The sequence below is a fragment of the Bacillus siamensis KCTC 13613 genome (assembly GCF_000262045.1).
In the GTDB taxonomy this organism is placed as follows: Bacteria; Bacillota; Bacilli; order Bacillales; family Bacillaceae; genus Bacillus; species Bacillus siamensis.
Genome location: NZ_AJVF01000013.1, coordinates 1 through 57,671, shown reverse-complemented (window position 1 = coordinate 57,671; position 57,671 = coordinate 1). Strand labels below are relative to the sequence as shown.

25 protein-coding genes and 2 pseudogenes (1 of these 27 running past the window's edge) are annotated in these 57,671 nt (G+C 47.8%); 3 read left to right on the top strand and 24 right to left on the bottom strand.

Annotation, left to right across the window (positions count from 1 at the left end; translation table 11 throughout):
* The 13 genes from Y79_RS0100575 to Y79_RS0100510 form a co-directional block, all read right to left on the bottom strand.
* On the bottom strand, positions 1 to 14,123 hold the 5' portion of the coding sequence (locus tag Y79_RS0100575) for a non-ribosomal peptide synthase/polyketide synthase (RefSeq protein ID WP_016935949.1). The gene continues 1,963 nt to the left of window position 1, outside the view; the window shows 14,123 of its 16,086 coding nt (coding positions 1-14,123); the start codon lies at positions 14,121 to 14,123; its stop codon lies off the left edge, out of view.
* Positions 14,124 to 14,168: 45 nt separating this feature from the next.
* Complete coding sequence (locus Y79_RS0100570) at positions 14,169 to 26,117, bottom strand: non-ribosomal peptide synthetase/type I polyketide synthase (RefSeq protein ID WP_016935948.1); 11,949 nt, start codon at positions 26,115 to 26,117, stop codon at positions 14,169 to 14,171.
* A 19-nt stretch (positions 26,118 to 26,136) separates the two neighbouring features.
* Positions 26,137 to 27,336 (bottom strand): ACP S-malonyltransferase, encoded by a 1,200-nt coding sequence (fabD, locus tag Y79_RS0100565; RefSeq protein WP_016935947.1) that lies wholly within the window; start codon positions 27,334 to 27,336, stop codon positions 26,137 to 26,139.
* A 596-nt stretch (positions 27,337 to 27,932) separates the two neighbouring features.
* Complete coding sequence (locus tag Y79_RS0100560; RefSeq protein ID WP_016935946.1) at positions 27,933 to 28,718, bottom strand: 3-hydroxybutyrate dehydrogenase; 786 nt, start codon at positions 28,716 to 28,718, stop codon at positions 27,933 to 27,935.
* A 12-nt stretch (positions 28,719 to 28,730) separates the two neighbouring features.
* Positions 28,731 to 29,387 (bottom strand): 3-oxoacid CoA-transferase subunit B, encoded by a 657-nt coding sequence (locus Y79_RS0100555; protein ID WP_016935945.1) that lies wholly within the window; start codon positions 29,385 to 29,387, stop codon positions 28,731 to 28,733.
* Between the two features lie 17 nt (positions 29,388 to 29,404).
* Positions 29,405 to 30,106: a CoA transferase subunit A gene (locus tag Y79_RS0100550; RefSeq protein WP_016935944.1), complete on the bottom strand. Its 702-nt coding sequence runs from the start codon at positions 30,104 to 30,106 to the stop codon at positions 29,405 to 29,407.
* A gap of 24 nt (positions 30,107 to 30,130) precedes the next feature.
* Positions 30,131 to 31,576, bottom strand: a complete 1,446-nt coding sequence (locus Y79_RS0100545) for a GntP family permease (protein WP_016935943.1) — start codon at positions 31,574 to 31,576, stop codon at positions 30,131 to 30,133.
* A gap of 290 nt (positions 31,577 to 31,866) precedes the next feature.
* The gene (locus tag Y79_RS0100535; RefSeq protein ID WP_016935941.1) at positions 31,867 to 33,063 is read right to left on the bottom strand and encodes a cytochrome P450; all 1,197 of its coding nucleotides are present in this window, start codon (positions 33,061 to 33,063) and stop codon (positions 31,867 to 31,869) included.
* 1 nt (position 33,064) lies between these two features.
* A complete protein-coding gene (gene bioB / locus Y79_RS0100530) occupies positions 33,065 to 34,084 on the bottom strand; it encodes a biotin synthase BioB (RefSeq protein ID WP_016935940.1) in 1,020 nt (339 codons plus the stop codon).
* Between the two features lie 2 nt (positions 34,085 to 34,086).
* Positions 34,087 to 34,788: a dethiobiotin synthase gene (bioD, locus tag Y79_RS0100525; protein WP_016935939.1), complete on the bottom strand. Its 702-nt coding sequence runs from the start codon at positions 34,786 to 34,788 to the stop codon at positions 34,087 to 34,089.
* Entirely contained in the window at positions 34,785 to 35,939 is a 1,155-nt protein-coding gene (gene bioF, locus Y79_RS0100520; protein ID WP_016935938.1) for an 8-amino-7-oxononanoate synthase, read from the bottom strand. The genes bioD and bioF overlap by 4 nt, the downstream gene beginning before the upstream one ends.
* Positions 35,929 to 37,275: an adenosylmethionine--8-amino-7-oxononanoate transaminase gene (gene bioA / locus Y79_RS0100515; protein WP_016935937.1), complete on the bottom strand. Its 1,347-nt coding sequence runs from the start codon at positions 37,273 to 37,275 to the stop codon at positions 35,929 to 35,931. The genes bioF and bioA overlap by 11 nt, the downstream gene beginning before the upstream one ends.
* A complete protein-coding gene (locus Y79_RS0100510; RefSeq protein WP_016935936.1) occupies positions 37,272 to 38,042 on the bottom strand; it encodes a 6-carboxyhexanoate--CoA ligase in 771 nt (256 codons plus the stop codon). The genes bioA and Y79_RS0100510 overlap by 4 nt, the downstream gene beginning before the upstream one ends.
* A gap of 203 nt (positions 38,043 to 38,245) precedes the next feature.
* Between Y79_RS0100510 and Y79_RS0100505 the strand changes: the two are divergent.
* From Y79_RS0100505 to uptA, 3 genes and pseudogenes are all read left to right on the top strand, one after another.
* Positions 38,246 to 38,695, top strand: a pseudogene (locus Y79_RS0100505) (GtrA family protein).
* A 6-nt stretch (positions 38,696 to 38,701) separates the two neighbouring features.
* Positions 38,702 to 39,595: a UTP--glucose-1-phosphate uridylyltransferase GalU gene (galU, locus tag Y79_RS0100500; RefSeq protein WP_016935934.1), complete on the top strand. Its 894-nt coding sequence runs from the start codon at positions 38,702 to 38,704 to the stop codon at positions 39,593 to 39,595.
* A gap of 74 nt (positions 39,596 to 39,669) precedes the next feature.
* The gene (gene uptA, locus Y79_RS0100495; protein ID WP_016935933.1) at positions 39,670 to 40,260 is read left to right on the top strand and encodes an undecaprenyl phosphate transporter UptA; all 591 of its coding nucleotides are present in this window, start codon (positions 39,670 to 39,672) and stop codon (positions 40,258 to 40,260) included.
* A gap of 55 nt (positions 40,261 to 40,315) precedes the next feature.
* On the opposite strand, the gene Y79_RS0100490 is transcribed toward uptA, so the two are convergent.
* From Y79_RS0100490 to Y79_RS0100440, 11 genes and pseudogenes are all read right to left on the bottom strand, one after another.
* Positions 40,316 to 41,845 (bottom strand): acyl-CoA carboxylase subunit beta, encoded by a 1,530-nt coding sequence (locus Y79_RS0100490; protein WP_016935932.1) that lies wholly within the window; start codon positions 41,843 to 41,845, stop codon positions 40,316 to 40,318.
* Positions 41,846 to 41,862: 17 nt separating this feature from the next.
* The gene (locus tag Y79_RS0100485) at positions 41,863 to 42,642 is read right to left on the bottom strand and encodes an enoyl-CoA hydratase (RefSeq protein WP_016935931.1); all 780 of its coding nucleotides are present in this window, start codon (positions 42,640 to 42,642) and stop codon (positions 41,863 to 41,865) included.
* A 15-nt stretch (positions 42,643 to 42,657) separates the two neighbouring features.
* Positions 42,658 to 43,557 (bottom strand): hydroxymethylglutaryl-CoA lyase, encoded by a 900-nt coding sequence (locus tag Y79_RS0100480; RefSeq protein WP_016935930.1) that lies wholly within the window; start codon positions 43,555 to 43,557, stop codon positions 42,658 to 42,660.
* A gap of 15 nt (positions 43,558 to 43,572) precedes the next feature.
* The gene (locus tag Y79_RS0100475) at positions 43,573 to 43,785 is read right to left on the bottom strand and encodes an acetyl-CoA carboxylase biotin carboxyl carrier protein subunit (protein WP_016935929.1); all 213 of its coding nucleotides are present in this window, start codon (positions 43,783 to 43,785) and stop codon (positions 43,573 to 43,575) included.
* The gene (locus Y79_RS0100470; RefSeq protein ID WP_016935928.1) at positions 43,782 to 45,131 is read right to left on the bottom strand and encodes an acetyl-CoA carboxylase biotin carboxylase subunit; all 1,350 of its coding nucleotides are present in this window, start codon (positions 45,129 to 45,131) and stop codon (positions 43,782 to 43,784) included. Before Y79_RS0100470 ends, Y79_RS0100475 begins: the two co-directional genes overlap by 4 nt.
* A 21-nt stretch (positions 45,132 to 45,152) precedes the next feature.
* Positions 45,153 to 46,805 (bottom strand): annotated as a pseudogene (locus Y79_RS0100465) (AMP-binding protein); the annotation flags it as partial.
* A gap of 32 nt (positions 46,806 to 46,837) precedes the next feature.
* Positions 46,838 to 47,980 carry an acyl-CoA dehydrogenase family protein gene (locus Y79_RS0100460; protein WP_016935926.1) on the bottom strand — a complete coding sequence of 381 codons (1,143 nt, stop codon included), beginning with the start codon at positions 47,978 to 47,980 and terminating at the stop codon, positions 46,838 to 46,840.
* Positions 47,981 to 48,119: 139 nt separating this feature from the next.
* Positions 48,120 to 49,658: a glycoside hydrolase family 10-like protein gene (locus tag Y79_RS0100455; RefSeq protein WP_016935925.1), complete on the bottom strand. Its 1,539-nt coding sequence runs from the start codon at positions 49,656 to 49,658 to the stop codon at positions 48,120 to 48,122.
* A 118-nt stretch (positions 49,659 to 49,776) separates the two neighbouring features.
* Entirely contained in the window at positions 49,777 to 50,157 is a 381-nt protein-coding gene (locus Y79_RS0100450) for a DUF1360 domain-containing protein (RefSeq protein WP_016935924.1), read from the bottom strand.
* A 72-nt stretch (positions 50,158 to 50,229) separates the two neighbouring features.
* A complete protein-coding gene (locus Y79_RS0100445; RefSeq protein WP_016935923.1) occupies positions 50,230 to 54,033 on the bottom strand; it encodes a non-ribosomal peptide synthetase in 3,804 nt (1,267 codons plus the stop codon).
* An 18-nt stretch (positions 54,034 to 54,051) separates the two neighbouring features.
* The coding region (locus tag Y79_RS0100440; RefSeq protein WP_016935922.1) for a non-ribosomal peptide synthetase at positions 54,052 to 57,671 on the bottom strand (3,620 nt) is incomplete at its 5' end.

Genomic DNA, 57,671 nt, shown 5'->3' with positions numbered 1-57,671 from the left:
CCTGTTTTATACATCAGCTGATTCGAGTCATATGGGTGCGGAACAAAAGTTTCGAGTGTCAAAGGCTCCCTGTTATGATAGCCTCTGGCCAGGCTCACTCCTGAAATACAAAGTTCACCGACGATTCCGACAGGCTGAAGCGTTCCGGCTTCATTCAAAATGAAAATCTCCGTATTTGAAATCGGTTTGCCGATCGGCTGAAGCTCCTGATCTGTATTCGGATCAACGGTATACATGGTCACGACATGCGTCTCCGACGGACCGTAATGATTATGCAATGTGACTTGATGGCGTGCCAGCATGTCACGCAGCATACTTGTTGCGATGAGCTGTTCTCCCGCAGCGATGATGTGATCTACGCACTCGGCAAACGGTTCGAAATAGTGTTTCTCCGAGGCAAGAAGCTTAAGGAACGCGGTCGGAAGAAATGCTGTTTGTATCCTGTGCGTTCTGACAAAATCATTGAGCTGACGTATGTCACGTTTTGCCTCATTGCCGATGATAAAGAGTGTTCCTCCGCTTGAAAGCGCGGAGAACATTTCTTGATAGCAGACATCAAAGCTCATTGCGGCAAATTGCAGCACTCTGTCAAACTGCAGCTGCGTATGATCCTGCTCATAAGCGAGCAGATTCGTCATCGTCTTGTGCTCCAGCTGAACGCCTTTCGGCTGCCCCGTTGTGCCTGACGTGTAAATAACATACATTAAATCATTTTCCGAGCAGGAAAGATTAAGATTGTCTGCTCTGCCTTGATATATCATCGGATCATCAAGCAGAAGCGCTTCTCCTTCAAAGAGCGGCGGAATAGCGTGGCCTGCACAAGTCAAAAGCACATCGGCGCCGCTGTCTTTCAGCATAAAAGCCCGCCGTTTTTCGGGAAGCTCCGTATCGATAGGGAGAAATGCTGCGCCGGCCTTTAATATGGCTAAAATGCCGATGATCATATGTGCTGAGCGATCCGTGAGAACGGCAACCACCTGATCAGTGCCAACACCTTTAACTTGAAGGACGCGCGCCAGCTGATTGGAACGTTCATTCAGCTGACGATAAGTCAGCGTCTGAATTCCAAACCGGACGGCTTCATGATCCGGGTTAAGCTCAGCCTGTTGCTCAAAAAGCTGATGAATCGTTGTCGGAATTCGTTTTTCCGCAACTGCAGTATCGTTAAAGAGTTGCTGAATGTTTCTTTCCTCTTCCTTGGTCATCATATTCAGACGAGCCAGCTCGGCATCAGGCTGTTTAATAATCGAATCAATCAGCTGCACAAAATGCCCCATCATACGTTCGATCGTTTCCGGTTTAAACAGAGCCGTCAAGTATTCCATCGTGAACTGAATACCCGCCTCTTCTTCCACAGCCGTTAAGGTTAAATCAAATTTCGCCATCGTATGTCCGTTTGGATATGGTTTGAAAGTGACGTCATTTATCTCTAACTGTTCCTGCTCCGTGTTTTGAAGCACAAACATGGTGTCAAACAATGGATTACGGCTCAAGTCTCTGGCGATATTCAGTTGATCGATCAGCGCTTCGAACGGATAATCTTGATGTTCGTAAGCTTTTAATGCATTCTCCTTCACCTCGGACAGATACTGAGAGAACGTCTTCCCTTTTTCAGGGTAATTTCTCATGGCCAGTGTATTCACAAACATTCCGATAATCGGTTCTAAATCGGCGTGCGGTCTTCCCGCTATAGGACTGCCGACAATTATGTCTTCCTGGCCGCTGTATTTTGAAAGCAATAATGTATAAGACGCAAGGAGCACCATATATAAAGTCGATTCGGTTTGGGATGCCAGCTGCTTTAATCCGGCGCTTTTTTGCTTATCAAGCGTAAACTGCATTGTGGCTCCCGCAAAATCCCGTGCCGACGGCCGGATATAATCGGTCGGCAGATGAAGGACAGGAACGTCGCCGCTGTACAGCTCTAACCAATAGGCTTCTTGATTTTGGATCTGTTTTAACCGCGCTTCGCCGGTCTGCCATACTGCGTAGTCCTTGTACTGGATGCGCAAAGGCGGTAATGTCTCTCCTTCATAAATGCGGATAAATTCTTTAATCAATACGCTCATGGATGTTCCGTCAGAAATAATGTGATGCATATCAAACATCAGAATTCCGCGGTCAGGTTGAAGTTCAATCAGCCCCACGCGAAGCAGCGGCGGCTCATCCAGATGAAAAGGACGAATAAATTGGCGGATATAAAGGTCCGCATCATTTTCTTCTGCCTGATACCACTCTACTTCGAACTTTGCGTGATCTAAGACATACTGAACGGGTTCTCCGTCAGCCATTTTAAAACCGGTGCGCAAAGATTCATGGCGCAAAATAAGCGTACGGAAGGCTTGCTGCAGCTTGTCACGGTCAAGCTTGCCTTCGACAGCCATCAGTCCCAGCATGTTGTAACTGAGTTCTCCGCCTTCCAAGTGATTCAGGATGTACAACCGTTTTTGTGCTGAGGATACCGGGTAATAAGGTCTTTCTTCAATTGCAGGAATCGCGGCATACCCGGTCAGCTCCGTCTTCGTGATCGTCTGTGCGAGCTGTTCAATGGTTGGGAAACGGAAGACGTCCCGCAAAGGAATTTGGACATGCATTTGCTTTTGTATTTTTGCAATCAGCGCCGTTGCCCGCAGGGAGTGTCCGCCGATCTCAAAAAAGTGATCTCTGATCCCCACCTGCTCTAATCCGAGGACATCCTCCCAAATTGCTGTCAGCTGGATTTCTGCCGAAGTTTGCGGCGGGACGTACTCTATGCCGCTGTCACGCTTTTTGACCGGAGCCGGCAATAACTGGCGATTCAACTTCCCGTTTGGCGTCAGCGGCATCTTATCCAGCTGAACAAAATGAGCCGGGATCATATATCCCGGTAAATGCCGGGCCATTCTTTCGCGAAGTTCACTGATCTGTATTGTCTTATCCGCAGCAAAGTATCCGCACAAGTAATATTCATCATCTGCATCTTTAAGGGCAGCTGCGGCGGCTTCTTGAATATCAGGAACGTTCAGCATCACCGATTCGATTTCACCGAGTTCAATCCGAAAACCTTGAATTTTCACCTGATGATCAATCCGGCCGATATATTCAATATTTCCATCCGGCAGAAGGCGGGCCAGATCACCGGTTCTGTACATTCGGTCCTCCGGTACAAACGGATCGGCAACAAATTTTTCGTCCGTCAGTTCCGGCAGGTTCAAGTAACCCCGCCCGACACCGTCCCCTGCAATATACAGCTCGCCTTGGACGCCCGCCGGCTGCAGCCGTTTTTTTGAATCAAGAATGTACATGCGGTTTCTGCCTAACGGCTTGCCTATAGGGACATAGTTTTGGCTGCGTGCCCACGCATCGGAAGAACATTCAATGTTGAACAGAGACGCGTCTACGCAAGTCTCCGTAGGCCCATATACATTGGTAATCCCAGGTGAAGCGCCATGATCGCCGAATAATTGCATGAGCTTATTTACCGTCGTTTTGGAAAGAGCCTCTCCTCCGATTAAAAGATGCTGAAGCGTGACTCCCTGCAAATCACCTGCAGCTATCAAAAGCTTTAAGTGGGCAGGTGTTCCGTCGGTGATGTCAATCGAATGCTGCCGATAGTAACGGCATAAGGCAGCACCGTCTGACACAATCTCTTTCGGAACAATAAACAAGGTATGTCCTGACAGCAAGGAAGCATACATTTGCTGAACAGAAGCATCGAAATAATATGGAGCGAGCATGGCTACATTCAGCTCCGCATCGTAGGCAGAGTAAATTTGGCGTCGAAGTCCTTCAATCAGGTGAATGACCTGGCGATGTTCAATTAACGTGCCTTTAGGCTTGCCTGTCGTACCGGAAGTATAAATGGCATAGGCCAGTTGACTGGACTGATAAGAGAGTGCAAGACTGCTGTCTTTTTCGTGATAGAAATGTTCCTCCATGAGATCAATACATGTTCCTGGAAAGCCGATGTCATCCGGAAGCTTCCCGCGGTAAAGCAATACGCTGATGCTTGAATCATTTAAAATATAACTGATGCGTTCAGACGGAGAATCAGGATCTATCGGCAAATATGCGCCGCCCGCTTTTAAAACTCCCAAGATGCCTACAATCATCTCAAGCGAGCGTTCAGTCATAATACCGACAAGCTGATCGTTCCGCACACCTTTTGCCTGCAAGGTTCGCGCAAGCTGATCGGCACGCCGGTTCAGTTCTCCGTAGGTGAGTTGTTTACCCTCGAATACAACTGCTGTATTGTCCGGAGTACGATGCGCTTGCTCCTCAAACAGCTCATGAATCGTTTTTTCACTCGGGTAATGCATGTCATTAGACTGAGAGCGGCTGAGCAGATGTTCTTTTTCTTGCTGAGAGAGAAGCTCCAATTCTTCTATTTTGACAGACGGCTGCTGTAATACTTGCTGCATGAGCTGTTCAAAATGTCCGGAGAGCCGCTCCACTTCTGATTTCTCATATTCGTTTTCATTAAAACCGAAATGAACGGCCAGCTGTTTGCCAGGTATGACAACCACATTCAAATCATAGTGGGAGTGTTCCTGCATATAAAAATTCGTAATGTTCAGCTTCGTACCATGATGGCCCGTCTCTTCGACCTGCTGTCCTATCGGATAGTTTTCAAAGATCATGATATGGTCAATCAGGTTCTGCTTTTGTTCCGTTTGGGCCTGAATTTCGTATAAAGGATAAGTATCATATGCTTGGGAAGCCAACGCTTTTTGTTGAACCATTTGCATCGCATCGGCAAAAGAGTTGTCCTCATCGCAGCAGACCCGAACCGGAATGGTATTGATGAACAGGCCGACCATCTGTTCCACACCAGAAATTTCCGCCGGTCTTCCCGACACGACACTGCCAAATACAACGTCTGCGGACCCGCTGTATTTCTGTAATAAAATTCCCCACAACGTTTGGATCAACGTATTTAACGTAACCTGATGCTGATTTGCGATCTGCTGTAATTGTTTCGTCTGTTCGTGATCAAATTGGCAGATCACATTGGCATAAGCGTATTCTTTTTGTTCATGCTGCGGTGTTTTATGAAGAAGCGCGGTTTCACCTTTATATCCTTCAAGGTACTCGCTCCAGAACCGCTTTGCTGCTCCCTGATCTTGGCGGTCAAGCCACTCGATATAGTCGCTGTAAGGCGCTGCAGATGACGGTTCTGTCCCCCTTCCTTCTTGTAAGGCGCTATAATGATCAAACACTTCCTTCGTGATAAGAGACAGGCACCAGCCATCCATGACAATATGATGGAAGCTCCAAATCAAATGATAGCTGCGGTCTTCCATGCGGAAAATTGCTATGCGCATCAGCGGATCGCGAGCCAAGTCAAATCCTTTTGCCTTGTCTTCTCTTTGATAGGCTGCGATTACATCCTCACGCCGGTGATCCTCTATGTCACGCAAATCTGCAAAATGAATTTGCGGTTTTTGCGTTTTATAGACAATTTGCAAAGGAATATCGTTCCAGCCGCTGTAAAAACGGGTTCTGAGCACGGCGTATCTTTCAAACAATCGCTCCAAGCTTTGTTTAAACCAATCAACCTTTAACTCTCCCTGCAAATCGAACGATGCTTGTTCAAAATAAGAATGTGAGTCCTCGTCCAGCAAGCTGTGGAAGAGCATTCCTTTCTGCATCGGAGTGAGCGGATACACGTTTTCAACCTCACCTGTATGCGGCAGTTGAATGAGGAGCTGATCCAATTCGTCAATGGACATGCCTTTTAACAAAATATCGCTTGGTGTCAGTTCCGATTGTTCTTTCTGAACGCAATGCGTAATGATTGTCCGCAGGCGGCTTTGAATCGTTTCCGATAACCGCTTGATTGTTTCTTTTGCGTACTGTTTGCTGCTGTAGCTGATCGTAAGCTTGAGCCGGCCCTCGGTGATCATTCCGTTTATATTCAATACATACGGTCTTTCTTGATTTCCGCTCGAGTCTGAACCGCAAGAGTAAGAAGATAATTGAACCCCATGCTGCTGTAAATCTTGGTCAAACTGTCCCAGGTAGTTAAAGCTGATCTCAGGATTGAGCTTCGATGGCATTCCGCCGCTTAAGTACCTTGCTATTCCATATCCGATCCCTTTATGCGGAATTTGGCGCAGTCCTTCTTTGGTCGTTTTGATATAATCAGAGATTTCTTTGCCTGGCTGCGCGTGCAGCACAACCGGATACAGACTAGTAAACCAGCCGACCGTGCGCGATATATCCATATCTTGAATGATCTGTTCTCTTCCGTGTCCCTCTAAATGAATCGGAATCCGGTCAAGCCCCGACCAATGTGATATGGAAAGACCGAGAGAAGTTAAAAGCAAATCGTTTATTTCCGTGTTATAAGCGCGATTCGCTTGTTTTAATAAGAGCTCTGTTTCCTCTTTCGTCCATTCCGCAGTTGCCGTTTCACTGTCTTTTGCAGTTGTATGGGTTTCCTGAAAATCTTTAGGCAGCGGTTTGACTTCGGTTTGTTCGATCTTTGTCCAATATTCCTGTTCTTGTTTTATCGTTTCACTTTGCGCATATTCTGAAAGTCTCTTAGCCCATAATTGGAAAGAGTCTGTTTTTTGCGGCAGTTGAATCACTTGCCCGTTCTCGGCTTGCCTGTAGCCGGTCACGAGATCCTCCAGTAAAATGCGCCATGACACCCCGTCTACCATCAAATGATGGATGGCGATGAGCAAATGATCTCCATCTGCACATTGAAACAATCCGGCTTTCATTAACGGGCCATCACTTAAATGCATACTGCTTTGTATCTCATCAGCCTTGGCTTCAATGGTCTGCCCTGGGTCGGATTCTGCTTTCAGATTCAGGACTTCAAGGTTGTACAGCCTGCTTTGGGCGATCTCTGCATGATGTGCCTCGTAACCCTTTTCCGTAGTCTGGAACGTCATCCGGAGCGCATCGTGATGTTCTGCTATCTTTTGCAGGGTTTGACGAAGCGGCGTTTCCCGAAAACCTTCCGGCGCATGCAGCATGACGGCTTGATTATAATAATGCGGATCTATTGTTGTTTGTTCAAAAAACCAATGCTGAATAGGAGTCAGGCTGACTTTTCCTTTGACCTCACCTTGATCGGCTGTACGCAGATTCTGCTTGATATGCGGACTCAATTCGGCAATCGTAGCATACTGAAACAAGTCTTTGATTTCCATTTTGTATCCGCTCTGTTTTAATCTGGATGACACTTGGATTGATTTAATGGAATCTCCGCCAAGTTCAAAGAAATTATCAAGAATACTGACATTCTCTGCGCCTAATACCGATTCCCAGGCAGAAACTAATATTTCTTCCGCTTTTGTTCGGGGAGCCTTATACTCTGCTCTGTCCTGCAGCTCGAAATCCGGAGCCGGCAGCCCTTTTCTGTTTATTTTTCCGTTAGACGTTAAAGGCATTTCATCAAGCTCGATAAAATAAGCCGGAACCATATAACCCGCCAGGCTGTGAGACAGTTGTTTCCGGAGCCGGGCTGCCGTTGTTTGCCCGCCGCTCACGTAATATGCACACAATTGTTTAAACCCGAGGGCATCAACTCTTGCTGTAACGACCGCTTCCTTGACCGCTTCTTCTTGAAGCAGCGCCGCCTCGATTTCGCCTAATTCGATACGGTAGCCTCTGATTTTCACTTGTTCATCTATTCTGCCCGCGTATTCAATGTTTCCGTCCGACAGCCACTTCGCCAAATCTCCGGTCTTATACATCTTGGCTCCCGGTTCAAACGGGTCATCGACGAATTTCTCTGCCGTCAATCCCGGACGGTTCAAATATCCTCTTGCTACACCGGCGCCGCTGATATAGATTTCTCCCGGGACACCGATCGGCGCGGGTTTCATATTCTCATCAAGAACGTAAATGCTCGTGTTTGCCGCAGCGGTTCCGATCGGTACCGATTCCCGTCTGTCCTTTGCGGCATCGTAACAGTAAATCATGCAGCCGACAACGGTTTCCGTCGGCCCGTACTCATTGCATATTTCAATCCGGCCTTCGAACTGTTCATGAATACTTTGGGCTAACCGGGTGCTTAAGTTTTCCCCGCCCACAATCATTCTTCGGACAGACGTTTGATCGGCGATGTTCATTTCCTTCAAAACCTGCAAATGGGCCGGGGTCAATTTAATAATATCCACCCTCGGGTCCTGCACAATCGATTGAAGCAGAGCTGTTTTATCCTCTCCGTCATAGACGATGATCGTATTACCTGTGATAAGCGGTGTGAAAATAGAAGTCACCGTCAGATCAAAAGAGATGGAGGAGTACAGCGGGAAGTTGGTTTTCTCGCCTTTTACATAAACTTCTTTCGCCCACCAAATATAATTGGTCAAGCCCCGGTGCTCGATTAATACGCCTTTTGGCCGCCCTGTGGAACCTGACGTATAAATGACATACGCCAAATGGCTTGCATCACTTATCGGCTCAAGGTCAGAGTCATCTTGGTGATACGACTCTTCATCATCCAGTAAAATCGTGACGCCTTCATAGGAAAGCTGTTCCTTGACATCTCGCTGCGTCAAAACGATTCTGGCTTGGGAGTCATTCAGCATATACCCGATGCGGTCTTGCGGATATTCCGGATCTATCGGGACATAGGCGCCGCCTGATTTTAGAACGGCAAGGATTCCGACCACCGATTCGATGCTGTTTCTGCTGATGATGGCTACCGGATGATCCGTCTGTACACCCATCGCTCTTAACGTCCGCGCCAGGCGGTTTGCCCGCTTATTGAGCTCTCCGTACGTGAGCTGCCTGTCCTTATCAATGACGGCCGCTTGATCGGGCGTACGATGCGATTGCTCTTCAAATAATTGATGTACCGGCGTCTGCGGAAATGGCGCAGCCGTGTCGTTAAGCGTCTGCAGAAGGGTTCTTTTTTCACTTTCCGTTAACAAATCTACTTGATCCACCCGGATATCCGGATCTGTCACGACCTGTTGCAGGATTTGCATGAAATGTTCCCGAACCCGCTCTATGCTTGCCCGCTCATACACATTGGCATTGTATTCAAAAGAGATGTTCATCTCGTCGCCCGGTATAACGGTCAAATTAAAATCATAGTTGGTCTGCTCTTCCATTTGTACGTTGGAAATGGTGACGGATGATCCGTTTTGCCGGCCTATGCTCTCCATATATTGATCAACCGGATAATTTTCGAAGATCATTAAATGTGTAATTAAATCTTGCTTTTGCGTTGTACGTGCCTGAATATCGTACAATGGGTGCGTCTCGAATTGTTGAGATGCTACAGCCCTTTCCTGCGTCTCTTTCATAAGCTCGGCAAACGTTGTCCCTGCTTCACACCGGAACCGGACGGGAATGGTGTTAATGAATAAGCCGATCATCGTTTCCACGTTTGGAATTTCAGCCGGTCTTCCGGATACGACACTCCCAAAAACAACGTCCTTGCTTCGGTTATATTTCTGCAGCAAAACCGCCCATGCCGTCTGCAGCAGCGTGTTCAGCGTGACATGGCGCCCGCCGGCCGTCTGTTTCATTTTTAAAGTGAGGTCGGTGCTTATGTCACACGTCACTTTCTCCGGAATGTATCGTTCTTCTGGTGCATGGTGATCCTTAGGAAGGCCGGTTTGCTCTTCATATCCCTCCAAGTATTGATCCCAATAAGCCATGGCCTCTTTTGCATCTTGCCGGCTGAGCCATTCAATATATTGACTGTACGGAGTAATTGGCGATTGTTCAGGCTGTTTTTTGTGAAGCAAGGCAAAGTAATGCTCGAATATTTCTTTTGTAATCAGCGGCAGGCACCAGCCGTCCATCAGAATATGGTGAAAACTCCATATGAAACGGTATGTCTTTTCATCCGTTCGAAGAATGAGTAACCGCATTAATGCGCCTTTCTCTAAATCGAACCCCCGCATTTTATCTTCTCTGGCATACTGCTGAATCATCTCTTCTCTTTGTGATTCCTTCATCTCGCGTAAGTCAATGAATTCAAAACCGATCTTTTTCGTTTTCAATATGATTTGCAGCGGCTGATCCTTCCAGCCTCTGTAAAAATTCGTCCGGAAAATATCATATTTTTGCGATAAGCCATCCAAGCTTTTTGAAAATGCATCAATGTCTAACTCTCCGTGCAGATCAAACATCGTTTGCTGAAAATAAGCACCTGAATTCGGATCAAATAAGCTGTGAAACAGCATGCCCTTCTGCATCGGTGTTAATGGATAAATATTTTCCGCCTCGCCTAATTCATGCGTCTGCTCCAAAAGCTGTTCCAGTTCGTCGATTGAGATATCTTTTAACAGGATGTCACTTGGTGTGAGGGAAGTCTGCTGCCGGCTTACGCAATGTGCAATGACTTCTTGCAGACTTTCTTTCAAGTTCCGTGCAAATTGCGCCATAGTTGATCTTTCGTATTGTTTGCTGCTGTAGCTCAGTGTCAGCGATAATGTCCCTTCAGAAATCATGCCGTTTACATCTAGAACAGCCGTTCTCTCTTGGTTTTCGTTCATCGATAACCCTGTGGAAAAAGGCGATATGCGCAAAGCTTGATGATTCAGGTTTTGATCAAACTGACCCAAGTAATTAAACGATATTTCCGGTTTCAGCTGCAGGCTGTCGGCTTCGGGATGCCCGGATACATATTTGATGATGCTGTAATTCATTCCTTTATCCGGGATACGGCGCAGCCCTTCTTTCACGGTCTTAATCCGCTGTGACAAGTCTTTTCCGGCTTCCATTCTCAGGACGACAGGGTACTGGCTTGTAAACCATCCTATCGTGCGGGAGATATCCGCATCCGGAATAATCTGCTCCCTCCCGTGCCCTTCCACATTTACGGCAATGTCTTCCATGCCAGTCCACCTGTGAACCGCGAGACCTAACGAAGTCAGCAGCAGATCATTGATATCCGTGTTGTAGGCGCGGTTCGCTTGTTTTAACAATTGCTCCGTTTCCTCTATTGACCATTGAATCGTCACTTCTTCGCTGTCTCTTAATAATGAACCTTCGCTTATTTTGTCCTTAGGCAATGGCTGCGGCTCCGTGCTTGAAAGTTCGGCCCAATAAGCAATCTCTTCTTCCATGTCGGTTTCTTTCGCATATTTGGACAATTGATCAGCCCAGAATGGAAATGAATCTGTTTTTTGCGGAAGCTGGATGGTTTGTCCGCGCTCTGCCTGCTCATAACCGCTTGCAAAATCTTCGAGTAAAATGCGCCACGATACTCCGTCAATCACCAAATGATGAATTGCAATCAGCAAATGATCTCCGTCTGGGCATTGGAACAAACCAAGCTTCATCAAAGGCCCCCGGTCTAATGCCATGCTGCTTTGAATCTCATTCGCTTTATCGGAAATTGCCTGAGCAGGATCGGTTTCGCCTTTATAATTCATCACTTCCAGATGATATAATTCACTTTCATCCGTTCCTGTAATTCGCGGAGCGTACCCGTTCGGTGTTTTTTCAAAAATTATCCTCAAGGCATCGTGATGCGACGCGATCCGTTCCATCGTCCGGCGAAGCGGAGCCTCTTTCAAGCCTTCCGCCGAATATAACATGACGGCCTGATTGTAATGGTGAGCTTGCGGCATTTTTTGTTCAAAAAACCAATGCTGTATCGGGGTCAGGTTTGTGCTGCCGGTCACTTCCTCTTGATCAGCCATCCTGCCGATCGGCACGACAAATTGACTTAGTTCTGCAATCGCGGGATATTTAAACAGATGTTTCATATCAACCTTGTATCCGGCTTGATACAATCTGGAAGACACCTGAATTGATTTAATCGAATCTCCGCCATAATCAAAGAAATTATCCAGAATTCCGATACGTTCTGCCCCTAATACTTCTTGCCAGATGGACGCCAGCAGTTCTTCTGTTGTGTTCCGCGGGGCTATGTATTCGTTATCCGTCCGCGTATTTTCTTCATCAGCAGGCAAAGCTTTCAAATCAATTTTTCCATTGGAAGTGAGCGGTATGCGTTCCAAATGGATAAAGTAAGAGGGAATCATATAATCCGGCAGTTTACGGGATAATTCGGCTCTGAACTGCGCAGCAGCCACAGAAGGCTCGCCGACATAATAGGCATACAATTGCTTGGCTCCGTCTGCGCCTTCCCGCGCAATGACTGCAGCTTCACGAACATTTTCCAGATTGAACATGGCCGCCTCTACCTCGCCGATTTCGATTCGGTAGCCGCGAATTTTCACTTGATGATCGATCCGCCCTGCATATTCGATTCTTCCATCTGGCAGCCATCTGGCGAGATCCCCCGTTTTATACATTTTTTGACCGGAGAGATGCAAATGCTGAACAAATTTTTCCTCCGTGAGCTCAGGCCGATTCAGGTAGCCGCGGGCCACCCCCGCGCCTCCGACATACAGCTCTCCCGGTACGCCGATCGGCTGGATTTGCTGGTGCGCTCCTAAAATATAGGCTTGATGGTTGGCCACCGGTTTGCCGATTGTGATCTGTTCATCAGCTGACTGAACAGGGTGAAAGGTCGATACCACGCTGTTTTCTGTCGGTCCGTATTCATTATTGATCCGAATGTGAGGCTGCAGAGAATACAGCTTCTCAACTGTGTCTGTTTCCAGCTGCTCTCCGCCTACAACAACATGCTGAACATCAATGAAGTCGTCCGCATTCATCTCTTCGATCATCGTTTTCAAAAGACGGGGAGAAGTTGAAAAATGTGTAATCCGCTCTTGTTTCAAGACATTTTGAATGGCGAAAAGGTCTTTATTTTCTTCATTCGGCAAAAGGTGCAAAGTCGCACCCGAGATAAGCGGGCCGAAGAAATTTAAAATGAACGCATCAAAAACATACGGGTACAAGACAAGCACGCGATCCGCTGAAGAATGCTTGAAAAACGCCTTCTTCCACTGGAGCGAATTCACAATACCGCCGTGTTCAACCATGACTCCTTTCGGCTTTCCTGTTGTGCCCGAGGTGTATATAACATAGGCTAAATGGCTGTGTTCCGCTATCGGTGATAACAATGAGGCATTCGCATGGTAAGATGCTTCATCATTTAAATCAATCACCGGGCCGTCAAAGGTGAGGCTGTTTTTTAAATGATGCTGAACAAGGAGAACGTCTGCATTCGCATCATGAAGCAAATATTGAAGCCGCTCTTTTGGATATTCAGGATCCAGGGGCACATAAGCGCCCCCCGCCTTCCAAACGGCTATAATGGATACGATCATCTCTAAAGAACGATCAGCGAGAATGGCGACTAACGTATCGGGTTGAACCCCGCAATTACGCAATGTTCTTGCCAAACGGTTCGCCTTTTCATTCAATTCCCTGTACGTCAAATGGGCGTTTTTAAACTTGACGGCCGCATGCTCAGGCGTTCTTTCTGCCTGCTCTTCAAATAATTGATAGACGGTTCTGCTCCCGGAGTAATCTCTGCCGGTATCATTAAAATCAAACAATAGTTTCTGCTTTTCCGCTTCGGGTATCATTTCTGCTGTATGGATCTCCGCTTGAGGGTGAAACAGGATCACAGACAGCAGCTGATCCAAATGGGCTGTCATTTGATCCATATAGCGCTCATCGTACAGATTGCCGTTATAAAAAAGCTTCAAATGAATCCCGTTGTTCTCCAAATCAAAGTGAAACAGCGTATCGGATGCAATGTCTTCTTTAAATTGCAAAGAATGAATTTCGTTAAGCGAAACGACAGTATGAATCAGCGGCAGACGTTCATCATTGTAATGCACGTTTAGATGCTGAACCATTTTTCTAAACGGCAGGTTTTGATTTTTCAGAGAATCATTAACGCCTTCTTTCAGCTGTTCAAACACAGTTTTAAATGTGCTCTCGTTTGAAAGCGTATTTTTCAAAAGAACAACGGTGTTAACGGCTGACTGACTGCTCTTTTGCTTCGATACCGTTGGAATGCCGAGAATCAGGCTCGTTCGATCGGTATATTTATACAGCAAGCATTCAATACCTGCTAATAAAATCAGATAGGCAGCCATATCGGAATGATTCGCCATTGTCATGACTCTTTGAGATACTTCCGGAGATAAGGAACGGCAGATATATTTTTCCTGATAGCCGGTACGGGCCAATGACGCATTATCCGCTGCTTTAAAGTAAGGGAATGCACTTAGGCCGTCCTCTTCGTCAAACAGGTTTTCCCAGTACGTTTCTTGATTTCTAAATACCGACATTGGAGCACCTCATTTTATATAATTTAAAGAAATAAATGCTTTTCCCTAAAAGTTCAATTGAATAGAATCAAGCGCGTTCTCTTCTTCCTCAATACTTCCGCTCAATCCGATTTGATCGATCAGAATGTCCGGCTGTTCCAGAATCGCTGATAGGATGTGTAAATAGTCGTTTGATAGAATCTCGATTCTGCTTTTCTTAAACAGTTTTTTCGAATATTCAAACAGCCCGTGATAGTTGTCGTGATCCGCCTGAATCGACAAGGTCAAATCGAACTTGGCAATCGGATGATGAAATGGATACGGCTTGAGCTGCAGGGAATCAAATGTCAATTCAGCCTGATCGAGATTTTGCAGCACAAACATCGTATCGAATAAAGGGTTGCGGCTTGAATCTTTCGGAAGATGTAAATGCTGTATCAATTCTTCCAACGGATAGTCTTGATTTTTATAGGCGTTCAGCAAGTTTTCCTTTACTTCGTTTAAGTAGGCATCAAATGTTTTACGGCCCGCCGGGTGATTCCGAATGACTAACGTATTGACGAACATTCCCACAACGGACTCCACATCCAAATGAGTCCGCCCGGCAGACGGCGTTCCTACGATAATATCCTCTTGTCCGCTGTATTTAGATAAAAGAATCGTATAGGCCGCCAATAAAATCATATACAGTGTTGCGCCTGTTTCTTCTTCCATATGGCTTAAACGCTGTTTCAAGTGTTCCGGTATAACAAATTCGAAGGATTCGCCTTCGTAATCGCGTATGGCAGGTCTCTCATAATCCGCAGGCATATCCAGTACGGGAATGTCATCGTGAAACTGCTCCAGCCAATACGCTTCCTGGCTCTTAATGTTCCGTCTCTGAATGTCCGATTGCTGCCAGACCGCATAATCTTTATATTGAACTGAAAGCGGGTCCGGTTGGTTCCCTGCGTAGAGCCGGCTCAGATCGTTCATCATAATATTGACGGACACGCCGTCAGAAATGATATGATGCATATCAACCACAAGCACATGCCGCAAAGGTTCAAGTTCAATTAATCCCGCTCGCATCAGAGGCGGTTTGGCTAAATCAAACGCTTGGATGAATTCAAGCACACGGTCTTCCGCTTCTTCTTCGCTTGCTTGAATTTGTTCTATTGTAAATTCGACGCTCTGATGAATTCGCTGCGCCGGCTCACCTTCATATAATTCAAAGCTGGTGCGCAACGCTTCATGACGCTCGATTAATTTTTGAAAAGCGTCGTTTAACCGGTCGGGATCAACTTCTCCTTCCACGCTCATGGCACCCGTCATATTGTAAGTCAGCTCGCCGCCTTCTGCGTGACTTAACAAATACATCCGTCTCTGAGCTGAAGAAACCGGATAATAGGACATTTCCTTTGCGGCCGGGATCGGTATATATTGATTTTTGTCCATGTGTAACGTCTTTTCAGCCAATTGTTCAATGGTAGGAAACTTGAATATGTCTTTTAGAGACAGATTCACATCCAGCTCTTTTTGAATTCTGGCGGCTAAGGCCGCTGCGCGAATGGAGTTTCCTCCGAGATCAAAGAAATTATGTTTAATCCCCGCACGGCTTATTCCGAGCACTTCCTGCCATAAATCTGCGAGTTTGGACTCCGCCTCATTGCCCGGGGGAACATATTCAGCTGTCTGCTGAAGACTCGCTTCTGGCGCGGGCAGTGCCTTACGGTTTATTTTCCCGTTGGACGTTAACGGCATATCGTCCAGACGGACAAAATAAGAAGGAATCATGAAGTCCGGAAGCTCGGATGACAGTTGTTCCCTAAGCTGCGCAGCCGCTATAGGCTTGTCGCTTACGTAAAACGCGCATAATTGTTTTAAGCCGTCTTCTTCTTCTTTCACTGTAACCGCGGCTTTTTGCACCGCTTCCGCGTTATGCATCGCCGCTTCAATTTCCCCAAGCTCGATTCGGTGTCCCCTGATTTTGACTTGTTCATCAACGCGCCCAATATATACAAGATTTCCATCCTTCAATCGTTTAGCCAAATCCCCTGTTTTGTACATCTTCGCTCCCGGTATAAATGGGTTTTCAATAAATTTCTCTGCTGTTAAATCCGGGCGGTTCCAATACCCTCTGGCCACACCCGGTCCGCTGATATACATTTCGCCGATTACCCCGACCGGAACCAGGTTTCTGCTTGCATCGGCCACATAAATATCCGTATTGGCAGCCGGAGTGCCGATCGGTACAAATTCCCGCTTGTCCCGTTCTGCGTCGAAGTGATAAATCATACATCCGACGACAGCTTCCGTCGGTCCGTATTCATTGAAAATGTCCAGCCGGCCTTTAAACTGCTCGCTGACACTTTTGGCCAGACGGGTGCTTAAATTTTCTCCGCCCACAATCATTTTCCGTATTGCGGTGCCGCCTGCTATATTCATCTCCCTGATGACGTGCAAATGTGCCGGTGTCAATTTGATCATGTCTATTCTTGTGTCCTTTATAATCTCAGAAAGCACGGTGCTTTTGTCCTCTCCATCGAAGACAACGATGGTATTTCCTGTAGCCAGCGGTGTAAATATCGAAGTCACCGTCAGATCGAAAGAGATGGAAGAGTATAATGGGAAGTTGGTTTTCTCACCCTTTACATAAACCTCTTTCGCCCACCAAATATAATTAGCCAGCCCTTGGTGCTCAATGAGTACACCTTTCGGATTTCCCGTAGAACCCGACGTATAGATCATGTAGGCCAAATCATGTGCATTGCTATCCAATTCAAGATTCGAGCGGTCCTCATGATATGAACTTTCCTCATCCAAAAGCACAACGTCACCATCATACGGTAATTGATCTTGCAGGCTCTGAAGTGTCAACACAACCTCCGCTTTTGAATCTCTCAGCATATATTGAATCCGATCTTCCGGATATTCAGGGTCAATAGGCACATATGCACCGCCGGATTTCAGAACTGCCAAAATTCCAACAATCAGCTCAAGGCAATGCGGAGAAAGGATGGCAACGAATTGATCCGCTTGTACGCCTTTTATCCGTAACGTCCGCGCCAATTGGTTCGCCCGTTCATTGAGCTGTCTGTACGTATACTGCTCATTGCCAAAAATAACGGCTGCATGATCGGGCCGCTGTGCCGCCTGTTTTTCAAACCATCGGGTTACTGTTTCCTTATGCGGATACGGCGTCTTTGTGTCATTACACTCCGTCAGCAATTGATGCCGTTCGGTTTCAGACAGCATAGGAACGGAAGACAGCGTCATCTCCGGCTGCTCCACAAGGCTGTTTAAAATGCCGGTATAGTGTCTGGTGATCTGTTCAATGGTGTCTTTTTCAAACTGTCCCGATTTAAAATCAAAATGCATCTCGATTTGTTGTCCGGCATCTTCGATCGTCAGCATCAAATCATATAAAGAGACTCCGGGATTTCGCTCTTTCACCTTAAACGTACATTCATCATGCCGGATCTCATGAAATTCAATATTTTGAAACACAAACATCGTGTTAAACAGCGATGTTCCCGTTGTTTCCCGCTGGACATTTAATTTCTCCACAAGCCTGTCGAGTGGATAGTCTTGGTTTTCGAAAGCGTCAAGCGTCTGCCGCTTTACTTCTTCCAGGTAATCCGAGAACTTTCGATTGGCGTGCGGCTTCGTTCGGATTCCGATGGTTTGTATGAAAATACCGATGATATTTTCAATATCCGGATGATTTCTTCCTGAAGCAGGCGTACCTACGACAACATCTTCTTGGCCCGTATATTTATGTAGCAGCACTTTGTAGGCGGCCAGCATCACCGTATAGAGAGTCGTTCCCGCTTTTTGCGCCAGCTCTTGCAGCGAACGGATGACATCAGGCTGTAAGGAGCACGTCACGCGCTGTCCCTCGGAAGACTGCTCCGCCGCTTTTGAGCCGTCTGTCGGCAATTGAAGGACCGGGATTTCGTCTTGAAATTGTTCCAGCCAATATGCCTCCTGCCGCTTCATGGCATCCTCATTCAGCCATTGGTTTTGCCATTCTGCGAAATCTTTATATTCAAATTCAATATCCGGTAGCGGTTTTTGATGATATAAAGCCAGCAATTCATTTGTAAGGATGTTGACGGAATAACCGTCCGAAATGATATGGTGCATATCGATGAGCAGTTCGGCCTGCTCGTTTTCAATCTTGATCAGCTCCGCGCGAACCAAAGGAGCTTGTTCCAAGCGGAACGGTTTTACAAATCGGTCTGCATAAGCTTCAAATTCGTTCCGGCTCATGGTCCGGACTTTAACGTTAAAATCGACTTCGTTTTCAAGTTTCTGAACGATTTCCCCGTCTATCATTTCAAAGTATGTGCGAAACGCTTCATGCCGCTCTATGACTTGCTGAAGGGAAGAAATCAAGGCTTGCTCATCGTACTTCCCTATAATTGATATTTGCCCGAACATATTTTGAGCCAGCTGATCCGGCTCCATTTGGTGGAGGAAATAGACTCTTTGCTGCGCCGGCGATGTCGGGTAATACGCTTTTTTCTCAGCAGCTTTGATTGGGAGGTGCATGACTTTCGTTTCATTCTGAATGAAACGTGCTAATTCCTTAACAGTCTGATGATTGAAAAATTGTCCGATGGAAACTTTTTGCTGAAATGTCTTCTGAACTTTGGAAAGCATAAGCGTGGCTTGGAGTGAGTTTCCTCCCAGTTCCAGAAAGCGATCTAATCTGCCAACCCGCTCAAGGCCGAAAAGCTCCTCCCAAATCTGCGCCAGCTGCCGCTCCGTTTCATTTGCCGGCGCCTCGTAGGCATCAGCAAGGTTTTCCGTATTGCTTACAATTGAAGAAACCCGCTTTTGGTGTTCGGCGTAAAGTTCTTGTAAATGATGCTGTTCTTCATCGGAAAACATCACCAAGGCGTTAAGAGGGACTGAATCCCCCTCAACCATCTTTTGCAGCAATGTCGTGAAGCCCGCTCCCCACTTTTTCATGATCTCCGGACTGACGACATTCGTATTAAAATCAAAATCAAGAATGTATTCTTGATCCACATCCGTTACGTTAAGAAAGAGATCGTATGAAATGCATTTCATAGGGTAAGCAACGAGCTCAGCTTCCGCCTTTCCGAAGTGAAGCTTTCGAAAAGGCCTGTCCAAATTAAAAATAATACGCATGTCCGGCACATGATCGTGCGGAAGTTCTCTGGCCACCAGTGTCATCGGAACGGCTTGATGGCGCATGGCTTGATTCACGTTTTCTTTCATCCGGTCCAGATAGCCGGATAAAGTACTTTCTGAAGAAGCCGTGTTTTTTACCGGAATCATATTGACGCAATTTCCAATCAGATCATGCTGTTTCATATGGGATTGACCGGCTGTCGGCATCCCGATTACAAGGCCCGTCTGTTTGGTAAGCCGGTGCAGAAAAAGGTGAAATGCACCAAGCATCGTTACAAATACGCTATTTTTCATCCGAATGCTTAAAGACTTTAAGGCCTCGCTTAAAGGCCGCCCAAGCCGGACGGTACACCGGTCTCCCTCGTATCCGTTCTGATGGCGGGGAGAAGCGGCGCCCGGCAGGACTGCCTGCTGTATCGGTTCTGAGAAATGATGCCGCCAATACCGGACTCCTTCTTCATAATGGCCGCTGTCAATTTGCGCCTGCTGCCAGTCTAAATATTGGCGAAATGAAGCAGCGGCCTCTTTTTGCTGAATTGATTTTCCTTGTACGATTGCCGCGTAGCTGGTCTCCAGCTCTTGAACAAAAACGGCGATTGACCATCCATCGGCAATGATATGATGGAACGTGAGCACAATCAGATGTTCATTGTGAGCCGATGTAAGCACATGGATTCGAAACAAGGGCTTTTGTTCTTGGAAGTGAAAAGGCCGTTTGGCATCTTCTGTCAGCCATTTCTGAATTTCTGTTTCCCGCTGCTCTTCCGGGTGACCGGTAAAATCAATGACAGGTATTTCTATAGTCATCCGTTCCTGCACTTGCTGTACTTCGTCATCGGGATGAATCACCGTACGTAAAGCTTCATGACGGTCGACGATATGCCGGACGGCTTGTTTTAATGGTGTATGCTGCAGTTCACCCTTTATTTTCAGCATAATGGACTGGTTTAAAGCTGCAGAAGCTTCATTCCCATAATGGGATGCCATAACCAATTGTTTTTGTTCATCTGAAAGCTCGTACGCCCCTGATTTGTTATGGCCGCCGTCATCAGGAGAATCGGGGCCTTCCGGAATAAATCCGCCTCGGCGAAGATCCTTCACCGTGTCTTTAACAGCCTGAATGATGTGTTCAATATCATCCGCGGTATGCGCCGTGGATAGGAAGCAGTTGCGTCCTTCCCACACATAGATCCCTTTATAATTGAGATGGTAAAAGAACAAGTCGTTATCAAGCGATGAGACAAACCGGAATAAAGAACCGAATTGAACCATGCGGATAGGCACTTGCGATTGTTCAAAGAAGCGATTTAGCCGATCAACCAAGGAGGCTGTTTTTTGATTCAGCTGTTCATACAGGTGTTCTCCCTCGGTTTGTAAATGGCGAAGCACGGCTAATGACATTCTCATGGTAAGCGGGTGAGTATTGAAGGTGCCGGCCACAAACGTGCGTTTCGCCTCATCTTGCGGATAGGAATCGTCCCCATACTGCCAGGTTCCCCCGTCGATCGCATTCATGAACTCAGCTGTTCCGGCAACAATCCCTAACGGCTGTCCGCCGCCGATGATTTTTCCGTAGGTCACTAAATCAGCCTGAATACCGAACCATTCCTGGGCGCCGCCGAGACCGATCCGAAATCCGGTAATAATTTCATCGATAATCAAAGCTGTTCCGGATTGCTGCGTGATCGCCCGCAATTCTTTCAAAAATGCCCGCGGCTGCAAATCCGGCCTGCGGCTTTGTACAGGTTCCACCAGTACGGCTGCCAATTCATCACCGAGGCTGCGAATCACATCGAGCGAATCGGGATTGTTGTAATGTAAAATAATCAAATCATCCATATAGCTCTGCAGTATACCCGGAGCCAGCGGATTCGCAGACGAGGCTCCGCCTTTAGTGCCGGCAACCCCTAATACGCCGTCAAACGTACCGTGATAAGACCCAGAGAAGGCCACAACTTTCTTTCTTCCAGTTGCCGCCCGCGCTAAACGAAGGGCAACCATAACAGCCTCTGTTCCGGAATTATAGAAAGCGACCCTTTCCACCCCAGTGCATGTGCGGATCCGATCGGCAACTTCTCCTGCGACATTCGACATCGGGCCGAGCGGAGGCAATGATGAACGGACTGAATCATCGATAACCTGTGTAATAAAGGAAGGATGGTGTCCGAAAAGGTTAACCCCGAATCCCATGGTGATATCAATGTACTCGTTGCCGTCAACATCCCACATCTTGGAACCATCAGAACGTTCGGCAATAATCGGGTACACGATTTCCTTCCAATATGAACGGAAGCTGGACAAGTTGCGGTTATTTGCATGAGCAAATCGGGTGTTGTCCGTATACTGTTTGGAACCTTTCGTTTTATCTGCGTATTTCACGATGAAATCTTCTAAGTATTGTTTTTGCCGTGCGGTATAGTGTCCCTGTTCATGCAGGTTCTGAGGCTGAAAAGGAACATAAGGTTTCGTTTCTTGAGTCAATGTCTTTTCTGCAGTGACAGCCGGAGACCCCTGCTTGACAGAAGGAATTGATTTCTCTTGTGCTTTATCGTGTTCTCCCACATCGGAATGATGACCGCCGTTTCTCAGCAAATTAAAGCTATTTAACTGAGCTTGCAAGGTGTTCTGGATTAATTGGTTTTGAGAAGCGATTATTTTTTCGAGCATATGCCCTTGGTGATCTTCTCTGTGACCAGATTCAGGCTGTGCTTCTGGAATGACCAGTGTTTCCTGCGCCGGAACATTCTCTTGAGCCGGAGCGGATGCATGAGATGATGGAACAGTCTCAGCCAAGTAATCGATGACACTTTGAAGGTTGTTCATCGTATCAAAAAAACGATCCATCGGGATGTCTATCCCAAATTCATCCGCGATAGCTTTTTTGACCTGAGACAGCATGATAGAATCCATTCCGAGCCCGATAAAATGGGCATTCAGATCGAGTTCCTCCGCTCTGATTCCAGAAGCATTGCTGATGACTGTTTTCAGGAAGGATTCAATATGCGCCTTCGATTGATTGATGTTCAATGCGGCTTCTCCTTTCTCTCGGCCCTCGTTTAGGCGCAATTGGTCAGCTTCAGCCCAGCAGCGGTTCCGTTCAAACGGATACAGGGGCAATGGCGTTTTTTGTACGGTTTCACTGGCGTAAATGGCGCTCCAGTCTATTACGGCTCCCTGCACAAATAATTCGGCGGCGCGATTCAGCCATGCGATCCGTTCATCATGCGTACGTATACGCTGCTCCAACAGAGCGGCTGCTTGTTTATTCAGCTCCTCTTTATGGGCAGGCAGCATTTCCTTCAAGTTCTTATAACCAACGTATACTCCGGGAAGATGTCTGTCTCCTTGGATTATGGAAGTCAGCTTGTCACATAATTCCTGCTTACTGAAGACAATCATGGCAATACCATGATCCAAATGAGCCCTGCCCGTGCCGGCTGTATAGCAAATGGACTTCAATGAAGCTTGGCTGTCCTCCGATACATATTGCCGGTACTGCTGTGCGAGTTCATTGAGTGAATTTTCAGTATGAGCGGATAAAACAAATAGGTGCGGCTCATGTTCGTCCTCGGGTGCATCCTCATTTTGAGAAGTATATTCCTCCAATACCACATGAGCGTTCGTTCCGCTAAAACCGAACGAGCTGATTCCGCCTCGCAGCGGCTCATCACCGGATGTGAACTCCGCAGCTTCCTGATTCACATAAAATGGTGAAGAGTGAAAATGAATGAGCGGATTAGGTTCATTAAAGTGCGCTAAAGGCGGGTTTTTCTTATGATTCAGCATGAGGACAGATTTGATCAATCCGACGATGCCTGCTGCTTCAAACAAATGACCGATGTTCGATTTAACAGAACCAATCGCACAAAATTGCTTTTTTGCCGTGTATTTTTCAAACGCTTTACAAAGCCCGTTGAATTCAACCGGATCGCCGAGCTTTGTTCCGGTGCCATGCGCTTCGATGAAAGACAGCGTTTCAGGAGCAATGCCCGCATCTTTCCAGGCCGTCTCAATGACCTCAGTCTGAGCTGCCGGATTCGGTGCGGTAATCCCGGCGGTCGTTCCGTCTTGATTTATGGCGCTTCCTTTAATCACGCCGTAAATATGGTCTCCGTCGCGAACTGCATCCTGCAAAGGTTTTAACAGGACTGCCGCCGCGCCTTCACCCGAGCCCGTGCCGTCTGAATCTTTGCTGAACGTTTTCGTGTACCCGTCCGAGGATTCCATATCAAGTCCGATACGGATCGGCAAGAGCGATGTCCGGATCCCGCCGGCAAGAGCCATGTCACAATCGCCGGAAATTAAAGATTTGCATGCCATATGAACGGCGGCAAGCGATGAAGAGCAGGCCGTATCCACCGTGACCGCCGGCCCTTTTAAATTTAAGAAATAAGCAATCCGGCTGGCTAACACGGAAGGAAGATTGCCTACTATATATTGCTGAAGTTCCTCCGGATAATTCGCAGAAAGGAGGCGTTCATAATCGTAGCCCACCTTCGAGTACCCTGCATATACCCCGACCCGGCTCCCGTTTATCCCGTCCCCGGCATAGCCCGCATCTTCAATCGCATGCCATGCAGACTGCAAAAACAGTCTTTGGTTAGGATCCATAAACTGAGCGGTTTTAGGCGCTAAACCGAAAAACGAATAATCAAAACGGTCGATTTCATCTAAATAACCGCCCTTCACAAACTGATTCTCATTGAATTCACTTTGGATGGACTTTAAATAATCCGCCGCATCTTTCAGCCGGGATGCAGGGTATTCTCGAATGCTGTGCTCTCCTTTTTCTAGCAAATCCCAAAAATCACTTTTGGTCGATGCTCCCGGGACATTGAGCGACATCCCGATAATGGCAATATCTTTCGGCGTCACACGGATTGGTTTCACTGTCACGTCCTGCTTGATTTCAGCCCGGCTTTCAGACAGATATGCCGCTAAATCAGTGATAGAAGGATACGTAAAGAGATCGGAGACGGCAAGCTCGCGTCCAAATCTCTGTTCTATACGCTCGGCAGCCTGTGATAACTGTAATGAATTTGCGCCCATATCAAAATAACTGTCAGTGAGGTGAACCTTTTTCCCATCGAGCACATCGGAAAAGATAGACAGTAATTCCGTTTCGATTTCATGAATGGGAGTCTGTCCGGTTTTTTCCGGGCCGCTCTCCAAACATTCATTAATGGCGGCAGACTCTAATGAAAAATCCCCTGCCTCATACTGTCTGGCCAGTTCATATCGTTTCACCTTCCCGCTCGTCGTTTTTGGCAGCTTTTTGATCGGGAGTACTTCTTTTATGCTCCAGCCGCCCCGCTGGTATAAATGCTTTTTGATCTCTTTGACAAGCGGGGCAAATTTTTCAGGCGATTTTTTGAAAACAACAAAGAGCACGATTTCTCCGCTTTGTGTCTTTTGGTCATATACACCGCAGGCGGCAACCCTTCCTAAGTCAACCTCTTCCATTTCAATCGCAACCCGTTCAATATCGTGCGGGTAGATATTTTTTCCGTTCACGAAAATAATGTCCTTTTCTCTTCCGGTTACGACTAAGTTGCCACTTTCATTAATGAATCCGAGGTCTCCCGTTTTTACCCAGCCGTCAGAAGTCAGCGCTTTTTCCGTACTCTCGGGGTTGTTATAATACCCTTGAGTCACATTGTCTCCTTTAATCTGAATGTGACCGATGATTCCGTCTTCTGCTCTTTCATTTGCTCCATCGGAGATCCGAAGCTGACAATAGTCAATGGGTTGTCCCACTTCGACGAATGAAGCGCAATGTTGATCCTCTTTGCTGACTTTTACAGCCCGTTCACCAAGATTTAAATAGTCACGATGCAAATAAACGGGAACGAATTCTTTACCTATTTTAGAAAACGCTGCGCCAACTGAAGCTTCCGCTAAACCGTAAACATTCAAAATAGCGGATCTTTTCAGATTGAATGCTGCGCATCTTTTCAAAAATTCGTCACAGAGCTCCGGCAATATCGGTTCTGCACCGTTTGCGATGACTTTGATATGGGATAAATCCCAGTCTGGTTCGTTTTTCAGAAATTTAAGGAAGTAGTTGTACCCGAAATTAGGAGAGGATAGAATACTGGCTTTATGTTCATGAGCTTTTTTCATCCAAAGAATAGGTCTGCGAATAAATAATTCTGTAGGCATTAGATTTTGATTGATTCCGGTTATGAAGGGAACAAGGTGGCAGGCGATGAGCCCCATATCATGCGTTAAAGGCATCCATGATAAGAAAGAGTCTTTCGAATGAATGGCTAGGGCAGTCCCAATGGCGCACGTGTTATGTATTAAGTTGTGATGCGTTAACATGACTCCTTTTGGATCTCCTGTCGATCCGGAAGAAAATTGGATAAAAGCCAGTTCATCCGCATCAGGTTCATAAAACGAAGCGGGGTAATCGTAGGTTTGATCTTGAATGATGTCAGATTTTTCGTTTAATTGATGATGGAAATCCTGTAAATCGTGTTCTGCAGCGTATTTCTTTATTTTGTCCAATACTTTTTCAGAGGCAATCAGAAACGGATGATTTAATATATTCCAAATGCGCCACACCTTCAGCTTATGGTCATCATCTTCTCCGATACTGACCGGTACCGGGATCATTCCTCCTAATATACAAGCCCAAAAAGCAACGACAAATGATTTGTTTTCTTGGATTTGAAATACAATTTCCTGCTTGGGCTGAATGCCGATATGCTGTAAATAGCCAAGAAAGCCTTTCGCTTCTTCAAACAATTGGCGGTAAGAGACAACCGTCTCTTTTTTATCGGATTCGATAAAACGGATTCCGCGATCAGAGATATTGCTTCTTTCCCGAATGACATCTACTAAGGTTTGGAATTGACTGGTATACATAGGTCCCCTCCTGGGCGCTTTATTTTAAAATCCGCAATTCTTCCCATGCCGGAAGCTGTTTAGCCTCGCAAATTAATTTGCATAAATGGATCGAATGTTCGAGCTCTTGTTCTGAAAGCTCTTCTTCATGCCTTTCCATTCTCTCTTTCAGCTCTTGGATTTGTGTAAATAATGACGTCGTCATATTGGAATAAGCCGCTGAATCCTTGTTATAATTTCGCGCAATAACGGATTGAATCATCAATTTATTCAGTTGTTTTTTGCGTAAACGGACAATATGCTTCTTTCTTTCCGCTGAATTGGAAAGCGGGTGAATATCAGATGTCTGTCCAAAGGGATAAGGTACAATGTGATTCGTTATTTTTTTCAGCAGACCGGATAAGACATTGTTCGGCCCCATTTCGATGACTTCCGTGACTCCTTGTAAAAGCAAGTAATGCATTGATTCCGCCCATCTTACCGGCATCGTCATGTGCTGCTTGAGATGTTCGCTGATCGAATTTTTGCTGTAAGGGCGCGCGGTGACATTTGAAATGATCGGCCATGCGGCATCCCGGATGGAATACTGCTGTAATGCACTCTGGAATTGTTCGGATGCCGATCTTATCATTGAACTGTGAAAAGGTGCACTTACATTTAAATAAGTGTATGCCGCCCCCTTATCCTCCGCCATCCTGATGACACGCTCCACAGCTTGCCGATGTCCGGAAATGACATGCTGCCGGTCTGAATTCATGCAGGCTACATCTGCCGGAAAGTCTTCTGTCGACACTTTCGCACACATTTCTTGCAATGTTTGAAGAGAGAGCCGGGTCACAGCAGCCATTGTCCCCTGCTGCTGGGGATCCGCATTTTGCATAAGAATCCCCCTCCGCCTTACAAGTGTAACGGCATCATGAAAAGAAAGGGCGCCGGCACAGACAAGCGCCGAGTATTCTCCTAAGCTGTGACCTGCAAGAAAGCGCGGCTTAACCCCTATTTCTTGCATATACACTTGAAACGCAATCACACTGACTGTTAAAATAGCGGGCTGCGCATTCATTGTTTTTGTTAATTCATTCATATCACCGTTAAAACACAGCTTTTTTATATCCAAGGAGATCGCGTCGCCAGCTTCTTCAAATAATCTTTTTGCGACCGCAAAATCATTCCAAAATTGTTTGCCCATTCCTACAAATTGAGATCCTTGTCCAGGAAATAAAAAGGCAAGATTGTTCATGAGCTCCCTCCGATCGCATTGAACATTGATCCAATATCATACAATATATCCCTTTATATAACATCGTAGCATGATTATAACAAAGGTGTATAGAATACTTTCGAAGGAGTTATTGTTCGATTTCACAAACGAACTGGTTATAATTGTTCATAAAATATAAGATGGAGCTGACACTGAAAAATCAGTCTTAAAGAGAGGTGATGAGAGCCGGGCCGGAAGCCTGTTTCCGACTCTTCTTCACTTAGGGAGCGCCCTTAATGTTTCATATTTTTTGGGTATATAGGCATAATTGTGTCAGAAATTACATCTTTTCTGTTTATTGTAAAAGTTCATTTGTATATCTGTGAAGGATTGTAAACTGGTTGTGCAGGAATGGGATTGGAAGAGGAAAATCTGCAGTGAAATGCGGTGCAGAACATATGGATGATCCTGCTCCATACCGATTGATGCATTCTCAATCGATTAAATTCCGGCTGTTTTTTTGTTTACATTGTTTTGTAACCTTCCGTCAGCATTCACCATCTTGCTTATCAAGAACCCCAATCTTATTTGGACAGAAAAAAACAGCCGCTCAGAATGGCTGTTTTTTATCAGAACTATTGAGCGGTATACCCGCCGTCCATAACGACGGCCTGACCGGTGACGCCTTTTGCTTTGTCGCTGGCCAAAAATACGGCGTAATCCGCAATTTCCTTCACTGACAGCAGCCGTTTTTGGGGAACGAGCGGAAAGATGACGTCCTCCAGCACCCGTTCGTACGGTACATTCCTTGTTGCGGAAATATCCTTTAACTGATTGCGGACAAGCTGAGTGTCCACATATCCTGGGCAAAGCGCATTGACGGTAATGCCGTCAGCCGCGCCTTCAAGTGCGCCGACTTTCGTTAAGCCGATGACGCCATGCTTGGCGCTGTTATATGCCGCTTTTCCGTAAAAGCCGATCAGTCCGTTGACAGACGCCATATTGATGATCCGTCCGAACTGCTGTTTTTTCATGACGGGGAATGCATGTTTCGTGGTGAGAAACGGTCCAGTCAGCATGACGCGGATGAGCCTTTCAAACTGTTCCGCGGGAAATTCCTCGATGGGCGCGATATGCTGAATGCCCGCGTTATTTACGAGAATATCGAGCCGGCCGAATTCTGTCAGAGCTGTTTGAATCATATCGGCCGTTTGTTTTTCATCTGTTACATCACACGTGATGCTGATGGCATGGGCGCCTTCTCCGCTGAGTTTTGCAGCAGCTTCTTTTCCTGCCTGTTCATTAACATCCGCTATGAGAACGGAGGCTCCTTCACGGGTGAATTCTTGAGCGATTTCAAATCCGATTCCTCTGGCTGCCCCTGTCACTACAGCTGTTTTGTGTTTCAGCATTGAATGCATGATGATACCTCCTTATTTCCGCCGGGACGTTAATGCTTCACTGACAGTGAACCGGCCTTCGGTTTTCTCGAGGACTTCCTCTAATGCCGCGCCTTCCTGCAATTCGGTCAGCGTCATACGGCCTTGGCGGAAATCGAATACCGCCAAATCTGTGATCAGCCGATCGACGACCTGCCTGCCGGTTAAAGGCAGCGTACATTCCGATTTCACTTTGGACTCTCCATATTTATTCACATGCTCCATGATGACAACGATCCGTTTTGCTCCGTGAACCAAGTCCATGGCGCCGCCCATTCCTTTAATCATTTTTCCGGGGATCATCCAGTTCGCCAAATCTCCCCGTTCGGACACTTCCATGCCGCCGAGGATGGCGACATCAATGTGCCCCCCGCGAATCATAGCAAACGATTCGGCACTGTCAAAATACGAGGCTCCTTTGACTTCGGTAATGGTTTCTTTCCCGGCGTTAATAAGATCTGGGTCCTCCGTTCCGGCAAGGGGATAAGGGCCGATTCCGAGCAAGCCGTTTTCCGACTGAAGCATCACATTGTAATGATCCGGGATTTCATTGGCGACAAGCGTCGGCATGCCTATCCCTAAATTCACATTCATTCCGTCTTTAATTTCCTTTACTGCCCGTGCGATCATTCGTTTTCTGCCATCTTTCATGAGATCAGCTCCCTTCTTCATGCTTCCCGGACGGTGCGGCGTTCGATCCGTTTTTCTTGTGTTGTGCTTTTGAGCACATGCTGAACAAAGATACCCGGTGTATGAATGTGATCCGGATCAAGCTCACCGATATCGACGATTTCTTCAGCCTCTGCAATCGTCACTTTGCCTGCCATGGCAGCGAGCGGATTGAAGTTTCTCGCCGTCTTTCTGAAAACCAGGTTGCCCAGAGGATCAGCTTTCCAGGCCTTTACGATGGCGGCGTTCCCTGTAATCCCTTTCTCCAGAAGATAGGTGCGTCCTTCAAATGTCTTCTGTTCTTTTCCTTCGGCTACTGATGTTCCGACGCCCGCAGATGTATAAAAACCCGGGATGCCCGCCCCTCCCGCGCGAATTCGTTCTGCGAGCGTTCCTTGGGGAACCAATTCGACTTCCAGCTCCCCGCTTAAAAACTGCCGTTCAAATGTTTTGTTTTCTCCCACATAGGATGCGACCATTTTTTTGATCTGCCGATTTGCAAGCAAGAGGCCCAATCCCCAGTCATCAACACCGCAGTTATTACTGACAACGGTCAGGTTTTTCACGCCGCTGTCCCTGATCGCGAGAATTAATTGTTCTGGAATGCCGCACAGGCCGAATCCTCCTGCGATGAGGGTGTCTCCGTCTTTGATCAGTTCAGCAGCTTCTTTAAACGAATCCATGATTTTCCCTTTTCCCATATTCGCTTCCCCTTTCTGTTTTGGCTACACAAGGCCCGTCAGACTGTAAATACCGATGATGACAAACACAGCGGCTGTTTTAATGACGGTAATGGCAAAGATATCTCTGTAGGATTGGCGGTGAGTCAACCCTGTGACCGCGAGCAGCGTAATGACGGCGCCATTATGCGGAAGAGTGTCCATCCCGCCGGAGGCCATCGAGATCACCCGGTGCATGACTTCCGGCGGGATGTGAAATGTATGGATTGCTTCTGTATACGCTGCGGACATCGTACTTAAAGCGATGCCCATTCCTCCTGAGGCCGACCCTGTAATCCCGGCAAGCGCAGTGGTCGTCACAGCTCCGTTGACAAGCGGATCAGTAAACGTCTGCGATATGCCGCTGCTGACTGCTTTGAAGCCGGGAAGTGCTGCAATGATGCCGCCAAATCCGTATTCGGCTCCTGTATTCATTGATGCCAGCAAGGCGCCCCCGATGCCCTCATTCAGTCCTTCCTTCAAATTGAAGAGCACTTTTTTCCAATCGAACAAAATCGTTGTCACGATACCGATGAACAGTGCGAGCTCTACTGACCAGATCGCAGTGACGGAGGAAAGATCAATCTTTCCGAACGCTTCCAAGCCGAGCGGCGCAAAATCAAATCCGTCGGGATACCAATGCGGGAGCCATATCGTGAAGCATTTGTTCAATACCCCGACAAGGATAAGCGGAATAAAGGCGAGCACTTGCCGCGCGGTACTGGGTTCTGCCTCCTGCGGTAAATCAGGCGTGTTTTTTTCATAAGCCAGACCTGAGGATTCCTTTGCAGCGGAAACTTCAGATGGAAACCCAGCATAGCCTTCTCCTGCATCGGCCGCTTTCTTGCGCCGGAATTCTAAATAAAACATCCCGGCCGTAAGCACAAACGCTGCACCAATCAGTCCGAGCCAGGGAGCGGCATAAATGTTTGTTTTAAAAAATGCTGTCGGAATGACATTTTGAATTTGCGGTGTGCCGGGAAGCGCATCCATTGTAAATGTAAAAGCGCCCAATGCAATCGTTCCGGGTATCAGACGTTTGGGAATATCAGTTTTCATAAATAGGTTTTTAGCAAACGGATAGACGGCAAACACCGCTACGAAGAGACTGACGCCGCTGTACGTTAAAATCGCACCCATTAAGACGATGGCGAGAATGGCTCTTTTTGCTCCCACAAGCCTGACGATTGTTTTTGCGATCGACTCGGCGAGCCCGGATATTTCAACAACCTTGCCAAAAACAGCCCCCAAAAGAAATACGGGAAAATACAGCTTAATAAAGCCAGCCATCTTCTCCATAAATATATTCGAGAAGAAAGGAAGCACGAAGCTCGGATCTGTCAGAAGCACAGCAAACAGCGCGCAAATCGGGGCAAATAAAATGACTGAAAAACCTCGGTAAGCCGCAAACATCAGCAAACATAATGCCAATAAAATAATGACAATGTCCACAAATCCCCCTCTTTTCTGCTTCATGATAGCAAACGCTTACAAGTTGATTCGAAGGAAGAAAATGCAACAACCATGCCAAGCTTACATCATGCTTCGTTTTCCGTATAAACGGAAGTTTCCATTTTGGCGGAAAGAAAAGGAAGCCCTTGTTCCGTTATATTGAATGGCTGAGCGATGAGTTTTTTTGGATATGAGAGAGAGGATTTTTGCTTTATAAATATGTATTCTTTTTTCTTTCATTTATTTCCTGCAGGAGGAACCGGTCAAATCCCGCCCTCCTGCATGGTCATTCAGCCGACGACAACCGGAAGCTCTGTGAGTGACCTAAAACCAATGAGCTTGCGGTATTCAAGCCCGGGTGCGGCCAGCCGAAGCTTAGGCATCCGCTCTAACAGCGCGAGAATGGCTATTTGTGCTTCAATGCGCGCTAATCGTGAACCTACGCAAAAATGGGCGTTCTTTCCGAATGCAAGATGCGGATTCGGTTTTCTTTCAATGTCCATTTTGTGAGGCTGATCGAATATGCTTGGATCGCGATTGGCTGCGCCTAATAGGATATATACCTGTTCTCCTTTTTTTATGATCTTTCCATTTATTTTGCAGTCTTCTGAAGCGGTGCGGGCTGTCAGCTGCGTAGGGCTGTCATAACGCAAACATTCCTCGACTGCAGTTTCAATAAGCGAGGGGTTTTCTCTCAGTGCGCTAAGCTGTTCAGGGTGTTTCAATAAAGTATACACACCGTTGCTTATGAGGTTTACCGTCGTCTCGTGTCCGGCTATGATAAGTAATACACATGTCGCGAGTACTTCCTCTTTGGATAGCTGTTCTTCCATAATAAACCTGCTGATCAAGTCTTTCTGAGGCTGGATTTTCCGCTTGTGAATCAAATCTCTGAAATATGACGTCATCCTGCCTGCGGTGCCGCTTGCTCTGACTAATGTCTTTCTTGACCGGGTAAAATCAATGGCCTGAATGACGTCTGCCGTCCATTGTCTGAATTGATATCTCTCCTCTTTCGGCACTCCGAGTATCTTCGCAATGATGAGGCTTGCCAATGGAAAGGCAAACTCTGAAACAAGGTCTGCGGTTTTTTTGTTTTGGACTTGATCCAATAAGTCATGAGCCGTTTCTTTTATACAGGGGCGGAGTGATTCCGCCGTCTTTGCGGTGAATTCTTTCCCTATAACCATCCGCATCCGCTTATGGTCTGATTGATTTTTAAATAACAGCATATCGTGCTGGATATGCGATAGATTTTGATATTTCGTTGATGTTTCCGGAAGAGGAACTCGGTTTTTAAACCGGGTGTCTTTCAGAATCGCTACCGCCTCTTTATACCCGGTGACATACCAGCCCGGATATTTTAATACAGTTCCTTTATAAACAGGATCAATGGCCCGCAGGTTGTCATAAAACGGGTAAGGGTCATTCCAAAAATCTGATTCCGCCTGAAGGGACGGATGTGAAATTGATACGCCCGCTGTCATCTTATACCTCCGTTTTGCAGGCGGATTGTAAGCCGGCTTTCATTTCTTCGACGGATTCAACTTCAAAACCTAGATCATGGAGCATTTTATGATCCTCTGTTTCGTGCTGGCCTGAGGTTGTTAAGTAATCGCCGACGAATATGGAATTTGCTGCATACAAACCGAGCGGCTGCAGTGAACGAAGATTGACTTCCCGGCCTCCTGAGATACGGATTTCTTTTGCAGGATTGATAAAACGGAACAAAGCGAGCACTTTCAGGCAATATACCGGGTTTAATTCGCTTACCCCTTCTAACGGAGTTCCGTCAATCGCATGCAGAAAATTAACCGGGATGCTGTCGGCGTCAAGCGCTTTCAAGCTGTTCGCCATATCAATGACGTCCTGTTTCGTCTCTTTCATGCCGACGATGACACCCGAACAAGGTGACATCCCTGATTGTTTCGCCATTTGTACCGTATTGACCCTGTCGTCATACGTGTGTGAGGTCGTAATGTTTGCGTGATTTCTTTGTGACGTATTGATGTTATGATTGTAGCGGTCGACTCCTGCCTGTTTCAGCCGCTCCGCCTGTTCCGGCTTCAACAGACCGAGGCATGCGCAGATTTTTAAACCGTACGTTTCTTTTATTTCTTTGACAGCATCAACCACTTGGTCTACTTCTCTGTTTGACGGTCCCCGGCCGCTGGCGACGATGCAGTATGTTCCTATATTCAGGTCATGGGCGCGTTTTGCCCCTTTAAGCAATATATGCTTATCCACCATCCGATAAGACTCAATCGGCGCTTTTGATATTGCAGATTGTGAACAGTACCCGCAATTTTCGGGACACAGGCCTGACTTTGCATTCATAATCATATTCAGCTTTACCTTTTTTCCGTAAAATCGTTTTCTGATATGAAAAGCGGCATGCATCAGCAATAAAAGATCCTCATCAGGACAATTTAAAATGGCCAGCGCTTCCTGGTTCGTTACTTCCGCCCCGTCCAGCACTCTCTCTGCAAGATCCATCCATTGATTCATGTTTATCTCCCCATTTGTGTCAGATTCATGAAAGAGGAAACATCTATATGTTTCTCAATCATGTGTTGAATGTTTTCTGCTGAAACGAGATCCAGCTTTGGTGTGATTCCCAAAATCGGAACTTTGCATAATGTTTCAATCATGCTCGGGTTTGTCTTTTCGTCCAGCCCCGGCCGGCTCTTTACGCCGTTGATAATAATACCGAGAACCTCTATCCCCATGTTTTTCGCATATTCAACGGTTAAATACGTGTGGTTGATGGTTCCGAGATCAGGCCTGGCCACAATCACTGCCGGCAGTTCCAAGGCTTTTATCAGATGACTGACTAAATAATTTTCACCAAGCGGGACGGAAATGCCGCCTGCCCCTTCGACGATGAAACACTCATGACGATTTTTGATCTTTCTCCAGTGGGCCGTGACCTCTTCCATGCTCACGGATTTTCCTTCAAGCATGGCGGCCGTGTACGGTGCAAGCGGCTCTTTCCATTCAAATGGCGTAATCTCTTCATGAGACAGTGCGGTTTGTGACATGTCTTTCAACATCGAGGTGTCACTTTCCGGATGAGTCCGCGGCACCCCGCTTAAAAACGGCTTAAACACTCCGACATCCGCACGTTTCTGCCTGAATGCCGCGGCTAGTCCGCAAGAGACGATAGTTTTTCCGACGCCCGTATCTGTTCCTGTGACAAAAAAACTTCTCATTTGTTTATATTCAGCTCTTTTCTAATGGAATCAAATGCTTCTGTAAGCCCATCTATGTCCTGTAAGCTGCGGTCCGCCGTGACGGTCAGCCTGATTCTGCTTTCACCGTCAGGAACGGATGGCGGGCGGATGGCCGGGGCGCAGATTCCCTTTTTCTCCAGCAGTGCAGCAACTGAAACCGCTGTTTTTGCATCACCGATGATGACGGCGATGATTGGTGTATCTCCGCCTCTTACGGTAAAACCCATATCGGCCAGACGGGTTTTGATCGTTTTGACAGACGACAGCAGTTCACGGCGCGTATCGTACATATCTGATATGATGTCAAATGCCGTATGGGCAGCCGCACAAATTGCCGGCGGAAGGGCCGTCTGAAAAATAAACGTCCGCGCATGATTCAGCAAAAAATCAATGAAAATGTTTGACCCTGCGGCAAAACCTCCTTCCGTTCCGACCGCTTTACTTAACGTGCCGATGACAACATCAGGACAAACACCAAAATATTCACTGGTTCCCCCGCCGTTTTCCCCGAGTACTCCGGTTGCATGCGCGTCGTCTGCTATCACAAATGCCTGATACTGCTTTGCAAGCGCCATTATGCGGTCAAGAGGCGCAATGGTGCCGTCCATGCTGAAGACACCGTCCGTGACGATAAAGCGGCGGTTCCTGGACTGGACGGAGGCAAGTTTTTCCTCAAGATCAGCCATATCAATATGGCGGTACACGATGGTTTCCGCTTTCGATAAACGGCAGCCGTCAACAATGCTCGCATGGTTCAATTGATCGCTTAAAATGACATCGCCTTTTTGCGGCAGTGAAGCAAGCACGCCTATATTCGCCAAGTAACCGCTGGAAAACAATAAAGCAGCTTCCGTCTGTTTAAAATCTGCGATTGTTTGTTCAAGTGTTTCATGCCAAAAAGTATTTCCTGTCGTTAACCGGGAACCGCTGCTTCCTGCTCCGAAGCAGTTTAGCGCCGTTTGCGCGGCTGTGATCAGGCGCTCATCTTTAGACAGGCCTAAATAGTCATTGGATGCCCAGATCTTTTCCCCTTTGTTTTTGAGAGCGGTTTCCTGTTTCCGCAGCGTCCGATACAGCCCGTCTCTTTTCACCGCATCGAGCCTTTCGAAGAGCCATCCGTCAAAATCCACGGCCGGTCACCTCGGCTATCGCTTCTTTCATAATGGAGATCATGGCTTTTAACTGATCAGTCGTGCTGGCGAGCGGCGGAAGAAAGGCGATTACGTCTCCGAGCGGCCTCGTCAGCATACCGAGCTCTCTCATTTTCAAAGACACCTTATATCCAACACGCTTTTCAGGCGGATAAGGCTGTTTTGTCCCCTTATCCTGCACGAGCTCTATGCCGCACATGAAACCGAGCTGGCGGACATCGCCGACATGGGGAAGCTGCTTCAGATCATGAAGAAGCATCGCTGCCGTTTTTGATTTTTCGGCGACTTGTTCAACGATGCGCTCTGATTCAAATAAACGGAGATTTTCAATTGCCGCGGCACAGCCCAGCTGATTTCCTGTATAGGAGTGGCCGTGGAAAAATGTTTTCATGTTTTCATAGTCATCATAAAAAGCTTCATAAATCGCTTCTGCGGCAAACGTCACGGCGATCGGCAAATAGCCTCCCGTAATTCCTTTCCCTGCGGCCATCAAGTCCGGCTGGACATTTTCATGCTCACAGGCAAACATTTTTCCGGTGCGGCCGAACCCCGTCGCCACTTCGTCAACGATCATCAAGACATCATATGCCGTACACAGCTTTCGTACGCCTGCCAGAAAGCCTTCAGGCATGACGATCATGCCGGATGCGCCTTGCACCATCGATTCAATCGTAAGTGCGGCAATCTCTTCGTGATGCTTTGCAAGCAGCTGTTCGAGCGCGTTCAGACATTCATCCCGGCACTGTACGGGGTCGCCGCTTTCAGATCTGTATACGTAAGGAATCGGCGCTTTGTAGCTTTCAAACATCAGCGGGCCGTATACATGGTGGAAGAGTTCAATAGAACCGACGCTGACCGCTCCGATCGTATCGCCGTGATAGCCGTTCTGCATCGAAATGAATGTCTGCTTTTTGGGCCTCCCTATGTTTTTCCAGTATTGAAAGGCCATTTTCAGAGCGATTTCCATTGCTTCCGCTCCGCTGTCAGAGTAAAAAACACGTGTCAGATTTTCAGGTGTAATGCCCGTCAGCATCTCGGCAAGTTCTGTCGCGGGAACATTCGTCATGCCCAGCAAGGTCGAATGAGCGATTTTTTTAAGCTGTTTTTGAATCGCCTCATCCATTTCTTTTTTGCGGTGGCCGTGTACATTGAGCCATACTGAGGAAAAGCCGTCATAGTATTCTTTGCCGCTTGTGTCTTTCAGCATGATTCCGTTTCCACTTTCAATCATTAACGGATCCTCATCGTAATCTTTCATTTGTGTGAAAGGCAGCCAAAGATGCTTTTTGCTTTTTTCAATCATTGATTGTTTCATATGTTCCCCTCCCGCTGAATGAATACAGGCTGTTTCTCTAAAAAATGGATACAGCTCTCTGTATCTGTGATTCCATCTGTAAAGAAAATCCGGCAGCCGCTCTCATCGCCGTCATTCTTCATCTTGGTAATCCGCTGATAGCCCAGCTCTTTTGAGGCAACGTAGCCCGTTATGTAATCAGGGTCATCTGACCAGCACACTTCAGCTATGATTCCCGGATGCGCGCAAACCTTTGCCGCGATGGCATGTGCTTCTTTGATTCGTGAATTTTCCGGCATGTTGTGATCTAAAGCCCATTTTTGAAAATCGTGTGCCGGCCAATCCATTCGGGATACCCGCACACCTCTTTCTCTTCTGCCGTCAATGCGTTTTCCTGTCCGGATGTCAAACAGGACCGCTCCTCTTGCTTCTGCATATTCCGCGATGTTTTGATAGGCTTTCTCTATCATGCGCGGAGGAATTCCTGCTTTTTGCAAAAGCGTCCGGGCGATTGCTTGTCCTTTCTCTGCCGTATCTGTTTGATGTACGGTAATCGGCAAAGGGCGGATCGTTTTGATCGGTTCATTGACACTTTCAAGCTGGATCTGCATAAAATCAGGTGTCCCTCTTGAATGCGAGAAGCCTTTATGTAATAAGCCATTCACCGCTTCCTGTATTCCGCTGTAAGTGATAAGCCGTTCTCCGCCGGAAATGTGTTTCCCGCCCTGTTCATGAGAGGCATTTCGGGAAGCTCTCATTCTGACGCTGTAATATGTTTCTTCCTCCATTCCTTTCCCCTCCTTTCTCTTGCCTTGAAAAATAATGTTAACCAAAATAATTAAAGGTTAACACTTATACAGAATATTAGTGCCCCTCTCGAAATATGTCAACCTAATCTATCAAACTGTTAACTTAACGTTTTCATGTTTTGTTCATATTTTAGTCATTGTTTTTTCAAGGCTGTCCGCTAAAGTAATCGATATCAACAAATATGACAGCCATCCGCATCTTATTATGAGGGGAGGTCACCGTTATGCTGAAAGGAAAAATAAAGACATTAGGCCGTTTCTGCACGGTAGGGGCCGGCAATACGCTGATCGATTTTGGGGTCTTCTTTCTGCTTACTGCCTGCCGTGTCCCTTATCTGCCGGCACAGATCTGCTCTTATTCGGCTGGAATGATCAACAGCTATGTGTGGAACCGGCATTGGACGTTTCGTGTAAAGCGCAAGGCTGACGGGAAAGAGATCATGCGCTTTCTCATCATTAATCTTACCGCGTCGGGGATCACCTTTTTGCTGCTGTACGCGTTTCAAAAAGGCGGCTGTTCGCTTTTGGTGAGTAAGCTTGCCGCCACTATCGGCGGAATGATGATGAATTTTATCGGAAACCGAATCTGGGTATTCGGAGATTCGCTGAAAAACATACAGGATCAGGAGTGAAGATGAATGAGAAAAAAAGTGAGAAAAGCGGTCATTCCCGCAGCGGGTTTAGGAACGAGATTTCTGCCGGCGACAAAGGCGCAGCCGAAAGAAATGCTGCCGATCGTTGACAAACCGGCAATCCAATATATTGTAGAAGAGGCCGCCGAGTCAGGGATTGAAGATATTCTGATTATTACAGGAAGAAACAAGCGCTCGATTGAAGATCATTTTGATCGGTCGGCGGAATTGGAATTCAACCTGCAGGAAAAAGGCAAGACGGAGATGCTGAAGGAAATGCAGCAGATTGCCGAATTGGCCAATATTCATTACATCCGCCAAAAAGAGCCGCTCGGCTTAGGCCATGCGGTGCTGTGTGCGGAGCATTTTATCGGAGAAGAGCCTTTTGCCGTTCTCTTAGGTGATGATATTATGGTATCTGACACTCCCGCGCTCTCGCAGCTCATAGACGTCTATAACCAACACGGCACAGAAACGATCGGCGTACAGCCCGTCGATCCTGCCGATGTCAGCAAATATGGTATTATACAGACGGGGCAGCAGAACGGTCATGTGTACCAGGTTGAGGATCTGATTGAAAAGCCGGCTGTTGAAAAGGCGCCCTCTCACATCGCCGTGATGGGCCGTTACATATTAACCCCTGCCATTTTTAAAGCGCTGAAGACGATCGGAAGAGGCGCAGGCAACGAAATCCAATTGACAGACGCGCTGCGCGAAGTGTGCCGTACCCAAAGTATCTATGCGCGGGAGCTCGAAGGAAGACGGTTTGATATAGGCGACAAGCTCGGCTGTTTTAAGGCCGGCACGGAGATCGGGCTGCTGCGGAAGGAAATGAGACCGAAACTCTTAGCTTATTTAGAAGAGGTGTTAAAAAGAGAATCTGAAGAAAACGTACGTTAAAAAATAATTTGTAACCATTTTGCTTGTCAATCAGTCATATAATTGGGTAAAAAGATAAAGAGGTTGTGAACAGTGTGGGCAATTTTATTAGTGAAATATTATCCTGGCTGACAAGTATGGGCTATTTCGGGATTGCGCTCGGATTAATGATCGAAATCATTCCGAGTGAAATCGTTTTGGCCTATGGAGGCTATATGGTGTCAGAAGGCACGATCAGTTTTATCGGCGCCGTTATCGCCGGCGTGATCGGGGGAACGATCGCGCAGTGCTTTATTTACTGGATCGCCCGTTATGGGGGGCGGCCGTTTTTGGACAAGTACGGCAAGTACTTACTGCTGAAAAAGCATCATATTGATGTTGCCGAAAACTGGTTTCGCCGTTACGGCGCGGGTGTAGTATTCTCGGCCCGATTTATCCCGGTCGTCAGACACGCGATTTCCATCCCGGCCGGCCTCGCGAAAATGCCGCTTTCCAAGTTTGTCACCTTGACGACGCTTGCGATTATTCCGTGGTCTGTCATTTTCGTTTATCTCGGGTATCAGCTCGGCGGACAGTGGAAAGATGTAGACAGCTATGCCGGAATGTACACGACTCCGATCATTATATTGGCTCTTGTATTTATTGTTGTTTATTTTGTCGTGAAAAAGATGAGATCAAGACTATGAAAAAAAGACTGCATAGAAGAACGGCCGCGGGCCGGATCTATGCGGTCTTTTTTATTTATACCGGGTATACGGGGTGTTTCCGGTGTGTGAAAGTCAGTTGTTTAGACATGTAAGCAGTGAGGCGTTTATTGAGTTCGTCCCGCAAGGAATCAGCGGGAACGATGCCGTCAATCACCATTTCAGAGGCAAGACGGTAAAGGTTAATGTCTTCCTTGTATTCATCTCGCTTTTTCTGAATAAAGGCCGGCCTTTCTTCTGGAGCGAGTTCGCTGATTTTGTTTGCGTAGACCGCATTTACCGCTGCTTCTGGCCCCATTACGGCAATTTGCGCAGTCGGAAGCGCTAAGCAGCAATCAGGTTCAAAAGCCGGGCCCGCCATCGCATATAATCCCGCACCGTAGGCTTTTCTGACAATAACGGAAAGCTTCGGAACAGTCGCTTCCGCCATTGCGGAGATCATTTTTGCGCCATGCCTGATGATGCCCGCCTGTTCAACCTTCGTTCCGATCATAAATCCGGGGATGTCTGCCAAAAACAGAAGCGGAATATGAAATGCATCGCACAAAGCGATGAATTTTGCGGCTTTATCCGCCGAATCAAGAAATAAAACCCCGCCCTTGACACGCGGCTGGTTGGCGATAATGCCGACCGGCTGTCCGTGAATCCGTGCAAGTCCCGTTATTAATTCCTGCGCAAATAACGGTTTAATCTCAAAAAAAGAGTCTTCATCGATGACACGTTCAATTAAATCCAGCATGTTGAACGGTGCGTTTTGATGTGCCGGGATGACATCTGAGAGCGGTTTTTCAAAATCTTTCGGGTTCTTGGATTCGCTGACAGGCGCTTTTTCCGTATAATTTGCCGGAAAGTAGCTGAGATATGTCCGCGCCATCGTGATTGCTTCCTGTTCCGTCCGGGCGAGGAGATCACCGCAGCCTGATACGGAACAATGCATACGGGCGCCGCCCATTTCTTCAAGCGAAACTTTCTCACCGATTACCATTTCCGCCATGCGCGGTGAGCCTAAGTACATGGATGCATTGCCTTCCACCATAATGACAATGTCGCAAAAGGCAGGAATGTAAGCGCCGCCCGCAGCGGAAGGGCCGAACAATAAACAGATTTGCGGTATGCGTCCCGACAGCTTTACTTGATTATAAAAAATGCGGCCGGCTCCCCTTCTGCCCGGGAACATGTCGACCTGATCGGTAATTCTTGCACCTGCTGAATCGACTAAGTACAGAAGCGGACACTGCAGCTTTTCAGCCGTTTCCTGAATGCGGATGATTTTTTCCACCGTCTTCGCGCCCCATGAGCCCGCCTTTACGGTTGAGTCGTTTGCCATCACACAAACGGTTCTGCCGCTGATGGTTCCGATCCCGGTGACAACCCCGTCGGCCGGCAGTCCGTCTGACATGCATTCGGCGAAAAAAGCGTCTTCAACGGATATGCCGTCATCGAATAGAAGCTTCAGCCTGTCTCTTACAAAAAGTTTTCCCTTTTTTTCGTTGCTTGCGTGATATTTAGCCGCTCCTCCCTTTTCAATCGTTTTGCTGCGTGTCTGCCGTTCTTTTTCGTAATCCATCCGAGTCCCTCCAAGTTTTATTTTCCTTTGTATTCAGGGGGTCTTTTTTCTTTAAAGGCGCGCAGCCCCTCTTCTCTGTCAAGTGTCGGGATGACTTGTTCATATGCTTTTCGTTCGATTTCGAGCCCTGTATTGAGATCAGTCTCCAGCCCTTTGTTTATCGCGAATTTTGCTTGTCTGACGGCGATCGGCCCATTGGCGGCGATGCGGCCGGCCAGTGCTTTTGCTTTTTCCAAAAGTTCTTCGGTTTCACATACATGCTCGACCAGCTTTATGTCTTTTCCCTCTTGGGCCGTGAGCCTCCGGCCGGTATAGATCAACTCTTTTGCCGCACCGGGTCCGATAAGCCTAGGCAGTCTCTGTGTTCCGCCCGCCCCGGGTATGATCGCAAGGCCTGTTTCAGGGAGGCCGAGGCCCGCCCGGCTGGCGGCGATTCTGATATCGCAAGCGAGGGCGAGTTCAAGTCCGCCGCCGACTGCCGTTCCATTCAGCGCTGCAATGACCGGCTGCGGGAGTGCTTCAATTGAGGCGGCGGTTTCACCGATACGACTGACGCTTTGTTTGACTTGTTCATGATTCATCCCCGCTCTTTCTTTTAAATCAGCACCGGCGCAGAATGTGTTTCCGAAGCCGGTGAGAATGACACATCGAATGGATGGCGAATTTTTGATGTCTGTAATCACACGCTGTAAATCATCAATCATTTCTGATGACAGTGAGTTGGCCGCATGCGGGCGGTTCAGCATGATCAGGCCGATTGTTTCTTGACAGACGGAAAACAATACACAATCTCCCATGGCTTCTCCTCTCTCTCATTTCGTTCTGAAGACCTGCAGGTTTCTGCTTGGCAGGTCTTTGCCGATTTTATCCCCGATCCAGCCGGCGGCTTCAAGTAGTTTATTCATGTCCGTCCCGGTATCAATCCCCATTTGTTCAAGCATATAAATGACGTCTTCAGTGGCGGCGTTTCCTGCTGATCCCGGAGCATACGGACAGCCGCCAAGCCCGCCTGAGGAGGTGTCAAAGGATGTAATCCCCATATCAAGAGCGGGAATGATATTTGCAAGAGCCGTGCCTCTTGTATCATGGAAATGGAGTGCGATTTTTGAGGCGGGAATTCTCGGTAAAAGAGCTTCAAGCACGGCTATGACCTGCAAGGGGTTCGCCGCGCCGATTGTGTCGCCGAGTGATAATTCATCAACGCCCATTTCAAGAAGCGTGTCTGTGAGCCGGATGACTTGTTCGATCGGTACGTTTTGTTCATACGGGCATCCGAATACGGTGGAAAGATAAGCTCTCGTTGCCATGTTTTCAGATTTTGCTTCAGAAATGACCTGCCTGAGCTCTTGAACGGTCCGGTCAATCGGTTTGTTGACGTTTTTTTGGTTATGGGTTTCGCTTGCTGATAAAAACACACAGGCTTGATCAATTCTGCCTTCTGCCGCATGCTCCAGCCCGATGAGGTTTGGAACGAGAGCCGCGTATACTGTATGTTCTGTTCTGGCAATTCCCTTTGCAACGTTCAGACTGTCACGCAGCGCCGGAATCCACCTCGGATTCACGAATGAAGTCACTTCGATATAGGAAAGTCCTGTTTTTGAAAGCATATTGATCCACTCAATCTTATCTTCTGTATCCACCCACGCGGACTCATTCTGCAGGCCGTCACGGGGTCCCACTTCGTTGATGCGGACATGCTTCGGACAGTTCATTCTGCACCTCCCGTTTTATTGGAGCTCAATCAGGACCTCTCCTTCATCGGTGAAATCACCTTCTGCTTTTCTCACTTCTTTCACCGTTCCGGATACATCAGCAATAATCGGAATTTCCATTTTCATTGATTCCAAGACAGCTACTTCCTGTCCTTTTTCGATGACATCGCCCGGTTTCACATGAATTTTCCACAGATTTCCCGCCATCTGAATTTTTATCTCACTCATTTGGACGCCTCCCCGTTCATGGTTTGTAAAAATCCGGTTGTCGCTTCACCCTTTTCAAACGCTTCTGAATGGGCAATCTTTGACAGCAGGGGAATATTGGTTTTAATCCCTTCTACATGGTATTCGCGAAGAGCGGTTTTCAGTTGTTCAATGGCTTGTTTTCTCGTATTCGCCGTGACGATCATTTTGGCAATCATCGGATCGTAAAACGGAGAAATGGTGCTTCCCTTTTCAACGGCGCATTCGTGTCTCACTGACGGATGCCGTAATACGGAGAAAGACGAGATGGTGCCGGGTGACGGATAAAAGGTGACCGGATCTTCCGCATAAATCCGCACTTCGATCGCATGCCCGTGATGTGTGATGTCTTTCTGTGAAAAAGTCAGCGGCTGACCCGCGGCAATTTTCAGCTGTTCTTCCACAAGATCCAATCCTGTAATTTCTTCTGTCACCGGATGCTCTACCTGCAGTCTTGTATTCATTTCTAAGAAATAGATTTGTTTCTTTTGGTCGACGAGAAACTCTATGGTGCCCGCATTTTGGTAGCCGATCGATTTAGCGGCTTTAACGGCGGTTTCGCCGAGTCTTTGTCTTAATTCATCATCAACAAACGGGGACGGCGCTTCTTCTATCACTTTTTGATGGCGCCTTTGCACTGAACAGTCACGTTCAAACAGATGAACGGTATTGCCGAAAGAATCTGCGAGAATCTGAATTTCAATATGACGGGCGTTTTCAATGACTTTTTCCATATACATCGCGCCGTCTCCGAAAAAGGATGCAGCCCGCTTTTGATTGCCTTCAAACGCTTTGGCCAGCTCTTCTTCTGAATGTACGATCTGCATGCCGATTCCGCCGCCTCCAGCGGACGCTTTCAGCATGACCGGAAAGCCGATGGCGCGGGCCTCGGCTAAGGCCGAGTGTACATCGGGCAACGGTTCTGAAACACCGGGAACGATCGGGATCTTTGCTTTTTGCATCGTTTTTCGGGCTTCTATCTTGCTGCCCATCTTGGCGATGATGTCACCGGGCGGGCCGATAAACGTGATTTGTTCCTTGCGGCAGCGTTCGGCGAACGAACTGTTTTCTGACAGCAGTCCATAGCCGGGATGAATGGCGTCCGCTCCGGCGGCTTTAGCGGCTTCTATGATTCTGTCGATATGTAAATAGCTTTCATTTACTCTCGATTTTCCGATCGGATAGGCCTCATCTGCCGCTTTTACATGGAGCGCATTCTGATCGGCTTCTGAATAGACAGCTGCCGAGGGAATGCCGAGACGTTTGCAGGTGCGGATAATTCGTAAGGCGATTTCTCCTCTGTTGGCAATCAGGATTTTTGTAAACAAATGTGAAGCACTCCTTTTTCATTAAGTTAACTTGAGCTCTTCAATCGTTTTTTCCCGCAGCTTGAATTTCTGAATTTTTCCTGAGGCTGTCATGGGATATTCATCTGTGAATAACACATACCGGGGGACTTTGTAGCGGGCGATATGTTCTTTGCAAAAGGTTCTGATGTCTTCTGTGGAAGCGGTTTGTCCGTCTTTGAGCCTGATCCACGCCGCGGCTTCTTCTCCGTATTTCGGATCAGGTACACCAACAACTTGAACGTCTGCTACTGCGGGATGCCGATATAACATTTCTTCAATCTCCCGGGGATAGATATTTTCGCCGCCTCTTATCAGCATGTCTTTCAGACGGCCCGTGATTTTGCAGTACCCGTCTTCATCCATGACCGCCAAATCACCCGTATGCAGCCAGCCGTCTTTGTCTATCGCTTCTTCGGTCGCTTCTTGATTTTTATAATAGCCTTTCATGACGTGATATCCGCGGGTGCAGAGCTCTCCCGGTTCGCCCCGGGCGGCCTCCTCGGATGTTCCGGGCCGAACGATTTTGATTTCGATATGAGGAAGCGCCCGCCCGGCTGTTTCCACTCTTCTTTCAAACGGATCATCCGTTCTTGTCTGCGTAATGACAGGTGATGCCTCGGTCTGTCCGTAGGCAATGGTAATGCCGGTCATCCCCATTTTGCCGATCACTTCTTTCATGACTTCCGCCGGACATGGCGAGCCGGCCATAATTCCGGTTCGGACGTGAGAAAGATCATATTCAGAAAAACGGCTGTCATTTAGGAGGGCGATAAACATCGTCGGCACACCGTGCAGAGCCGTGCAGGCTTCTTGCTCCACCGTTTTCAGAACGGCCGGCGGAGAAAACTGTTCAATCGGGATCATCGCTGCACCCGCGGAAACACATGCCAGCACGCCGAGCACACACCCGAAGCAGTGGAAAAACGGCACGGGAATGCATAAACGGTCACTTGGGGTAAGCTTCATGCACTCTGCGATATTGGCCGCGTTATTGACGATATTAAAATGTGAGAGCATGACACCTTTCGGAAATCCGGTCGTACCCGATGTATATTGCATTTGAATGCAATCATCCTTATCCAGGCTGTCCATCCTTCCGTTAAGCGCTGCATCCGTTACAGACTCGGCACCCTTCAGCAAAGAATCCCACCGGTGCATGCCGGGCGGTCTTTGATCACCGATATATAACACCGTCCGTAAAAAGGGATACCGTTTCGAACACAGCCTGCCGCGCTCACAAGTTTTCAGCTCCGGAATCAGCTTATTCACCATTTCAACATAAGATGTCTGCCTGTATGAATCCATGATAATCAGGGACGTGACGTCTGAATGTGTCAGCAGGTAATCGAGCTCTGCGATTTGAAAATTCGTATTGATGGTGACCAGGACGGCGCCGATTTTCGCCGTTGCAAATTGCGCCGCGAGCCATTCCGGTATGTTGGATGCCCATATGGCCACATGATCTCCTTTTTCAACTCCCAGCTTCATCAGCCCTTTTGCGGTTTGCCGGCATAACCGGTCAAACTCCGCATACGTATAACGAAGGCCGCGCTCAGGGTAAACAACCGCTTCATGATCCGGAAAAAGCTCCGCGGTCCGCTCAAGCAGCTTTCCTGCTGTTAAATGGATAAGTTCAGCCATATGACCTGCTTCCTTCCATTCTTGTTTTGGTAAACGTTTTCATTTCACTTCAAGAGCTGTCTTGCAATGACCATTCTTTGAATTTCTGACGTTCCTTCGCCAATCTCCATCAGCTTTGCGTCACGAAGCATGCGTTCGACACCGCACTCCTTCATATAGCCGGAACCGCCGTGAATTTGGATGGCCTGAAGGCATGTTCTGACGGCCATTTCTGAAGCATAGAGCTTGGCGAATGCCGCTTCTTTCGTAAATGGCAGGTTTTGATCCTTCAGCCAGGCCGCTTTAAGCACCATTTGTCTGGCAAGGTCAATTTCCATCGCCATGTCAGCGAGCTTAAATTGGATGGCTTGAAATGACGATATCGGACTTCCGAACTGCTTGCGTTCCTTCGCATATGACAGCGACGCCTCCAACGCTCCTTGAGCGATACCGACAGCCAGCGCCGCAATCGAAATCCGTCCGCCATCTAATGTATATAAAAATTGCTTGAAACCTTTTTCAGGATCACCGAGCAGGTTGTCGGCAGGCACCCTGACATCTTCCAGCACAAGTTCGGCCGTATCAGATCCTCTCACACCCATCTTGTCGTACGGACTTGTGATCGTAAAACCCGGTGTGTCTGTCGGGACGATAAGAGCTGAAATGATCGGTTTTCCGGCGGAGTTCTTTCCCGTAACGGCGGTGACAATGACCGTGCGGGCATAATTGGCGTTAGTGATCCAGCATTTCTCTCCGTTTATCACATAGTCAGCACCCATTTTCTCGGCTTTTGTCTGTGTTCCGCCGGCATCTGAACCGGCATTCGGCTCCGTCAATCCGAATGATCCGAGCGCTTTTCCGGAAGCTAGCGGAGTAAGGTGTTCTTGTTTTTGCTGTTCAGTACCGAAATAGTACAATGGGCTTGCACCGAGTGACACGGCTGCCGCGTAGCTCAGCCCCGTGCTTCCGCAGGCTTTTCCGATTTCTTCAACTGCCGCTGCATAGGAAATGGTATCACCGCCCGCTCCTCCGTATTCTTCCGGAAACGGAATTCCGAGAAGGCCGAGTTCGCCCATTTTTTTAAATGTGTCTATCGGAAAGACGGCTGATTGATCAACCTCATGGGCTTTCGGGGCAATTTCATTTTTGGCGAAATCTCTGACCATTTCGCGCACCATCTGCTGTTCTTTTGTCAGTTGAAAATTCATTAACCTTCCTCCTTCTGCTGCTTTCTACATTTTATTAATGGGGATCTTTATTCATTCCATCCAAATAAAGTCTGAACATTCGGACTCATCTGCCGCAAAAAAACTGACAGCGCGGCAACTGTCAGTTTTTTTAGAAATGCTATTTAACCGTCCGTTTTGCGGAAGGACGGCTTTCATGGTGAAGCCTGTCAACGGAAGTAACGATATAGGTGCAGGCGCCTTTCGCCTGGATATCAGTATCTGAAAATGTCTGCGTCCGTGGCGCTGTTTTTCTGACTGTATCAACTAAATAAGGCTGCTTTCCCTTTTCTGCGCGGTAAATGGCGTAATAAGCCGTTTTTTTACCATTGGATTTCGCGTCTTCGATATAGAGTGTATTGCCTGAAGCGTTCTTCTCCGCCCGTTTGACAGCCGGTTTTTTTAAAGCGGAATGTCCGAGCCAAGGCATCTCGGGTATTAATGCTGGCCGGCTGTACATGTCATTGGTCAAGCGGTTTTTCACATCGAGCGGGTTACGGTTCAGATCCTTTAAACTGAAATGCATGCTGCCTTTAATCCAAGCTGATTCCCTGTTAAGAGCAATCTGTCTTCCGTATTCCTCCGGATCGGCCCAAGGCGGATCAGCGTTGTTGTTGATTTTATAAGCTGCCTGCCCGATATATAAATGCACGGGACGATTTTTCACTTCATTGCCCCACCAATCCGCTAAGACGTCATATGCCGCCGCTTTAAAGCCGATACTCCAGTAAATCTGCGGTGCGATGTAATCAATATATCCTTTTTGGATCCATTCTCTCGTATCAGCGTATAAGTCATCGTAGTTCCGCACTCCGGCGGCCGTTTTGGAGCCTGTCGGGTCATCTGCGGCATTTCTCCATACGCCGAATGGGCTGATTCCGAATTTAACATAAGATTTTTCTCGTTTAATGGCCTGATTGATCTCTTTTACAAGCTGGTTGACGTTATCCCTGCGCCAGTCATCAACTGATGCAAAGTGAGCTTTTCCGTACCGTTCGTATGCCGCCTGATCAGGAAATTCCTTTCCGGCGATTTTATAAGGGTAAAAATAGTCATCCATATGAACCGCATCAATATCATATCGGCTGACCACCTCTTTGATCCCATCCGTTATAAATTGCCGTACTTCGGGAATTCCCGGATTATAATACAGCTGATTTCCGTATGCGGCGACCCAGTCCGGATGAGAACGGGCGGGATGATCATCTGAAAGCGCATTCAAATTTGTGTGATTCATCGTGATCCGGTAAGGGTTGAACCAAGCGTGGAATTCAAGATTCCGTTTATGTGTCTCTTCAACTAAAAAAGCAAGCGGATCGTAGCCCGGATTTTTGCCTTGCGTTCCTGTCAAATACTCTGACCACGGACCGTAATCTGATGGATAAAAAGCATCAGCCGTCGGTTTAATTTGAACGACCACGGCGTTCATCCCCATTGCCTGAACGTCATCCAGCAGCTTGCTGTATTCTTTTTTTTGCTCATCGGGTGACAGCCCTTTTTTAGAGGGCCAGTCGATATTGGTGACAGACGCGATCCATACGGCTCTCATTTCCCTCTTCGCCTGAGTGCCGCCAGCTTTTGCTGGTGCTGAGACTGTAAAGATGCCTGCTGTCAGTAAAACGGCCAAAAACCATATGATGCTGGAACGGCAGCCTTTCATGTTTTTCCCCCTTTCAGCTTTACGGTATTCCGAAGCATTCCGGGCGGTGAATCAAAAAGCCTGCTTTATTCTTCTCAGCCTAAAAAAAAGAAAAAAGTCCTAAAGCGGTTGAAACGCTTCAGGACTTTTTATGTTTCATGGCGGCGAGCACGTCAATGACCTTCGTTCCGACGCCGACACAGGTTTCAAGAATAGCCTGCGCTCCGGCAATGGACAAAATGAAAATAACCGGATGTGCATAGCGGGGCCAGACCAAATAGCAGATGCCGATCAATATGGCGCACCAGACACCCGCACACCAATAACATTGCAGCATATAACCGAATGCGGAGGAAGGGACTTTTTTTTGGACGGCGCGCCCGTTTTGATCGATGGTTTTTTCTTGCTTTAAAAAGGGTTTTCTTATGAATTCGGTAATCTTATCAAATACAACTAAATGGGTCAGCCGATAGCTGGCAAGGATGATCATTACATATGTAAGCCAAGATAGGTTCGTCATGACAAAGCCTCCAAAAACCTGGTTTGATTCCCCTATCTTGCCCTCTGTCATCCTGAACCATTCTGCCGGATGCTACATATTCCGTTCCAAGCGTCTGCCGCTGTTTGCAACGATGTCCAGTATGACCTCGGCATTTTTGTGTGCAAACTCGGGTTCAAACATATCTTTATGGGCTCCCTCGCCCTGATATTCCTGATAGAGTCCCGTTGTGGCGCCTTCCCATTTCTTCGGCTCAGGCTCAGCATTGTGCTCTCCCTTTATGCCGGCCTCAATAAAATGGAGGTTTGCCGCAATTTGGCCGTCATTTATCAGTTCCGCCCAGTACGTTTGATAGCGCTCTGTTTTTCTGATGACCGCTTCCCTGACGGCTTCCGGGACATTTTCGGCTGTTGCGTTTGTTGGCTGCGGCGGCAGTGTGTCAAGCTTTCTGTACGCGTCTGCGATAATGACGTCGCTGATTTCTAAGCCGCGCTTTTCCATTGCTTTTGCCGCCTCGAATGCCGTATTGCCGCCCGCTGAATATCCGAAGAGGATATAAGGGCCTTCCGGCTGGATTTCCAGCATTTTATCAATGTATTGTTCCATTCTGCTGTCTTCTTCAATAAAGTTAAAGCCGTACACAGCAGCCCGTCCATTTAATGCCGCCGCCAGATCTTTGAAGAAAATGCCGAAACCTGAGATTGGCGGAAAACAGAAAAGGTTGCGGCCTTTCGGCTGATTCAATCTGCTGATATGCTGTTCGGCGGCTTCTGACAGTTTGCTGGAATACAGCTTTTCAGCCAATTGTTCAATTGTCGGATATTCAAATATCATTTCAATCGGGACATCCATCTGCTGTCTGGTCTTCAGCTGGTGGATGACTTGCAATGCTTTCAAAGAGTGCCCGCCAAGCTCAAAAAAGTCATCCTGTATGCCCAGCTCCCCGCAGCCGAGTATCGGCGACCAAATGTCGATCAGCTCACGCTCTACCCAGTTTCGCGGGGGAACGGCTTTTGATGACGTCTTTTTCCGTTCTGGCGCAGGGAGTCTGCGGCGGTCCACTTTGCCGTTTGCGGTAAGCGGCATACGGTCAAGCTTTACCACATACTGCGGAATCATATAGTCGGGAAGCGGCCTTGCCAATAGGGAGCGAATGGTTCTTTCTTCAACATGCGCGCCTGTATAATACGCACAAAGGATGGCTTCTTGTCCTTCGTTTGACACGATGACCGCCGCTTCCCTGATTCCATCAATTTCAGTCAGCCGCGCTTCAATTTCGGCCGGCTCGATACGCTTTCCGCGAATCTTGAATTGACGGTCGATACGGCTGATGTATCCGATGCTTCCATCCGGCAGCCAATAAGCCAAGTCGCCTGTTTTGTAAATCTTTTCTTCAGGATGAATCGGATGGGTGACAAATGCTTCACTTGTTAAGTCAGGCTTGTTTAAGTAGCCTTTGGCAACCCCGTCACCGCCGACACAAAGCTCACCAGGCACGCCGATCGGCGCAAGTCCGCCATTTTTCTCAATGATATACGCGGTTGAATTAGTGATCGGTTTTCCGATTGGGATCGGCTGAGAAAAATCATGCTTGATTTCATAAAAGGTGGAAAATGTCGTATTTTCCGTCGGTCCGTATATGTTATAAAGGCTGAGATTCGGACAGCGGTGTCTGACCTTATTGATGAGCGCCGGTGACAAAGCTTCTCCGCCGACATATAAGGTGTGCAATCCGGAAAACATCTCCGGATCAGCCTGGGCAAACTGGTTAAAGAGCGCCGTCGTCAAAAACAGAATCGTAATTCGATTGGAACAAAGATAATGGCCGAACCTCTCAGGCGCAAGCATTGTCGTGCGGTCAACTACATGAAGGCACGCTCCGTTCAAAAGCGCTCCGAAGATTTCAAACGTCACTGCGTCAAAACCGATGGACCCTGTCAGAATGAGACGGTCCGTCGTGCCGGCCGACGTGTAATTGCTGTTTGACACGAGCGAGACGACGTTGCGGTTGGAAATCATCACGCCCTTCGGTTTTCCTGTGGAACCGGATGTATACATAATATAGGCAAGATCATCTGGTGACGTAACGGTATTCAGTTTTCCCGCGTCAGCGGTTTGTTTCTCAGCGGCAGCCGGGATAGAGATGATGTGAGAAAAGTCAATATCAGTCTCAATCCCGTGTTGTACCGTTAACAGCTGTGCTCCGCTCTCAGTGAGCATATCGGCGATCCTGTCGGAAGGCAGATCTGCATCGAGCGGAAGGTACGTCCCTCCCGCTTTCAAAACAGCGAGAACAGCGATGATAAATTCCGGTGAGCGTTCGGCTAAAACCCCGGCAATTCCCTTTTGCGCCAAACCGTTTTCCAGCAGGGTGCGGGCGAATGCAGTTGACCGTTCATCAAGCTCCCGGTACGTCAACGTCAGCCCGCCGGCGTGAAGCGCCTGATGATCCGGGGTTTTCTCCGCCTGACGGCTGAACAGGCTGATGATGCTTTCGTCTCTTTCATAAGTTGTTTTCGTGTTATTAAATTCGCCGATGATTCTTGATTTTTCCTTTTGTCCGAGCATCGGAAGCCGGTCAGCAGGAACATCGGGATTAAAAGCGGCGCCGCGCAGCGCTTCTTCCAAGTGTCCTTTTACGCTCTCTATCCATACTTCGTCATAAACGTTCGCATTGTAGCTGAATTTGATGAGCAGCTCATCGCCGGGCGCTATGATGAGGTTAAAGTCGTAGCCCGATTGTTCCGACACGTTGACATTCCCGATTCTAAACGGCGCATCCGATTCCTTTTCCGCGTCTTTCATCTGCTGCTGAATCGGATAATTTTCAAACACGATAATATGGTCGATTAAATCCTGTTTCAGCTCAGTCTGAGATTGGATGTCGGCAAGCGGATGATAACTGAACGCCTCTGAATCAAGCATTTCTTTCTGGCAGCGGCTCAGCAGTTCTCTAAAGCTTTCGTCACTCGTTTTAATGCGTACCGGGACGGTATTGATAAACAGTCCGATCATGCTTTCCACGCCGTCAATGACAGAAGGCCGCCCTGATACGACGGCGCCGAACACGGCATCGTCCGTTCGGTTGTAGCGCTGCAGCATCAGGCCCCAGACGGTCTGCATAAGAACTGCAAGCGTTGTTCCTTCTTCTTTGGCGGTCGTTTTCAGCTTGTCCGTCAGGCTTTGATCTAAAGAAAACAGCAGCTCTTTCTTGTGATAGCCTTTTTCCTGGGGCCGGGCCGATATTTTCGGCAGTCCTGATGGGGTCTCAAAGCCCGCTAAATATCCTTTCCAATACTCAGAAGCTGCGTCGTTGTCCTGATCGGTCAGCCATGTAATATAAGTGCTGTACGGCTTAGCGGGCTCCAAGGTGACGGGTGAGCCTGATTCAATCGCCCGGTATATATGCATAAATTCCTGAAGGACGATGCCGAGGCACCAGCCGTCCATGAGGATGTGATGATGGCTCCAGACGCATACATATTCTTCGTCAGCTGTTTTAAACAAAGAAACACGCATCAGCATATCTTTTTGCAAGTCAAAGCCCTTTAAGCGGTCACGTTCCTTAAATCGCTGTATATAGCTGTTTTGTCCCGCTTCATCCAAATGTGTAAGATCTTCGCGGTGCAGCCGGAATTCCCGCTCACGAAGCACGACTTGGCGGGGGCCGTTCAGCTGAGCGACATGAGGTAAAAATACCGTTCTGAAAATATCGTGGCGGCTGATGACAGACTGTACGCTTTGCTCAAACAATTCCGGACGAAGCCGGCCTTTTATGGTGAAGACGGATTGCTCGATATATGCAGCCCCCTCCTTTTGCAGGAAGGAATGAAAAAGCATTCCTTCCTGCATTCGGCTGAGGGGATAAATATTTTGGATATTTTTCGTTTTGTCCATGTGTTCCTCCCGCTCGGTTTAGTGGAAGCTGAGTAAGTCGGCAATATCCTGCAATGCTTCCTCGGTCAGCTCCCGATCATCAAAGTCACTGACGGTTTTCTCCGTATCGGTTTTACTGAGGCAATGTTCCGACAGTTTCAGGAGAAAATACCGGCAGCTTTCGGACAGCCGTTCGATCGTATCCTGCCGGAAGCGTCCCGTTTCATAGGAAATGCTGACGGTCATCCGGCCTTTTGCCGCAATCGCGCTGATTTCAAGTGACTGCTCCCGTTTCCATGTATCCGTCACATCATCTCCGCTGCCCAAAGGAGAAAATTGAAACGCGTCAGGCTGTTCCGTTTCTGCCGGATTCCCGCCGGGCGCATCGAATTGTCCGAGATAGTTAAAGCTGATCTCCGGTGCTTTCCCGAAAGTCATCCCGGCAAGCTTCGGCGGTGTCAAATATTTAAGGACGCCGTATCCGTTCCCTTTATCCGGAATGCGCCGCAATGTGTCTTTGACGGTTTTCAATGTGCGAATTTCATATTCTTCAAGAGGTTCATAAGCTCCCGCCCGGAAAAGCACCGGATAAATGGAAGTGAACCACCCCACCGTTCTGCTGATGTCCGCACCGCCCTGCTCCGATTGGCGTCCGTGTCCTTCAAGGGCGATTTTCAAAGCATCCCGCGGCGACCATTTCTGAACAGCGAGCACGGCGGAAGCCAAAAGCACATCTTGCGTATCCGTATTGTAGGCGCTGTGCACATCTTTCAACAGCGCATTTGTTTCACTTTCTGTCAATGTGAAAGATACCGTGTTCCGTTTTTCCGCAGAAGTTTCAGATCGTTCTGCCTGCTCGCAAGGGAGACTTTCTGTTTCATAATGTTCTATCTCCCGCCAATACTCCGCCTGCTGAAGCAGCTGTCGGCTTTCAGCATAATCCTTCAGCTGCTCCGTATATGATTTGAATGACATGGTTTTCGGCGGAAGATTGATTTCTTTTCCGGAGACGGCTTGCTCATAGGCAGAAGCCAAGTCTTCCAATAAAATCCGCCATGACATCCCGTCGACGGCGAGGTGATGGACGGTAAGAAACAAGTAATCTTCTGCTTCAGAGCGGAACAGCCCCGCCTGTACAAGCGGCCCGTTCTCCAAATCCATGTTTCTCTGAAGCTCTGCGACGCGGCTTTTTATAAAACGTTCCTTTTCATCCTCATCGCCTGCTGCTTCCAAAATAGTCAGGCTGTAGAGCTGCTCATCTGGGAGGCCAGCCGGTCTGTTGAAGAGGAAAAGGCCTTTCTCTCCGTCTTTTTTGCACACAAGACGCAAGGCATCATGATGAACGGTAATGGCTTTTAACGTCTTCCTCAAAGCCTCTTCATCAATTGCATTTGTTCTCGTCAGCATAACGGACTGGTTAAAATGGTTTGCTTCCTTCATGTCCTGTGCGAAGAACCATTTTTGAACAGGTGACCACTTCACTTCTCCTTCTGCGGGAGCTTGGCTGACCGGCTGCCGCTCTGTACGGACATAAGGCGCCAGTTCTTTAATTGTCGGCCGGCTGAAAATATCTTTTACAGCGATCTGTTTTCCTGTCTGGTGTAATCGGGCCGAGACTTGCAGGGCTTTGATGGAATCGCCGCCAAGCTCAAAAAATGATTGATCTGCTGCAATGTTTTCAGTTCCGAGCACGTCGCTCCAAATCGCGGCCAATTCCTTTTCAATGGCGCTGGCCGGTTCTGTAAACGCCCGTCCCGTTTGCATTTTTTTCCGCGGCTCAGGAAGCGCGCGGCGGTCAAGCTTCCCGTTCGGTGTGACCGGCAGGGCCTCAAGTGTTTCAAAGAGCGCCGGCATCATATAAGCGGGCATTTCATTTCTTAGCGCCTGCTTCACCGTTTCGCTTTCTGTTCCTTCTTCTGTCACGATATAAGCGCATAGTTCCGTTTGGCCTGCTGATGCGGGCAGAGCGGTAACGGCTGCTTCTTTGACACCTTTTATGCCTGTTAAGGCGGCCTCAATTTCTTGCAGCTCCACCCGGTAGCCTCTGATTTTGACTTGCTCGTCCATTCGGCCGATATATTGCAGCGTGCCGTCCGGCAGCCATTTTGCCAGATCGCCCGTGCGGTACATGCGCCGGTTCTTCCGGAACGGGTCTTGGACAAAGGCTTGAGCCGTTTGCTGAGGAAGATTGCGGTACCCTCTTGCAAGGCCGGAACCTGAGATGCAAAGTTCCCCTGTTACACCGATCGGCTGCAGATGATCCCCGTTTAAAATATAAACGTGTGAATGATCAATCGGCCGGCCGATCGTAATCTCCTCATTTTGCTCTATATGTCTTGCCGCTGCAGTGGCGACGCTGTTTTCCGTCGGACCGTACTCGTTGGCAAGTTCCGTGTGAGGACAAACCGATAGACTGCGGCTGATCATGTTTTGATCGACCGCTTCTCCCGCTAATGTGACAATCCGGAGAGACTCGGCATCTCCCGGCTCCAGTACGTCAAGCAGTGTACGGTACAGCACGGGAACAATAATCATGTGAGTAATGCGGCAATAAGCGAGATAGTGTTTAATGGCCAGAATATCTTTCGCTTCGTCTTCAGCTAAAACGGCCACTTTCGCACCGGAAATCAGCGGTGTGAACATACTTGTTACAAATCCGTCAAAGGAAAATGAAAAGAGCTGAAGAACCGTATCTTTCTCATTCAGATTATAAAATCCGCTCCGCCATTGAAGGGTCTGGCTGACGGATCGATGTTCGACCATAACCCCTTTCGGCCTGCCTGTCGTCCCTGACGTATAGATGATGTAAGCCAAATCCTCCGGCGCCGACAGTGACTGAACCGGTGAAGCGTCCTGTTCTTGTATATCTTCCAATGCGAGTACTTCACCTTTAAAACGATCAGGCACTTGATCTATCGCGCCCCGTACGGTAAGAAGAATCGCGGCCCCGCTGTCTGAGGTGATATATTGCTTACGTTCCTCCGGATATTCAGGATCTATCGGGACGTAGGCGCCTCCGGCTTTCCAAACTCCGAAGACTGCCGCTACTTGTTCCGGCGATCTTGGTATCACAATGCCGACGGCTGCATCAGGTCCGATCTGCCGTTTTTGCAGAGCTCTGGCGATTTTATTCGACCATTCATCTAAATCTTTATATGTGACCAATGTTTCCCCGCTGATAAGGGCCGCAGCGTCAGGTGTTTTTTGTGCCTGGGTGATGAACAGTTCATGAACTGTTTTTTCCGGCAGCTGTTTATCCGTCATGCCGTTAAAATCCGCAAGAATCCGGTTGCGTTCCGGTTCTGTCAGCATATTGATCTCCCGTAAAGAGGATTCCGGTTCACGGACAATGTGTTCAAGCATCGTCAAAAAGTGGGAAGCCCAGCGTTCCATCGTTTCTTTCCGGAATAAAGCCGCGGCATATTCAAACAGAAAATGAATCTGTCCCCCGCCTTCAGAAGCCTGCAAAGTGAAATCAAATTTGGAAACCGGACGGGACATGTCCGCAGGCTGAATATGCAAACCGTCCAGAAGCAATTCCTCATGCTCCATATTTTGTACGACAAGCATCGCATCAAACAGCGGATTGCGGCTTGTGTCCCGCTGCACGCCGAGCCGTTCCACAAGCTCTTCAAACGGATAGTCCTGATGCTCATACG

What these genes read in the sequence shown, in the direction of transcription:
- Y79_RS0100510 (WP_016935936.1), bottom strand. Translation starts at nt 38,042, where the DNA reads ATGGAGGAAGAAACATATTACAGCGTCAGAATGAGAGCTTCCCGAAAT.
- Y79_RS0100570 (WP_016935948.1), bottom strand. Translation starts at nt 26,117, where the DNA reads ATGTATACCAGTCAATTCCAAACCTTAGTAGATGTCATTCGGGAAAGA.
- bioA (WP_016935937.1), bottom strand. Translation starts at nt 37,275, where the DNA reads ATGAAACAATCAATGATTGAAAAAAGCAAAAAGCATCTTTGGCTGCCT.
- Y79_RS0100450 (WP_016935924.1), bottom strand. Translation starts at nt 50,157, where the DNA reads ATGACGAACCTATCTTGGCTTACATATGTAATGATCATCCTTGCCAGC.
- Y79_RS0100535 (WP_016935941.1), bottom strand. Translation starts at nt 33,063, where the DNA reads ATGACAGCGGGCGTATCAATTTCACATCCGTCCCTTCAGGCGGAATCA.
- Y79_RS0100490 (WP_016935932.1), bottom strand. Translation starts at nt 41,845, where the DNA reads ATGGATTACGAAAAAGAACGGCAGACACGCAGCAAAACGATTGAAAAG.
- bioB (WP_016935940.1), bottom strand. Translation starts at nt 34,084, where the DNA reads ATGAATCAATGGATGGATCTTGCAGAGAGAGTGCTGGACGGGGCGGAA.
- Y79_RS0100460 (WP_016935926.1), bottom strand. Translation starts at nt 47,980, where the DNA reads ATGAATTTTCAACTGACAAAAGAACAGCAGATGGTGCGCGAAATGGTC.
- Y79_RS0100455 (WP_016935925.1), bottom strand. Translation starts at nt 49,658, where the DNA reads ATGAAAGGCTGCCGTTCCAGCATCATATGGTTTTTGGCCGTTTTACTG.
- bioD (WP_016935939.1), bottom strand. Translation starts at nt 34,788, where the DNA reads ATGAGAAGTTTTTTTGTCACAGGAACAGATACGGGCGTCGGAAAAACT.
- Y79_RS0100550 (WP_016935944.1), bottom strand. Translation starts at nt 30,106, where the DNA reads ATGGGAAAAGGGAAAATCATGGATTCGTTTAAAGAAGCTGCTGAACTG.
- fabD (WP_016935947.1), bottom strand. Translation starts at nt 27,336, where the DNA reads ATGAACAATCTTGCCTTTTTATTTCCTGGACAAGGATCTCAATTTGTA.
- Y79_RS0100555 (WP_016935945.1), bottom strand. Translation starts at nt 29,387, where the DNA reads ATGAAAGATGGCAGAAAACGAATGATCGCACGGGCAGTAAAGGAAATT.
- Y79_RS0100480 (WP_016935930.1), bottom strand. Translation starts at nt 43,557, where the DNA reads ATGAACTGTCCGAAGCATGTCCGCATCAACGAAGTGGGACCCCGTGAC.
- Y79_RS0100445 (WP_016935923.1), bottom strand. Translation starts at nt 54,033, where the DNA reads ATGGACAAAACGAAAAATATCCAAAATATTTATCCCCTCAGCCGAATG.
- Y79_RS0100485 (WP_016935931.1), bottom strand. Translation starts at nt 42,642, where the DNA reads ATGGGAGATTGTGTATTGTTTTCCGTCTGTCAAGAAACAATCGGCCTG.
- Y79_RS0100475 (WP_016935929.1), bottom strand. Translation starts at nt 43,785, where the DNA reads ATGAGTGAGATAAAAATTCAGATGGCGGGAAATCTGTGGAAAATTCAT.
- galU (WP_016935934.1), top strand. Translation starts at nt 38,702, where the DNA reads ATGAGAAAAAAAGTGAGAAAAGCGGTCATTCCCGCAGCGGGTTTAGGA.
- Y79_RS0100560 (WP_016935946.1), bottom strand. Translation starts at nt 28,718, where the DNA reads ATGCATTCAATGCTGAAACACAAAACAGCTGTAGTGACAGGGGCAGCC.